General features: G+C 61.8%; 50 protein-coding genes (2 of these 50 only partly in view). 32 read left to right on the forward strand and 18 right to left on the reverse strand.

Features of this window, described 5'->3' with window-relative positions; translation table 11 throughout:
• Window positions 1–1022: the 5' portion of a phenylacetate--CoA ligase family protein gene (locus YUA_RS0118360; RefSeq protein ID WP_027532019.1), read on the reverse strand. 202 nt of this gene lie to the left of the window's left edge; 1022 of the gene's 1224 nt are visible here — the first part of the coding sequence; its start codon is at window positions 1020–1022; its stop codon lies off the left edge, out of view.
• A 100-nt stretch (window positions 1023–1122) separates the two neighbouring features.
• On the opposite strand from YUA_RS0118360, the gene YUA_RS0118365 reads away from it, so the two are divergent.
• Window positions 1123–2277: an AGE family epimerase/isomerase gene (locus YUA_RS0118365; protein WP_027532020.1), complete on the forward strand. Its 1155-nt coding sequence runs from the start codon at window positions 1123–1125 to the stop codon at window positions 2275–2277.
• On the opposite strand, the gene YUA_RS0118370 is transcribed toward YUA_RS0118365, so the two are convergent.
• The 6 genes from YUA_RS0118370 to YUA_RS0118395 form a co-directional block, all read right to left on the reverse strand.
• Window positions 2274–3113, reverse strand: coding sequence for an ABC transporter ATP-binding protein (locus YUA_RS0118370; RefSeq protein WP_027532021.1), 840 nt, complete (start codon window positions 3111–3113; stop codon window positions 2274–2276). The genes YUA_RS0118365 and YUA_RS0118370 overlap by 4 nt on opposite strands.
• Before the next feature lie 162 nt (window positions 3114–3275).
• Window positions 3276–4559 carry an ABC transporter substrate-binding protein gene (locus YUA_RS0118375; RefSeq protein WP_027532022.1) on the reverse strand — a complete coding sequence of 428 codons (1284 nt, stop codon included), beginning with the start codon at window positions 4557–4559 and terminating at the stop codon, window positions 3276–3278.
• A 44-nt stretch (window positions 4560–4603) separates the two neighbouring features.
• Window positions 4604–5677, reverse strand: coding sequence for a branched-chain amino acid ABC transporter permease (locus tag YUA_RS0118380; RefSeq protein WP_027532023.1), 1074 nt, complete (start codon window positions 5675–5677; stop codon window positions 4604–4606).
• 3 nt (window positions 5678–5680) lie between these two features.
• Window positions 5681–6574, reverse strand: a complete 894-nt coding sequence (locus tag YUA_RS0118385) for a branched-chain amino acid ABC transporter permease (RefSeq protein WP_027532024.1) — start codon at window positions 6572–6574, stop codon at window positions 5681–5683.
• A 76-nt stretch (window positions 6575–6650) separates the two neighbouring features.
• Window positions 6651–8582 (reverse strand): long-chain fatty acid--CoA ligase, encoded by a 1932-nt coding sequence (locus tag YUA_RS0118390; protein WP_027532025.1) that lies wholly within the window; start codon window positions 8580–8582, stop codon window positions 6651–6653.
• Window positions 8579–9400, reverse strand: coding sequence for an ABC transporter ATP-binding protein (locus YUA_RS0118395; protein ID WP_027532026.1), 822 nt, complete (start codon window positions 9398–9400; stop codon window positions 8579–8581). The genes YUA_RS0118390 and YUA_RS0118395 overlap by 4 nt, the downstream gene beginning before the upstream one ends.
• Window positions 9401–9735: 335 nt before the next feature.
• Here YUA_RS0118395 and YUA_RS0118400 point away from each other — a divergent pair, with 335 nt between their 5' ends.
• From YUA_RS0118400 to YUA_RS0118415, 3 genes are all read left to right on the forward strand, one after another.
• Window positions 9736–10410 (forward strand): Crp/Fnr family transcriptional regulator, encoded by a 675-nt coding sequence (locus tag YUA_RS0118400; RefSeq protein WP_027532027.1) that lies wholly within the window; start codon window positions 9736–9738, stop codon window positions 10408–10410.
• Window positions 10411–10669: 259 nt separating this feature from the next.
• Window positions 10670–13996, forward strand: coding sequence for an adenylate/guanylate cyclase domain-containing protein (locus tag YUA_RS0118410; protein ID WP_027532028.1), 3327 nt, complete (start codon window positions 10670–10672; stop codon window positions 13994–13996).
• Window positions 13997–14017: 21 nt separating this feature from the next.
• Window positions 14018–14698, forward strand: a complete 681-nt coding sequence (locus YUA_RS0118415) for a peroxiredoxin-like family protein (RefSeq protein WP_027532029.1) — start codon at window positions 14018–14020, stop codon at window positions 14696–14698.
• Window positions 14699–14708: 10 nt separating this feature from the next.
• On the opposite strand, the gene YUA_RS0118420 is transcribed toward YUA_RS0118415, so the two are convergent.
• Window positions 14709–15548 carry a uroporphyrinogen-III synthase gene (locus YUA_RS0118420; protein ID WP_027532030.1) on the reverse strand — a complete coding sequence of 280 codons (840 nt, stop codon included), beginning with the start codon at window positions 15546–15548 and terminating at the stop codon, window positions 14709–14711.
• A gap of 144 nt (window positions 15549–15692) precedes the next feature.
• On the opposite strand from YUA_RS0118420, the gene purU reads away from it, so the two are divergent.
• Window positions 15693–16556, forward strand: coding sequence for a formyltetrahydrofolate deformylase (gene purU / locus YUA_RS0118425; protein WP_027532031.1), 864 nt, complete (start codon window positions 15693–15695; stop codon window positions 16554–16556).
• Window positions 16557–16635: 79 nt separating this feature from the next.
• On the opposite strand, the gene YUA_RS44345 is transcribed toward purU, so the two are convergent.
• Window positions 16636–17949 carry a hypothetical protein gene (locus YUA_RS44345; RefSeq protein WP_035971236.1) on the reverse strand — a complete coding sequence of 438 codons (1314 nt, stop codon included), beginning with the start codon at window positions 17947–17949 and terminating at the stop codon, window positions 16636–16638.
• A 150-nt stretch (window positions 17950–18099) separates the two neighbouring features.
• Window positions 18100–18858 carry a bifunctional 2-polyprenyl-6-hydroxyphenol methylase/3-demethylubiquinol 3-O-methyltransferase UbiG gene (locus tag YUA_RS44350; RefSeq protein WP_051383261.1) on the reverse strand — a complete coding sequence of 253 codons (759 nt, stop codon included), beginning with the start codon at window positions 18856–18858 and terminating at the stop codon, window positions 18100–18102.
• A gap of 311 nt (window positions 18859–19169) precedes the next feature.
• On the opposite strand from YUA_RS44350, the gene YUA_RS46960 reads away from it, so the two are divergent.
• From YUA_RS46960 to YUA_RS0118465, 6 genes are all read left to right on the forward strand, one after another.
• Window positions 19170–21218: a hypothetical protein gene (locus tag YUA_RS46960; RefSeq protein ID WP_156947165.1), complete on the forward strand. Its 2049-nt coding sequence runs from the start codon at window positions 19170–19172 to the stop codon at window positions 21216–21218.
• Between the two features lie 248 nt (window positions 21219–21466).
• Window positions 21467–22501, forward strand: coding sequence for a polysaccharide biosynthesis protein (locus YUA_RS0118445; protein WP_027532033.1), 1035 nt, complete (start codon window positions 21467–21469; stop codon window positions 22499–22501).
• A 103-nt stretch (window positions 22502–22604) separates the two neighbouring features.
• Window positions 22605–23744, forward strand: coding sequence for a non-hydrolyzing UDP-N-acetylglucosamine 2-epimerase (wecB, locus tag YUA_RS0118450; RefSeq protein WP_035971261.1), 1140 nt, complete (start codon window positions 22605–22607; stop codon window positions 23742–23744).
• A gap of 62 nt (window positions 23745–23806) precedes the next feature.
• Window positions 23807–25042 (forward strand): glycosyltransferase family 4 protein, encoded by a 1236-nt coding sequence (locus tag YUA_RS44370; protein ID WP_035971240.1) that lies wholly within the window; start codon window positions 23807–23809, stop codon window positions 25040–25042.
• 155 nt (window positions 25043–25197) lie between these two features.
• Window positions 25198–26031 (forward strand): 2OG-Fe(II) oxygenase, encoded by an 834-nt coding sequence (locus YUA_RS44375; protein ID WP_035971263.1) that lies wholly within the window; start codon window positions 25198–25200, stop codon window positions 26029–26031.
• Entirely contained in the window at window positions 26015–26866 is an 852-nt protein-coding gene (locus YUA_RS0118465) for a TylF/MycF/NovP-related O-methyltransferase (protein WP_027532035.1), read from the forward strand. Before YUA_RS44375 ends, YUA_RS0118465 begins: the two co-directional genes overlap by 17 nt.
• Window positions 26867–27190: 324 nt before the next feature.
• Here the strand turns inward: YUA_RS0118465 and YUA_RS0118470 are convergent, their stop codons facing one another.
• From YUA_RS0118470 to YUA_RS0118480, 3 genes are all read right to left on the reverse strand, one after another.
• On the reverse strand, window positions 27191–28582 hold the full coding sequence (locus YUA_RS0118470; RefSeq protein WP_156947166.1) for a lipopolysaccharide biosynthesis protein: 1392 nt from the start codon (window positions 28580–28582) through the stop codon (window positions 27191–27193).
• 66 nt (window positions 28583–28648) lie between these two features.
• Window positions 28649–29941, reverse strand: coding sequence for a hypothetical protein (locus tag YUA_RS0118475; protein ID WP_027532037.1), 1293 nt, complete (start codon window positions 29939–29941; stop codon window positions 28649–28651).
• 98 nt (window positions 29942–30039) lie between these two features.
• Window positions 30040–30981, reverse strand: coding sequence for a glycosyltransferase (locus YUA_RS0118480; RefSeq protein ID WP_027532038.1), 942 nt, complete (start codon window positions 30979–30981; stop codon window positions 30040–30042).
• A gap of 104 nt (window positions 30982–31085) precedes the next feature.
• Between YUA_RS0118480 and YUA_RS44380 the strand changes: the two genes are divergently transcribed.
• From YUA_RS44380 to YUA_RS44390, 3 genes are all read left to right on the forward strand, one after another.
• Window positions 31086–32459, forward strand: coding sequence for a glycosyltransferase (locus tag YUA_RS44380; RefSeq protein WP_156947167.1), 1374 nt, complete (start codon window positions 31086–31088; stop codon window positions 32457–32459).
• Window positions 32460–32936: 477 nt separating this feature from the next.
• A complete protein-coding gene (locus YUA_RS44385; protein ID WP_035971241.1) occupies window positions 32937–33866 on the forward strand; it encodes an NAD-dependent epimerase/dehydratase family protein in 930 nt (309 codons plus the stop codon).
• A gap of 7 nt (window positions 33867–33873) precedes the next feature.
• On the forward strand, window positions 33874–34446 hold the full coding sequence (locus YUA_RS44390) for a sugar transferase (RefSeq protein WP_035971242.1): 573 nt from the start codon (window positions 33874–33876) through the stop codon (window positions 34444–34446).
• 37 nt (window positions 34447–34483) lie between these two features.
• Here the strand turns inward: YUA_RS44390 and YUA_RS0118500 are convergent, their stop codons facing one another.
• Window positions 34484–35338: an NAD(P)-dependent oxidoreductase gene (locus tag YUA_RS0118500; RefSeq protein WP_245285193.1), complete on the reverse strand. Its 855-nt coding sequence runs from the start codon at window positions 35336–35338 to the stop codon at window positions 34484–34486.
• Between the two features lie 497 nt (window positions 35339–35835).
• Between YUA_RS0118500 and YUA_RS0118510 the strand changes: the two genes are divergently transcribed.
• Window positions 35836–36063 carry a hypothetical protein gene (locus tag YUA_RS0118510; protein WP_027532041.1) on the forward strand — a complete coding sequence of 76 codons (228 nt, stop codon included), beginning with the start codon at window positions 35836–35838 and terminating at the stop codon, window positions 36061–36063.
• Window positions 36057–36497 (forward strand): class I SAM-dependent methyltransferase, encoded by a 441-nt coding sequence (locus YUA_RS48380; protein ID WP_245285197.1) that lies wholly within the window; start codon window positions 36057–36059, stop codon window positions 36495–36497. Before YUA_RS0118510 ends, YUA_RS48380 begins: the two co-directional genes overlap by 7 nt.
• 94 nt (window positions 36498–36591) lie before the next feature.
• On the opposite strand, the gene YUA_RS0118520 is transcribed toward YUA_RS48380, so the two are convergent.
• Window positions 36592–36873 carry a hypothetical protein gene (locus YUA_RS0118520; RefSeq protein WP_027532043.1) on the reverse strand — a complete coding sequence of 94 codons (282 nt, stop codon included), beginning with the start codon at window positions 36871–36873 and terminating at the stop codon, window positions 36592–36594.
• Between the two features lie 530 nt (window positions 36874–37403).
• On the opposite strand from YUA_RS0118520, the gene YUA_RS0118525 reads away from it, so the two are divergent.
• The 6 genes from YUA_RS0118525 to YUA_RS0118550 all read left to right on the forward strand — a co-directional run bounded on the left by YUA_RS0118525 (window position 37404) and on the right by YUA_RS0118550 (window position 43162).
• Window positions 37404–38582, forward strand: coding sequence for an ABC transporter substrate-binding protein (locus tag YUA_RS0118525; protein ID WP_027532044.1), 1179 nt, complete (start codon window positions 37404–37406; stop codon window positions 38580–38582).
• Between the two features lie 72 nt (window positions 38583–38654).
• Window positions 38655–39524, forward strand: coding sequence for a branched-chain amino acid ABC transporter permease (locus tag YUA_RS0118530; protein WP_027532045.1), 870 nt, complete (start codon window positions 38655–38657; stop codon window positions 39522–39524).
• An 8-nt stretch (window positions 39525–39532) separates the two neighbouring features.
• Window positions 39533–40561: a branched-chain amino acid ABC transporter permease gene (locus YUA_RS0118535; protein WP_027532046.1), complete on the forward strand. Its 1029-nt coding sequence runs from the start codon at window positions 39533–39535 to the stop codon at window positions 40559–40561.
• On the forward strand, window positions 40558–41313 hold the full coding sequence (locus tag YUA_RS0118540; RefSeq protein ID WP_027532047.1) for an ABC transporter ATP-binding protein: 756 nt from the start codon (window positions 40558–40560) through the stop codon (window positions 41311–41313). The genes YUA_RS0118535 and YUA_RS0118540 overlap by 4 nt, the downstream gene beginning before the upstream one ends.
• The gene (locus tag YUA_RS0118545) at window positions 41306–42022 is read left to right on the forward strand and encodes an ABC transporter ATP-binding protein (protein WP_027532048.1); all 717 of its coding nucleotides are present in this window, start codon (window positions 41306–41308) and stop codon (window positions 42020–42022) included. The genes YUA_RS0118540 and YUA_RS0118545 overlap by 8 nt, the downstream gene beginning before the upstream one ends.
• Window positions 42023–42043: 21 nt before the next feature.
• Window positions 42044–43162, forward strand: coding sequence for a cobalamin-independent methionine synthase II family protein (locus tag YUA_RS0118550; RefSeq protein ID WP_027532049.1), 1119 nt, complete (start codon window positions 42044–42046; stop codon window positions 43160–43162).
• Between the two features lie 107 nt (window positions 43163–43269).
• Here YUA_RS0118550 and YUA_RS0118555 read toward each other — a convergent pair whose 3' ends face one another.
• Complete coding sequence (locus tag YUA_RS0118555) at window positions 43270–44988, reverse strand: caspase family protein (protein ID WP_027532050.1); 1719 nt, start codon at window positions 44986–44988, stop codon at window positions 43270–43272.
• Window positions 44989–45152: 164 nt separating this feature from the next.
• Here YUA_RS0118555 and YUA_RS0118560 point away from each other — a divergent pair, with 164 nt between their 5' ends.
• The 10 genes from YUA_RS0118560 to YUA_RS0118605 all read left to right on the forward strand — a co-directional run bounded on the left by YUA_RS0118560 (window position 45153) and on the right by YUA_RS0118605 (window position 55754).
• Window positions 45153–46508, forward strand: coding sequence for a hypothetical protein (locus tag YUA_RS0118560; protein ID WP_027532051.1), 1356 nt, complete (start codon window positions 45153–45155; stop codon window positions 46506–46508).
• Between the two features lie 60 nt (window positions 46509–46568).
• Complete coding sequence (gene metK, locus YUA_RS0118565; RefSeq protein ID WP_027532052.1) at window positions 46569–47765, forward strand: methionine adenosyltransferase; 1197 nt, start codon at window positions 46569–46571, stop codon at window positions 47763–47765.
• Between the two features lie 126 nt (window positions 47766–47891).
• Complete coding sequence (gene ahcY / locus YUA_RS0118570; protein WP_027532053.1) at window positions 47892–49313, forward strand: adenosylhomocysteinase; 1422 nt, start codon at window positions 47892–47894, stop codon at window positions 49311–49313.
• A gap of 160 nt (window positions 49314–49473) precedes the next feature.
• Complete coding sequence (locus YUA_RS0118575) at window positions 49474–50934, forward strand: NAD(P)/FAD-dependent oxidoreductase (RefSeq protein WP_027532054.1); 1461 nt, start codon at window positions 49474–49476, stop codon at window positions 50932–50934.
• 137 nt (window positions 50935–51071) lie between these two features.
• On the forward strand, window positions 51072–51734 hold the full coding sequence (locus YUA_RS0118580; protein WP_027532055.1) for an AAA family ATPase: 663 nt from the start codon (window positions 51072–51074) through the stop codon (window positions 51732–51734).
• Window positions 51703–52332 carry a hypothetical protein gene (locus YUA_RS0118585; RefSeq protein WP_035971243.1) on the forward strand — a complete coding sequence of 210 codons (630 nt, stop codon included), beginning with the start codon at window positions 51703–51705 and terminating at the stop codon, window positions 52330–52332. Before YUA_RS0118580 ends, YUA_RS0118585 begins: the two co-directional genes overlap by 32 nt.
• Before the next feature lie 196 nt (window positions 52333–52528).
• Window positions 52529–52684, forward strand: a complete 156-nt coding sequence (locus YUA_RS51070) for a hypothetical protein (protein WP_014493894.1) — start codon at window positions 52529–52531, stop codon at window positions 52682–52684.
• Between the two features lie 143 nt (window positions 52685–52827).
• Window positions 52828–53757 (forward strand): aspartyl/asparaginyl beta-hydroxylase domain-containing protein, encoded by a 930-nt coding sequence (locus tag YUA_RS0118595; protein ID WP_027532056.1) that lies wholly within the window; start codon window positions 52828–52830, stop codon window positions 53755–53757.
• A gap of 32 nt (window positions 53758–53789) precedes the next feature.
• Window positions 53790–54248 carry a nuclear transport factor 2 family protein gene (locus tag YUA_RS0118600; RefSeq protein ID WP_027532057.1) on the forward strand — a complete coding sequence of 153 codons (459 nt, stop codon included), beginning with the start codon at window positions 53790–53792 and terminating at the stop codon, window positions 54246–54248.
• Between the two features lie 165 nt (window positions 54249–54413).
• The gene (locus YUA_RS0118605; RefSeq protein ID WP_027532058.1) at window positions 54414–55754 is read left to right on the forward strand and encodes an MFS transporter; all 1341 of its coding nucleotides are present in this window, start codon (window positions 54414–54416) and stop codon (window positions 55752–55754) included.
• A 78-nt stretch (window positions 55755–55832) separates the two neighbouring features.
• Here YUA_RS0118605 and YUA_RS0118610 read toward each other — a convergent pair whose 3' ends face one another.
• Both YUA_RS0118610 and YUA_RS0118615 read right to left on the reverse strand, forming a co-directional pair.
• Entirely contained in the window at window positions 55833–56534 is a 702-nt protein-coding gene (locus YUA_RS0118610; RefSeq protein ID WP_027532059.1) for a fumarylacetoacetate hydrolase family protein, read from the reverse strand.
• Window positions 56535–56571: 37 nt separating this feature from the next.
• A protein-coding gene (locus YUA_RS0118615; protein ID WP_027532060.1) for an ABC transporter ATP-binding protein crosses the window boundary here: on the reverse strand, window positions 56572–57514 show its 3' portion. It continues 860 nt past the right edge of the window; 943 of the gene's 1803 nt are visible here — the last part of the coding sequence; the start codon falls outside the window, past its right edge; its stop codon occupies window positions 56572–56574.

Consider the following 57514-nt stretch of genomic DNA (forward strand, 5'->3'; position numbering starts at 1 on the left):
AGCGCGGGATGGCGCTTGCCGATCTCGGCGACCTGCTCGGGGCGGACGAACATGCCCTTGACCTTGGTGGTCTGGTCGGCGCGGCCCATCCAGCCCTTGATGCGCATGTTGGTGCGCCCGCATTTGCTTGAGCCCGGCAACGCCGCGGTGAGGTCGCCGAGCGCGAGCCGGATCCAGGGATGGTGCGGGTCGAGCGAGGTCACCACGATCTCGCCGACATCGCCCGGCGACACGGGATCGCCGGTGCCGGGTTTGACGATCTCCATGATCAGATCCTCGTTCATGACCATGCCGTCACGCGCCTCGGTCTCAAAGGCGATGAGGCCGAGATCGGCGGTGCCGAAGGCCTGGTAGGCGTCGATGCCGCGCGCCTTGATCTCGGCCTGGAGCGAGGGCGGGAAGGCGGCGCCCGACACCAGCGCGCGCTTGATCGAGGAGACGTCGCGGCCCGCGGTCTCTGCTGCATCGAGCAGGATCTTCAGGAAATCGGGTGTGCCGCTGTAGCCGACGGGACGGTAGGCCTCGATCAACTCGAACTGCTGCTCGGTATTGCCGGGGCCGGCAGGGATCACCGCGCAGCCCAGTGCGCGCGCCGAGGCGTCGAAAATGAAGCCGCCGGGGGTGAGGTGGTAGCTGAAGGTGTTGAGCACGACGTCCTCGGGGCGGAACCCGGCCGCGAACAGCGCACGTGCGCCGCGCCAGGGATCGGCCTGCCGCCCCTCCGGCTCGAAGATCGGGCCCGGGGAGGTGAACAGACGGGCGAACGACCCCGGGGCCGCCGCCACGAAGCCGCCGAAGGGCTGGGAAGCCTTGTGCAAGGCGGGCAGTTCAGACTTGCGCAGCACGGGAAGGCCCGCCAGTGCCGCTCTGGAGGTCACCGAAGCGGGATCGATGCCCTTGAGCCGCTCGGCATAGGCGGGAGCGCTCATCGCGCTGCGCAGGACGCCCGGCAGGCGGGCGAACAGCTCAGCCTCGCGCGCGGCTGGCTCGCGCGTCTCGAGGGCGTCGTAATGGGCGGTCATGGCAGATCTTTCATGGCAGGTCTTTCCGGGTTGGCATCCGTTGCACGCCGCCGCTCGCATGGGTATCAGACGGCCATTGGCGGGGCGTGGAGAGGACGCAATGGCAGACGAGAGCATCATTCCGGCGGAGGAGGCGGCCGAAATCGTCGCGCGCCTGAAGCGCCGCATGATCGAGGACGCGATCCCGCTGTGGTCGACCGTTGGCTGGGACCATGAAGCGGGCGGCTTCATCGATCGGCTGCACCGCGATGGCACTGCGGACAGAGCCGCGCCGCGGCGCGTGTTCGTGCAGGCGCGCCAGATCTGGTGCTACGCCAAGGCGGCGCAGATGGGCTGGTATCCCGAGGGGCGCGCCATCGCGCTGAAGGGGCTCGAGCACCTGCTGGCGAAGGCCAAGGCGCCCGACGGCCGGCCTGGCTACGTGCACCGGCTGACGCCGGAGGGTGCGGTGCTGGATTCGCGGCGCGATGCCTACGACCACGCCTTCATCCTGTTTGCGCTGGCGACCGTCTATTCGCTCGACCAGGACGCGCAGATTCGTGCCGAGATCGACGCACTGCTTGCCTTCCTCGACAGTCATCTGCGCTCGCCGCATGGCGGCGTGCACGAGAGCCTGCCGGTGTCGTTGCCGCGCCGTCAGAACCCGCACATGCATCTGTTCGAGGCGATGATCGCGTGCTTCGACGCGACCCACGATCTGTCGTTCCAGAATCGCGCCGGTGAATTCTTCGCGCTGTTCCTCGCCAATCTCTACGATAAGCGGAAATGTGCGCTCGGCGAATATTTCGAGGAGGACTGGTCGAAGATCGAGCCTGTCAGCATCGAGGCTGGCCACCAGGCGGAATGGGTTTGGCTGCTGAAAGGGTTTGAACGCATCACGGGCTGCCCAACCGGACAGCGGCGCGCAGAGCTGCTGGCGACCGCGCTGCGCTATCGCGATGCGGCCACGGGCTGTCTCGTCGACGAGGGCGATGACACCGGCAACATCCGTCGCAGCACGCGCCGGCTGTGGCCGCAGACCGAGATCGCGAAGGCGTGGATTGCGCAGGCCGAATCCGGCGAGGCGGGTGCGGCGGAGGAGGCCCGCGCGGCGCTGGTGCGGCTCGAACGGCATTATCTCAGCCATCCCGTGCGGGGCGGCTGGTTCGACCAGTTCGACAGCGACGGCAAATCGCTGATCGACACCATTCCTGCGTCGTCGTTCTATCATGTTCTCTGCGCAGTCACGGAAGCGGAGCAGGTTTTGGAAAGTTAGAGCCACCGCTTGCGCCGCTTGAAGCTCTTGAGGTTTTTAAAACTCTTGCGCTGGTCGCCGGCGCCACCGAGATAGAATTCCTTGACGTCCTCGTTGTCGCGCAGTTCGTCCGCGGTGCCGTCGAGCACGACCTTGCCTTGCTCCATGATGTAGCCGTGGCTCGCCACCGACAGTGCAGCGCGCGCGTTCTGCTCGACCAAGAGGATGGTGACGCCGAGGTCGCGGTTGATCTTCTGGATGATGGCGAACACCTCTTTCACCAGCAGCGGCGACAGGCCCATCGACGGTTCGTCCATCAAGATCATCTTCGGGCGCGCCATCAGTGCGCGGCCGATCGCCAGCATCTGCTGCTCGCCGCCGGAGAGATAACCGGCGAGGCCGGTGCGCTCTTTCAGACGCGGGAAATAGTTGAAGACCATGTCAAGGTCGGCATCGACCTCACGATCCCGGCGGGTGAAGGCGCCGAGCCTGAGGTTTTCCAGCGACGTCATGTCGGCGACGATGCGCCGGCCCTCCATGACCTGGAAGATGCCGCGGCGGACGATCTTGTCGGGATCGATGCCGGCGATGGGCTCGCCCTCGAACAGGATCTCGCCGCGCGTGACCTCGCCGTCCTCGGTCTTGAGCAGCCCCGAGATCGCCTTCAGCGTGGTCGACTTGCCGGCACCGTTGGCCCCGAGCAGCGCCACGATCGCGCCCTTGGGCACGTCGAGGCTGAGGCCGCGGAGCACCAGGATGACGTCGTCATAGACGACCTCGATGTTCCGCACGGCGAGGAGTGCGGCGGGGGCCACGGCGGTGGGAGTGGGACGGGCTGCTTCAATGGTTTGGGACATGCGTCATCATCCTCCGCTGTCGTCACCCGCCTTGTGCGCAATGCGCACTGGGGCGGGTGACCCAGTATTCCAGAGACGCCAGAGATCCATCGAGAAGCTGCGGCGTACTGGATCCCCCGCTTTCGCGGGGGATGACAGTTGTGCGTGTGGTGAGGACCAGGCTCACCAGCCCAGCAGTTCCGGCTTGCGCGGCAACTCGACGCTCTTGACCTTCTCGAGCTTGATCGTGCCCTTGGCCATGAGGTCGTTGAGATCGCCGTCGGTCGCGCCCGAGATCTTGGTGCGATAGAGCTCGACCTTCAGCGTGCCGCGATGGTCCTTGTCGGTCCAGGTCGAGGGCGCACAGACGCCTTCCATGCCGGCCGGCACCCAATCCTTCTTCTGGTAAAAACCCTTCACCACGTTGTCGCCGGTGGCGCCGCCGTTTTTGGCGGCCCAGTCGAGCGCTTCCTTCATGTAGAGCGACGAGCAGACAGCAGCGATATAGTGCACCGGGCGGTAGACCTTGCCGGTGGGGTCGGACATCTTCGAGATCTCCATCACGGTCTTCATGCCAGGCGCATCGCCGCCCCAGCTCACCGCGGTCCGCAGCGGGAAGATCACGCCGTTGGCGGCATCGCCCGCGGTCTTGGCGGCGTTCTCGTCCATGCCCCAGACATTGCCGAGGAACTGGATCTCGACGCCGGCGGTCTTGCAGGCCTTCATCACCGAGATGTTGGAAGCTGCGGTGTTGCCGAGATAAGCGTAATTGGCGCCTGAGGATTTCAGGCTCAGGCACTGCGCGCTGTAGTCACCGGGCGCGAGCGCGAACACCAGCGGCGGCAGTACCTCGAAGCCGAGCTCCAGCGCCATGGCTTCGCCGGCGGCCTTCGGCGCGTTCGGATAGGGATGGTTGGCGCCCATGTGCACGAATTTCGGCTTGCCGGGCTTGCCCTTGGCCTTCCAGTCTTCGGCCGCCCAGATCAGCATTGCGCGCAGCGAATCCGAATAGCTCGGACCATAGAAGAAATTATAGGGCGCGGGCTTGGCCTTGCCGCTGGTGCCTTCGGGATCGGTCAGGGCTGCGGCGTAGGAGCCGGAGAGATCGGGAATCTTGTCCTGGGCGAGGAAGCCGGTCAGCGCCTCGGTGTCGGCGGTGCCCCAGCCCATGATCGCGGCCACCTTGCTGTCAGGCGCCGACCACTTCTTGTAGAGCGCGATCGCCTTCGGCACCTGATAGCTGTAGTCGTTGGTGTCGACGTTGATCTGCTTGCCGCCGACGCCGCCGTTCTTGTTGACCCAGGCGAAGGTATCCGCGACGGCCTGGCCGTAAGGCGTGCCGACATCGGAGGTGCCGCCGGAATAGTCGGCGAGATGCCCGATCGCGATCTGGGCCTGCGCGCTCGCGGAGAATGCCGCGATCACAAGCGCGAACGATGCGGTGCTCAAAAGGGACTTCATCTTCATGGGTCGGTTCCTCCGGTTTATTGTTTAAGTGAAGCAGCCCGCGCTCAGTGCGAGAACGGGTAGAGTTTCCAGTACGCCTTGATCTGCCGCCAGCGATGCGCGAGCCCGTCAGGCTCGAACATCAGGAATGCGATGATGATCACCCCGATCGCGATCTCGCGCAGGAAGGTGATGTTGTTGTTGAGCGACAGTGCCTTGTCGATCGTGCCGCCTTTCAAATACAAGCTGATCAACTCCATCGTCTCAGGCAGCAGCACCACGAAGGCGGTGCCCATCAGCGTGCCCATGATCGAGCCGGTGCCGCCGATGATGATCATGGCGAGGAACAGGATCGAGCGCTCGATGCCGAAGCCTTCCTGCGAGACGACAAGCTGGTAATGCGCATAGAGCGCACCGGCGATGCCGGCGAAGAAGGCGGCGAGACCGAACGACAGCGTGCGATATTTCGTGAGGTTGATGCCCATGATCTCCGCGGACAGATAATGGTCGCGGATCGCCACCAGCGCGCGGCCGTCGCGCGTGCGCATCAGATTGGTGACGAGGATGTAGCTTGCGATCACGTAAGCCAGCACGACGTAGAAATATTGCCGGTCGCCGCGCAGCGCGTAGCCGAAGATCGAGAAAGGTTCGGCGCTCGCCGGCACGGAGCCGCCGGAAAACCATTCGGCGCGGGAGAAGAAGTCGAGCAGGATGTATTGCGCAGCGAGCGTCGCGATGACGAGGTAGAGACCCTTCAGTCGCGCCGCCGGAATGCCGAAGATCAGCCCGACCAGCGCGGTGACGACACCCGCGAGCGGGATCGCGAAGAACACCGGGATCGGCGCGTTGTTGGAGATGTAGGCGGAGGTGAAGGCACCGAGCAGGAAGAAGGCGGCGTGGCCGATTGATATCTGGCCGGTGAAGCCGACCAGGATGTTCAGGCCCAAAGCGGCGATCGAGAAGATGCCGATCTGAATCAGGATGCTGAGCCAGTAGCCGCCGAGGACTTGCGGCACGAAGCAGAGCAGCAGCACGCCGAGAATCGCAAAGTTGCGGCTGGTGGTGGTTGGGAAGATTGTGGTGTCGGCCGCATAAGAGGTGCGGAAATCACCAGCAGGGATGAGGGCAGGGCCGGCCATGGGTCAGATCCGCTCGATGTCGTGGGTGCCGAACAGGCCGTAGGGCTTGATCATCAGCACGATGATGAGGACGTAGAACGGCGCGATCTCGTAAAGATTGCCCCAGTGCAGATACTGGCTGTCGACATATTGCGCGATGTTCTCGAGCAGGCCGATGATGATGCCGCCGAGCACGGCGCCGCCGACGGAATCGAGCCCGCCGAGGATCGCCGCCGGAAATACCTTGATGCCGTAGGCGGCAAGGCCCGAGGACACGCCGTTCACCACGGCGACGACCACGCCCGCGACCGCCGACACGGTGGCCGAGATCGCCCAGGCCATCGCGAACACGCTCTTCACGGAAATGCCGAGCGACTGCGCCACTTGCTGGTTGAACGCGGTGGCGCGCATCGCAAGGCCATACTTCGAGGCGCGGAAGAACCAGGCCATGCCGATCATCACCGCGACCGAGACGACCAGGCTCATGACATAAACGGTCTGGATCTGGAGCCCGAACAGGCCGACCGACTGGCTCTCGAACACCCGCGGGAACGGCTGCGGATTGACGCCGAACATCCATTTCAGCGTCGCCTGCAGCACCGTGGAGAGGCCGATCGTCACCATGATGACCGAGATGATGGGCTCGCCGATCATCGGCCGCAGGATCAGGACCTGGATCGCGATGCCGAACACGAACATGAACACCAGCGTCATCGGCATGCCGATCCAGAACGGCGCCTGGTATTTGGCAAGCAGGGCCCAGCACACCCAGGCGCCGACCAGCAACAATTCACCTTGCGCAAAATTGACGACCTGCGTCGCCTTGTAGATCAGCACGAATGACATCGCGACCACGCCATAAAGCGTGCCGACCACGAGGCCGTTGACCAGGAGCTGGATGAGGAAGGCGGTGTTCATCTATGATGGACCTTTCGCCTCTCCCCGCTTGCGCAGGGAGGGGTAGATCGATTGCCAGCTCTGTATCGAAGCGAGTTCACTCCGCCGCCTCCGCCATGGGCCCATGTCCGCCCAGATCGACCACGCGCAGCGTCGTGCGAACGCGCTGCGTGGTGCCGTCCTGGAAGCGGATCACGGTGTCGACGGGGATGTCGGCGATGCCGCGGTAGATGGCGTCGATGATGCCTTCGTATTTCTCGTTGATGACGCTGCGGCGCACTTTTCGCGTGCGGGTGAGCTCGCCGTCGTCGGCGTCGAGCTCCTTGTAGAGCAACAGGAAGCGCGAGATGCGCTGGGCCGGCGGCAACGTGGCGTTGACGGTCTCGACCTCCTTCTGGAGCAGCGCATAGACCTCCGGCCGCGAGGCGAGGTCGCTGTAGGTCGTGAACGAGAGGCGGTTCTTTTCCGCCCATTTCGAGATGATGGAGTAGCGGATGCAGATCATCGCGGCGAGCGCGTCGCGGCCGGCACCCAACACGACAGCCTCGGCGATATAGGGCGAGAATTTCAGCTTGTTCTCGATGAATTGCGGCGAGAAGCGCTCGCCGCGCGAGGTCTCGGCGAGATCCTTGATGCGGTCGATGACGACGAGCTGGCGGTTCGCGTTGAAATAGCCGGCGTCTCCCGACAGCATCCAGCCATCCCTGATGTCGGCGACGCTGGCCTCCGGGTTCTTGTAATAGCCGAGGAACATGTTGGGATGCCGCACCACGATCTCGCCGACGCCGTGGACGTCGGCATTGTCGATGCGGATCTCGACGCTGTCGGCCATCGGCACACCCGTCGTGTCTGGGTCCACCTTGCCCGCGGGATGCAGCGTATAGGCCCCCAGCAGCTCGGTCTGACCGTAGAGCGTACGCAGCGGCACGCCCATGGCCTGGAAGAACTTGAAGGTATCGGGCCCGAGCGCCGCGCCACCGGTGGCGGCCGAGCGCAGCCGCGTGAAGCCGAGCCGGTCGCGCAGTGCGCGGAACAGGATCGCGTCGGCAAAGCCGGAGCGCTTGCCCTGCTCGAGCGCGGCAAGGCCCGACTTCATCCCGATATCGAACAAGTGCTGCTTGAACGGCGTCGCGTCCATCACCTTGGCGCGGACATCGGCGGCTATGGATTCCCAGACCCGCGGCGCGAACAGCACGAACGTCGGCGCGATCTCGCGCAGATCGTTCATCATCGTATCCGGCTCTTCGACGAAGTTGATCTTCATCCGGCAGAGCAGGCCTTTGCCGAGCACATAGACCTGCTCCATGATCCAGGGCAGCGGCAGCACCGAGACGTATTCGTCCTCGGGCCCTTTGGGGTCGAAGGCGAGATAGGTCGCGCAATGACCGAGCACGCGGCCGGCGGCGAGCATCGCGAGCTTCGGATGTGACGTGGTGCCCGACGTGGTGCAGAGGATCGCAACATCCTCGCCCTTGGTGGCATCGACGAGCTTGTCGTAAAGGTCGGGCTCGCGGTTAGCGCGGGCACGGCCGAGCTCGGCGAACTTTTCTGCCGACATCAACCGCGGGTCGTCATATTTCCGCATTCCGCGCGGGTCGGAATAGATGATGTGCTTGAGCCGCGGCACGCGCTCGGCCAGCGCCAGCAGCTTGTCGACCTGCTCCTCGTCCTCGGCGAAGACGAGCTGCGCTTCGCCATAGTTGAGGAGATACAAGGCCTCTTCATCAAGCACGTCGCGATAGAGCCCGAGGCTCAATCCGCCGGTCGCGTGTGCCGCCACTTCCGCCGCGACCCAGTCCGGACGGTTATCGCCGATGATGCCGATGACGTCGCCGCGGCCGAGGCCGAGTTCAACCAGGCCAAGCGCGAAGTCGCGCACGCGGGTCTGATAGTCGTTCCAGGTGAACGGGCGCCAGAGGCCGAGATCCTTTTCGCGTAGCGCGATCTCGTTGCCGTGCTCTTTTGCATTGAGCCGGAGCATCTTCGGATAGGTATCGGCCTGCGCGACGCGGCCTGCGTAATCCATCATGCCGCGCTCTCCTGTGCCGGCGGAGCATCGTCGGGATCGACGAGCACCTCGTCCTCTTCGCCGAGATAAGCGCGCCGGACGTGGGGATCGGCGAGCACGGCGGCGGGATCGCCCTCGGCGATCTTGCGGCCGAAATCCAGCACCATGACGCGGTGGGAGATGTCCATCACCACGCCCATGTCGTGCTCGATCATCACCACCGTCATGCCGAACTCCTCGTTGAGATCGACGATGTAGCGGGCCATGTCCTCCTTCTCCTCGAAATTCATGCCGGCCATCGGCTCGTCGAGGAGGATGAGGCGCGGCTCCAGCGCCATAGCGCGGGCGAGCTCGACGCGCTTGCGCAGGCCGTAGGAGAGGGTGCCGGCCTGCGCTTTCCGCACCGACTGGAGATCAAGAAAGTCGATGATCTCTTCCACCTTGCGGCGGTGCTCGAGTTCTTCCTTGCGCGCGCCGGTGAGCCAGTACAGCGAGCCCGTGAGGAAATTGTTCTTCAGGAGGTGATGCCGGCCGACCATGATGTTGTCGAGCACGCTCATGTGGTGGAACAGCGCGAGGTTCTGGAAGGTGCGGCCGATGCCGAGCGTGGGACGCGCATTCGGCGTCAGGCCGGTGATGTCGCGTCCCCCGTAGAACAGCTGGCCTTCGGTCGGCTTGTAGCGCCCGGAAATACAGTTCACGATCGAGGTCTTGCCGGCCCCGTTAGGGCCGATGATCGAGAACAGCTCGCCCTCGTTGATGGCGAAGCTGACATCGGTCAGCGCGCGAACGCCGCCGAACCGCAGGGACACGCCGCGCACTTCGAGACTGGTAGCCACCAAACAAATCCCTCCCGGTGATGGCGCGTTCAGTGGCGCTCTTCGTCCGTTCCTCTGGGGCGATCCTAGTACGGTCGTGCCGGTGAGGCCATGCAGCACATGGTCCCGACCGGAGCCGCGCCACCTTCGTACCCGTTTGGGATCAAAAGCCGCATCACCCGAGGTGGCCCTCAATAGGGGAAAGCGCTATTTTGAAATGTCTCCGGCCTGACAATTCTGCGACAAAGTTTTTCAGGCGGCCGTGGCCCTACACCTTTCGTCGGACGGTGGCCGGAATGTTCATGCTGCAGTGCAGCGGAAGGATGGGGTGACGAAACGGTGCTGGCTTCGGGGTCATGATTTCAGAGGATCAACTGAAGCGCGTCGCCGCCTGGTCGCGCGAACTCACGCCAGCTGAGATCGCGGTCGCCCGCGCCGGGATCACGGAACGATCCTACGGCACCGGCGAGACCGTGTTCATGCGCGGCGACAAATTTGACTATTGGGCCGGTATGGTGAGCGGCCTTGCCCGCATGGGCGGGGTTTCGCGCGACGGCAAGGAGACCAGCCTTGCCGGGCTCACCGCAGGTGCCTGGTTCGGCGAGGGCAGTGTGCTCAAGAACGAGCCGCGCCGTTACGACGTGGTCGCGCTGCGCGACAGTCGCGTTGCGTTGATGGAGCGCTCCGCCTTCATGTGGCTGTTCGAGAACAGCGTCGGTTTCAACCGCTTCCTGGTGCGTCAGCTCAACGAGCGGCTCGGCCAGTTCATCGGCATGCTCGAAGTCAACCGTACGCTCGATGCCACCTCTCGGCTTGCCCGGAGTATTGCCTCGCTATTCAACCCGATCCTCTATCCGGAATCGACCGCGCATCTGGAGATCACCCAGGAGGAGATCGGCGCGCTCTCCGGCATGTCGCGCCAGAACGCCAACCGCGCGCTGAACCGGCTGGAGAAGGAGGGGCTGCTGCGTCTGGAATACGGCGGCGTCACGATTCTCGATATCGATCGGCTGCGCGGATATGGCGATTAAGGCGCGACGGCGCCGGTCCGTCAGCCCGCATTGGCCGCGGCGTGCGCCGGCCACAGATCGTCGCGCCAGCGCACCGCGATCGCCAACATCGCGATGATGCCCGCGACTGCATAGACCGAGCCCATGGCGGAATAGCCAATGGGCGTAGCCCGGCCGCCGCTTGCACTTCCAGCGCGCCGAGCCCATTGTGCTCCATATCCTGGGCCCATTGGATGGGTCCAGCAGATCGCGGATCGCGGTTTCCGCTAGGTCTTGAGCCATGACGTGCTCGGGTTGCGGTTCTGAGGTTCAGAGCGGTTTTGCCTTCTGCCCGAAGTGCGGCACGAAGCAGCCAAGCGCGTGCGCTGGCTGCGGCTTTCCATGCGCGCCGGATTTCGTCTACTGCCCGAAATGCGGCGCTCTTGTCGGTGAGGCCACCCAGGGCGACGAGCGGGCATTGCAGCGGACGAGCTCGATGACGGTTCCGATCGGGCCGTCGTCCTCTCCACCGCTCGTGCCGACGGCCGAGGCTCAGCACGCGTTTCGACCACAGGCGGATAAAATCGATAGCGAAGCAAATCGTCGTACCATCACCGTGCTGTTTGCCGATCTCAGCGGCTTTACTTCGATGAGCGAGCGGCTCGACCCCGAGGTCATGCAGACGCTTCAGAACGAATTGTTCGAGGAGCTGACGGCCGCGGTGCAAAACTTTGGCGGCTTCGTGGACAAATTCATCGGCGATGCGCTGCTTGCTCTGTTTGGTGCACCGGCTGCGCATGAGGACGACCCGGAGCGGGCGGTCCGCGCTGCCCTCGACATGATCAGCCGGACGGCGCGCCTCAGCGAACGCGCGAAGGCGTATGCCGGTTCACCACTCCTGCTTCATGTCGGGATCAACACCGGGCACGTCGTCGCGGGTGGGCTGGGTGTTGGCGTTGCCAAATCCTACTCGGTGACCGGCGACACCGTGAATACCGCCCAGCGACTGCAGTCCATGGCGCCTCCGGGCGAGGTGCTGGTCGGACCCTTGACCCACCGTCTGACGCGGCACGCGTTCTCCTATGACTCGCTTGGCGAGGTCTCGCTCAAGGGCAAGATGGGCAGCGTCCTGGTCCATCGTTTGAAGGGACCGCTCGAGACGCCCCGTACGGCACGAGGGCTCGACGCGCTGGGACTTGATGCGCCACTGATCGGGCGCGACGCCGAGCTTGCGCGCGTGATCGGCAGCCTTGATCGCGCGTGCGGTGGCGCGGCTCAACTGGTGCGGCTGGTCGGCGAAGCGGGTATCGGGAAAACGCGCCTGGTCAACGAATTCGTTGCCCGCATTCGCGACGAGGATCTCTTTGCATGCGTGGCGATCCGGCAGGCAGTCTGTTCGCCGCTGGGTGAACAATCCTACGGCACACTCGCCGCCGTGCTGCGCAGCGCCTACGGCATCGCGCAGAAGGCCGACGCTGCAGAGGCGGAGGCAAAGCTTGCCGACGCGCTGTCAGAGCTTGGCCTCCCGGCCGAGGAGGCCGACCACCTGATGCCTCTCTATTTGCACGTCCTTGGCCTCGGCGATCCCAACGCCGTGCTCAGGCATGTCGAGCCGGAACAGCTCCGCCGGCAGATCTTTTTCGCGATCCGCACCGTCTTCGAACGCCGCCTCGCCTTGTCGCCGCTTCTGATCATCGTCGAGGACCTGCATTGGGCCGATGCGGTATCTCTAGAAGCGCTGCGGTTCCTGATGGACCGTCTGGAGCGGACGCGGCTGATGCTGCTGTTTACACATCGGCCCATGCTGGAGCTGGACCAGTTCGGCTCGAGCCGGATCAGTCATACAACCCTTCGGCTGCCGCCACTTGGCGATACCGACGGACAAAGGCTGCTCGCGGCTTATTTCAGTCACGGCTGGTGCCAGCCGCCGGGAGGGCTGTTCAATCGAATCCTCGAACGCGCGGGCGGCAATCCGCTTTTCCTCGAGGAGATCATCCGCGGCCTCATCGAAGCCGGCGCCCTGGAACGCGATGGCGCGCTATGGCGAATGAAGTCGGAGGAAGCCGCTGCGGATATTCCGGCGAGCATTCAGGCTCTGTTGCTGGCGCGCCTCGACCGCTTGCCGCATCAGGTGCGTCACCTGGCCCAGGAGGCCGCGGTGATCGGCCCGCGCTTTGATGCTGCTGTTCTCGGCGCGGCCGCAACTGAGCGGGCGAGGGTCGAAGCAGGGCTCGAACTTCTGTGCGACGCCGAGATCATCGAGGAGATCGCGGGCTCGAACTCGATTTCCCTGCGGACCTACCGCTTCACGCAAACCATGCTTCAGGACGTCATCTATCAAAACCTGCTCTTGCAGCGCCGGATCGAGCTTCATGGACGGATTGGAGCCGCGCTGGAGCGGCTCTATGGCAACGAGCCGGAGCGGCTCGAAGATCTCGTACTGCTCGGACACCACTTCAGTCTGAGCGCGAACAAGTCGAAAGGCGCGCGCTATCTGCGCGCGGCCGGCGATCGCGCACGCGGAAGTTACGCCAATGACGATGCCCTTCGTTTCTACCAGCAGTCCCTCGCGGTACTGTCGACCGGCGTCGAACGGGAGCCGGAATGCCTGATCCTGTACGAGCGGATCGCGGATCTCTGTCGTGTAGCTGGCCGCCGAAGCGCGGCCGAGGAGCACTACCAAGGCGCGCTGGAGGGGCACCGCGCGGTAGAAGACTGCATCGGCGAAGCGCGAATTCTTCGCAAGCTCGGCCGATTGTTGTGGGACGCCGGCAAGGGCGTCAACGCGGAGGCGCACTATGCCGAGGCGGCAGAACGGCTTGCCGGGACCGACGCGCCGATCGAGTGGGCGCACCTCTTGCAGGAGCGCGGCCGTCTCGCGTTTCGCGTGGGTGATCCCGTCGCGGCCGCGCGATGGGCCGACGAGGCGCTCGGTTACGCGCGCTCGGTGTCGGTGGACGCAGACGGGCAGGCCGGGCCCGAGGCGGCGCGCGCCATTGCGGAGGCACTCAACACCAAAGGGGTTGCGCTGGCGCGGCTTGGGCGACACCAGGAGGCGGTGCGCGAGGTGGAGCAAAGTGTCGCAGCTGCCGAAGCCGCCGGCCTCCTCAACGTGGCGTGCCGCGGCTACACCAACCTCGGGGTGCTCTACACGATCATCGACCCGGCGCAAGCCATCGACGTTTGCCGGCGCGGGCTCGATGTCGCGTATCGCATCGGCGATCTCGGCTTCCAGGCGCGCCTCCTTGCCAACTTTGCCGTCGCCTGTTGCACCTTCACGGACAGATGTACCGATGAAGGGGTGCCGGCTGCCGAAAAGGCGATCGAAATCGACCGTGCGCTCGATCAGCGCGAGCATCTCCCGGTGCCCCTGATCGTGCTCGGTCAGATCCATCAATGCCACTTCCGCCCCGATCTCGCCGCGCGCTGCTACAACGAGGCCATCGAGGTGGCGAGCGAGACCGGAGAGCCACAACAGCTCTTTCCGTGCTATGATGGTCTTGCGACACTGAACCTTGATCGAGGCGACATGCCCGAGGCCGAGCGGTATTTCGCGCTGGCGCATGATGTCTGCGCCCGGCATGGGCTCGATCCCGCAGGGCTGATCGTACTGCCGTTTCTTGACTAGCCAATGTGAGGGAGTTCAACCATGTCAGATCGTCATGTCGATACACCGCTTCAGCCGGGTGACCGCGCACCGGATCTCGTGCTCGACGCCGTCACGCGCGAAGGAAAGATCGCACTTGAGGACTATCGCGGGCATAGTCCGATATTGGTCGGCCTGTATCGTGGCCTGCACTGCCCGTTCTGCCGTCGCCACATCGCGGCGCAGGCGCAGCTTGACGGCGCGCTCCGAGGGAAGGGCATCGAAAGCCTCACGGTCGTCAATACGCCGGCCGACCGGGCGCGGCTCTACTTCCGCTATCATCCACTGCCCAACTTGCTCGCTGCGTCCGACCCCGAGAGGGTCTCGCATCGCGCGTTCGGCCTGCCCAATATGGAGTTCACGGAGAACGAGACCGAGTGGCCGCGCAAGATCGGCATGGACGTGGTGATGAGCATGAAAGTCGACATGCCCGGCGAATTGCCCAGCCCGATGAATCGGCCAGAGGCCGCGGCGTACCTCAACAACAAGGACGGTTACGAGATGACGGATGCCGATCAGCGCATGGCGGCAGCGGGCACGGGCCAGTTGTTCGGCCAGTTCCTGCTCGATCGGGAGGGCATCGTACGCTGGACGTTTACCGAGGTTCCTGACGGCGGCCAGCGCATGTTCGGAGCGCCGAGCCCACAGGAACTGATGTCGGCTGCCTCGCAGGTGGCAGGCTAGGCATAGACGATCAGCTTGCTGTCCTCGGCCGTTTTTCCGCCAGCGCCGCCGCCATTGCCGAGATCAGTGGGCGCATGAAATAGGCGTCGTCCGCAGGCGAGATGTCGGTGCGCAGGCCGTGCGCGGCAAGCTCGCCGGAGACTGCAGGTCCCACTGAGGCAATCAACGTGCGCTCGAATCCCGCGCGCAACTTCGCCTCGCTGCCATGGGCCTTGGCGGCCTCGATCAGCCGGCGGACCTGGCCGAGATTGGTCAACGCAACGGCATCGATTCGCCCCCCAGCCATGTCGTCGATGGCGGTGACGATATTGGCGTCAGCTGCTTTGGAATCGTAGACGTAAGGCAAAACGGTATCGACCTCGGCACCTTGCGCGGCCAGCGCGCCGGTCAGTGCGCTGTGGTCCTTGTCCGGATAAAGCTGGAGGCCGAGGCGATGCCCCTTCAAGTCAAGCTTGCCGAGCATCTCGATCACGCCCTCGGTGGTCGGCTTCTCCGTGGTCTGCTGGGCCTCGAGCGAGATTTCGCGCAGCGCCTTGCCGGGCTTCGGGCCGCGCGTGAATTTTCGCGTTTCGGCCAGCGCCGCGACAAAGGTCTGGTCGAGGCCGCGTGCGCGCGCGAGCTTCATGATCCGCCGCAGGCCTTCGCCGGTCATCAGCACGAGGTCGTCAAACGGCTTGTCGATGGCGCGGCGGATCCAGGCTTCGACCGGGGCGGGGTCCGGCGCATCCTGGATGGTGAACATCGGGCATTGCACGACCTCGGCGCCTTGCTCGGCCAGGAGTTTTGAGAACTGCGCCTCCTCGCGGGTCTCCAGGATCAGAATGCGGGTGCCGGTCAAACGGTCGGCCATGGGCGTGCTCCAGTGAGCAAAAATCGCAAGCGTTCGTTCATCTTGACACCGTCGTCGGGATTGGCGCAAGGGTCGCCTCGGTGCTAGAGCAGAGTGCAAATCGCGGGTCGTCCGCGGCCTTTGCACAAACCTTCATCAAGTGCCATGCCCGATCATCAATACGTTCTGACCCTGTCCTGTCCGGATCGCCCCGGCATCGTCTCGGCGGTGTCGACCTTCCTGGCCCATAACGGACAGAACATTCTCGACGCCCAGCAGTTCGACGACGTCGAGACCAAGAAGTTCTTCATGCGCGTCGTGTTCACCGCGGCCGATCTTGCTGTGGAGCTGTCTGCGCTCCAGACCGGCTTCGCCGCGATCGCCGAGCGTTTCGGCATGGAGTGGCAGATGCGCGACCGCGCCACGCATCGCAAGGTAGTGCTGCTGGTGTCGAAGTCCGACCACTGCCTGGTCGACATCCTCTATCGCTGGCGCACCGGCGAATTGCCGATGACCCTGGCCGCGATCGTCTCCAACCATCCCCGCGAGGCCTATGCCGGGCTCGATTTCGGCGGCATTCCGTTCCACTATCTGCCGGTCACCAAGGAGACCAAGCGCGACCAGGAGGCGCAGATCCTCGATCTCGTCGCCAAGACCGGGACCGATCTCGTGGTCCTCGCCCGCTACATGCAGATCCTGTCAGATGATCTGTCGGCCAAGCTGTCCGGTCGCTGCATCAACATCCACCACTCATTCCTGCCGGGCTTCAAGGGCGCAAAGCCCTATCACCAGGCCCATGAGCGCGGTGTGAAGCTGATCGGTGCGACCGCCCATTACGTCACGCGCGACCTCGACGAAGGCCCGATCATCGATCAGGACGTCGAGCGCATCAGCCACCGCGACACGCCGGAAGATCTCGTCCGCAAGGGCCGCGACATCGAGCGCCGCGTGCTGGCGCGGGCGATCCGCTATCACCTCGACGACCGTGTCCTCCTCAATGGCCGCAAGACGGTCGTGTTCGTCGATTAGGCACGTAACACCGATCGACCGATCTGGCAGGAGCGCCGAGCCGCCCCGACGATCGTCGGAAGTGAGCGGCCCGGAGCCCTCATGGCGCAGATGGTCGTTCGAACATCGCGCGCGGCGTCACGTACCAGAGCAGAAAGAGTACCGCGGCCCCATGCGTCAGAAGCGTGGTCGATAGAGGAACGTTGAGCAAGACCTGCGGCAGGATCGCGCTGGAAATCAAGACAAAGCTGGGCGGCAGATCCGCAGACAGGCGATTGCCGAAAGCGAGGACCAGCCCGCATGCGAACGCCGCGATCGGTGCAAGCAGGGGGCCGACTGAGGCGACGCCTTCGGTCGCAAAAAGCGATGCATTCAAATATCCGAGTTCATAGGCTCGATTCATCACGATCGACAGCGGCTCGCTGTAGGCGCATGAAACGAACGGCTTCAGGAATCCGATCTGACAGAAATAGGTCAGCTCGTGCCTGGAGAAATAATCATTGTAGATATCGAAAGCGTTCGACGGGACGATCATCATCCGAAAATTGACTGTGTAGAAGAGGGTCGGCAACACAGCAAAAATGGAGGTCAGGAGTCCTGCAAGCATCGGCAGCAGCAGGGAGAAAATGACTGCCGTCCTGGATCCGAAATATCTGGCGAGATAGGCAATAAAGACCAGCCAGACCGGCGTAAAAATAGCGAACTTGGTCAGCGTAACCGGATAAAACAGCAGGGAGAGAACCAGCGCCGCAGCTGCGCGCCAAATGTTTCTTCGCGCAACGAAACAGGCAAAAGCGAAGGGCAGCAAGGTGGTGGTGGTGACCCCGATCGCGTACCTGAGTCCGGCAGGAAAAGCGAGCTCGTCGCGGTAGCGGTAGATGTTCTCTATGGTCACGATTCTGAAATTATAAATTGCACCCGTTATGATCGTCGCCAAGGACAACAACAGGATGAGCGTCAGCAAGTGCTCGAACATGCGCACGGGAAGTTCGTAGGCTCTGTCAACGGGTGAGACGATTAGTGTGGCGGGAACAAGAAACGCAGCTGCTGAAAATGCGGCAGACCATCCAGCCAAGCTGTGATCGTAGTTGAGGTCGCTGAAGCAGTTTAGCCAGAGATAGCCGAGGATCATCGAATAGAGATAGAATCCGACCATGTACCCGAAACTGAAACGAGCTATCACAAAAATCATTCCGATAAAGGCGAAGGCTGCGACCACTGCGGCTGCCACCGGCAATCGAGCCGGGTCGTAGAAAATATGGAACGCGGCAGCGCTAAAATAATGACTGCTGAAAGTTGTGACGGTTCTCAAGGAGAAGCCGACGGTAACGACGTGCAGGCAAATCAGCAGGCCGACTCCGCCCGGAGCTTCGACGAGACCGGCAATCGCTCGCCATCTATCCTTTAAAGTCATTCACCGGATTCCTTAGGGGGAGAACGGCCTCAATGGGGGCGAGGGGAGCGCCTGGCAACCGGGCGGAGTAGGCATCGCGTGCCGGCCGCCATGCCCTGGATCTTTGGCGACGCCATCGCACCGAGCACGCTGTCGATCGCATTGCGCGGGTCAGGACGCAGTTCGTTCCGGACGAGTTTTCGCCCAAACAGGAAAATCTTCGAGCCGCCAGACCCCGATAATCCTGCCGACGCTGACGGAATCATCCGCAATCTCCATGATCGGCGGCCCGAAATTGTATGGAGAAATCTGCAAATTCAGAATGCGCCAGTCTCCGCTGTCGATGTCGGAGTTATATCCGGTTGCTCGTTCTGTCGTCGTAAGGAAGAATCTGCTCCCTGATTTGTAGACGTTTCTGATCAGGCTCATGCTATCCGCAAAACTCAGGTGGAAAAGCACCTCCCGGCAAAACACCGCATCCGCAGCCGGAATGTCTTCGGTAATGGCGTCCAGGCAAATGAAACTCCGCTGCGCCGTGGAAAACTCCTTCTGATTGTGCGCAATGACGGATGGAACGATATCGATCCCGGTGTATGAGCAAGACAGCTGTATCTTCTGCATCCACGTAAAGTCACCGCAGCCGATGTCCAGGAGCGAGGATATGCCGAGCTCGGATACGACTTTCGGAAGGCTCGCGATGACGTTCTGTGCCGAGTGCTCACTTGACCCTTCTCCTGAAGAAGGCTGATCCTCATTCATCTTCCAAAGGTCGTTCTGATAGATTGCAGCGAAGCGATCCCGCACGGGGGCCCGCTTGTCGATGGTGAATCTGTTTCCCCTCGACTTGCGCAGCCAGTCGATGACTTTCGTCAGGCCAAGACGATGAAGTGTTCCTCGCAAGAACTCGCGCGCCGTGACCTTAAGCGTCATTTACAACTCCAGCCGGGATGTCGGGAATAGAAGCGCCAACAATACTTGAAAGCCGGTCGCTGTAGAAGGGGAGGCGATGCCGGTTTCCGGGGACCGCGCGGCGGCGAATTCGCCTACATCCGTGCGGATGCTGCCGGAATGGGCCGTCAGGCCTACGGCGGAGACCTCGCCTCACTCACTTGTCGGTGCCCCAATGGACGTATAAACGAGCTCCAGTCACGAATTTTCGCTCGTGTTGCCGCCGAACCGTTCCGGAGGTCGGACCAGATCGACCCGATTGTGAGTCTCCTTAAATAATGTCGAGAGAATCCGTGACGATGCCCGACCGCCCCGACTGGTTTCTTGGGGTGGGGTTCGCCCTGTTAGGTGCGGTACTGGGCGCCACCGTGCTTCACCAATCGAGCATGCTGTACTTCTATCAGGCGTTCATGCCGGAGATGGTCTATTCGGCTTGTGGTCACGGCTTCGTGCGCTCCCCGGTCACTCCCCCGCCGATGGTCGATTTCCTGTTCGGACGCAGCGCCGTGTTCGACTGCGCGACGATCGGGATCGCTCCGGAAGAGCCGGCCGGCATCTTCTTTCGTTCGCACCTCTATCTGGCTTGGGCGGTTTCCGCCTTGTGGCGCCTGACGTCAATTCGCTACTCGAACCTTTGGCCGCTGGTTTCGACGCTGGTCGGCGCATATGCGTGCGGTTGCTTCGTTCTCGTTCGTCTTTTCTTCGCGAGATGGCCCGCCGCGGCAGGCGCAGCCCTCCTGGCCCTGTCGCCGGTCATGCTGTCGATGGTTCCATATTTTCGGGACTTCTCCAAGGCGCCATTCTTCATCTGGGCCGTCGTGTTTCTGATTTTGACCATGCGCGCCGAGTTGCTGCGCATGGCTTTGTTGTGGGCGGCTCTTTCCGGCGCAGCTGTTGGCATGGGACTTGGCTTTCGCTCCGACGTTTTCATCCTGTTGCCGATCGGAATCATCGGATTGGTGGTCAGTTTGGGGCCGAAGAGATGGAAAGCCGGTGTTGCGACGATTGTCGTTTTCGCGGCGTCAGCCTTGCTTGCCGGCGCGCCGCTGTTGGGGGTTGGAAAGGCCGGAGCGTCCGGTACGTTGCTGATGCAAGGCTTGTCCGATCCATTCCAGAGCTATCTGGATTTGGGGCCTGTGCCATATTCGCTTGGAGCGCGGTACTCAGACGAGATCGTGCTGTCCTCCGTCGCCGCAGACTTGCGTCCTGCTGATCCGGGTTGGGATGCGGGCGAAGGCAAGCTTGGCCACACCGTTTCCCAAGCCGCGACACGATCCGGTTCTTACGTGCTGGGTTGGCTTCCATACTTTGCCGGCGATGTGACGACGCAAGCGCTGAAATCGGCCGCTTGGCTAATCGTGTTTCCCGAGCTCGTCGCGCCCGGGCGTGTCAACCTGGATCCAGGTGTTCCGGTGCGTGCGGCCCCGCAGATCGCGCGCTTGTTGAATCGGCTCTACGATCGACTGGCGAACTCGTGGGTCGCGACGATATGTGCGGCAGGATTTGTCGCGTTCTTCTGGCGAGAGGCGGCAGTCAGGCCGCGTGAAGCGTTCGCTCTGTTTCTGATGTTCGGCGCGCTGTTGACATATCCGGTGGTGCAGTTTTCGGTTCGGCATGTCTTTCAGCTCGAATTTATCTGGATACTGGCAGTTCTCTCGTTTTTCAGCGTTCCCTTCGAATGGACACGGCTTCGTGGCGTTTTGCCTCGCTTCCTGATCGTTGCCGCGATCGCGCTAGTCGGGCTGGTCTCGTTATATGCTGGCATGACAATGTATCAGGATCGCGTCCTGCGGCATCAATTCGAAGCGTTGCTGGCGGAGCCGAGAGAGCCAATTGCCCTCGTCTCAAAACCCTCCGCAGGCGAGACGGCGGTCTTCAGCCTGCCGCTGCCCGACAGATATCGCCCGCTTGTCGAAAGCGCCCCGGACAGTATGACCCCCAAACTTGGCGAACAAGGCCTGCAATGGGATGTGCGGGCTGCCGGAGACCGTATCCTGCTGACTTTCGGCGGAGAGAACTGCCGGCAGGGCAGGGTGATGGTTTCACTTCAATACGCGAAGCGCGAAGGCATATGGCAACCTCTCGATCACAGCATCTCGGTGGACCTTCCGCAGGACCGGCTTTCGTTCAGCACGGTACTGGTGCCGGCGTTCTATCGCCCGACCCAATATCTGTCCGATATCCAACTTCCGGACGAATATTCGGCGTGTCTTGTCAAGACTGAGAGAGTGATCGGGCCAACAAAACTTCCGATTCTCCTAGACGCCGCACTTGCCCCGGGATGGCAGAACCGGCCGTTACATCGTGCCTTTGGGGGATTCTCCACATTCGGGACCAAATGACAGGTCTGCGCGGCGACAGTGATGCCGAAGGCTCATGTGCCGATTTGGTCGAATTCGGCTCGGATCCGCTCAAACCAGGCGTTCTGCGGCCTAATTTGTGTTTAATCCCCGTATCGGCCTGATATGAGGGCAATCGGCGGTTGCGGAAGAGCGGGGGGTTCTGTAGCAGTTTCCGGAAGGCCGGGGGCGAGTTGGACTGCGATCTGCTCGCAGCACCGCCAATTTTGATAGATCGCTTAGGGACGTCAATGTTCGAAGACAAATGCTTGCTCATCACGGGTGGCACCGGGTCTTTTGGCAACGCAGTGTTGCGTCGCTTTCTCTCGTCAGCAATTCGCGAAATTCGCATTTTCAGCCGTGATGAGAAGAAACAGGACGATCAGCGCAAATTTTACAATTCTGACAAGCTCAAGTTCTATCTTGGCGATGTCCGTGACTACTCGAGCCTTCTAGGCCCGATGCGCGGCGCTGATTTCGTCTTCCATGCCGCCGCGCTGAAGCAGGTTCCGTCCTGTGAGTTCCATCCCATGGAGGCGGTCAAGACCAATGTCGTGGGAACGGAAAATGTGCTCGAAGCGGCGATTGCGTCCAACGTCCGGCGTATCGTCTGCCTCTCGACCGACAAGGCCGTGTACCCGATCAATGCGATGGGAATATCCAAGGCGCTGATGGAAAAGGTCATGGTCGCCAAGTCGCGCAATCTCGATGCGCGATCGACGTTGATTTGCGGCACGCGCTACGGCAACGTCATGGCCTCGCGCGGCTCGGTCATTCCGTTGTTCGTCGACCAGATCCTCGCCGGCAAGCCTATCACCATCACCGATCCGAACATGACGCGCTTCATGATGTCGCTCGGCGACGCAGTGGAACTCGTGCTCTACGCGTTCGAGCACGGCGACAACGGCGACATCTTCGTCCAGAAAGCGCCGGCTGCGACGATCGAAGTTCTTGCCAAGGCGATGGTGAAGGTTCTCGGCCGTCCCGATCACCCAATTCAGATTATCGGCACCCGTCACGGAGAGAAGCTGTACGAAACGCTGCTCAGCAGGGAGGAGCGCGCCAGCGCGCAGGATCTGGATCTCTACTTCCGTGTGCCGCCTGATCTGCGCGACCTGAACTACACGAAATTCTACGAAGAGGGCGAAACGCAGATATCGATCAGTGAGGACTACAATTCTCACAATACCGAACGCCTCGATGTCGCCGGCATGGTCAAGTTGCTCAACACCCTTGATTACATCCGCACAGTCGTTGCAGGCCGCACCCCCGTCAACGAAGGATGACGAAGCGGGGTGGCAGGCCCGACGGAGCCGGGCGCGCCGGCGCTGCTCGTAACGGATTGGTGGTCGGCATGGTGCGACGTATGAGATGCAGGATGTTGGGTTCATGACCGCTGGCAAGCTGAAAGTCGTTACCGTAATCGGCACCAGACCCGAGATCATCCGGCTGTCGCGCGTCATCGCCAAGCTCGATCAATTTTGCGATCATACGCTGGTCCATACCGGACAGAATTACGACTACGAGCTGAATCAGATCTTCTTCGATGATCTTGGCATCCGGAAGCCGGACGCTTTTCTCGGAGCCGCAGGTGCGACCGCGGCCGAGACGATCGGCAACGTCATCATCGCAACGGACCGGGTCCTGGCGGAGCGGGGCCCGGAAGCGCTGCTCATCCTCGGCGACACGAACAGCAGCCTCGCGGTGATCGCAGCCAAGCGTCGCAGGATTCCAATCTTTCACATGGAAGCGGGTAATCGCAGCTTCGACGATCGCGTTCCGGAGGAGATCAATCGACGGATCGTCGATCACACCGCGGATATCAACCTCACTTATTCGACCATCGCCCGCGACTATCTGCTCCGCGAGGGATTGGCGCCCGACCGCGTCATCAAGACCGGGAGCCCGATGTTCGAGGTGTTGGAGCACTACCGTCCGCAGATCGATGCTTCCGGCGTACGGGCGCGGCTCGGGCTGGAGACCGGGCGCTATTTCGTCGTCAGCGCGCATCGGGAGGAGAACGTCGATTCCGAGATCAATTTCGCCAAGCTCCGGGAGATGCTCAATGCGGTCGCCGCGCAGTTCAACCTGCCGGTCATCGTCTCGACCCATCCGCGCACCCAGAAGCGGATCGACGCGAGGGGCATGTCGTTCCGGCCGGAAGTCCAGCTGCTGAAACCGCTTGGATTCAGCGACTATGTCAATCTGCAGATCGGAGCCCGTGCCGTACTTTCGGACAGCGGCACCATCACCGAGGAAGCGTCGATTCTCGATCTCCCGGCGCTGAACATTCGAGAGGCACACGAGCGGCCCGAAGGCATGGAGGAGGGAACCGCGATGATGGTCGGCCTCGACGTGGATCGCGTCATGCAAGGGATTGCGATTCTCGATGCGCGAGAGCGCGGCGCCGATCGAGCTCTCCAAATCGTATCCGACTATGCGACGCCCAATGTGTCCGACAAGGTCGTTCGCATCATTCATAGCTATACCGATTACGTCAAAAGGGTTGTCTGGAGAACGAATCGCTAGAAAGACATCGCGCCGGACGCCGCAGGTCGTCCGCACTGTAAGTTAGCCTGGATTGGTGTTCCTTGAGGTTGCTTGTCGTCAGCCAGTACTTTTGGCCGGAAAATTTCAAGATCAACGATCTCGTGGAAGATCTCGTCGCGCGAGGTCACGAGGTCACGATCCTGACCGGGACGCCCAGCTACCCCAATCGCACTGGATTTGCCGATTTCTACGCTGCGCCCGAACGGTACGCACGGTACAAGGGCGCGCGGATCCTGCGCGTTCCTCTGCTGGCTCGATCTGCCGGGCCCGGACTCTTCCTGAACTATCTGAGCTTCGTCGTGACCGCTTCTCTTCTCGGTCCGACCAAGCTCCGATCGACACCCTTCGATTGCATCTTCGTGTTCGAGCCGTCTCCGGTCACGGTCGGCATTCCGGCGATCCTGCTACGTCGGCTGCGCCGGGTGCCGATGGCCTTCTGGGTGCAGGACCTGTGGCCTGAAACGCTGTCTGCCGTCGGCGTCGTGACATCTCCCCGGTTGCTCGGGCTCATCGGCCGTCTGGTCCGGTTCATCTACAATCGCTGCGATCTGATCCTGGCGCAGTCGCGCAGCTTTGTTCCGCGGATTGCCGGCAATTGCGATCATCCGGAACGCATCATCTATTTTCCCAACTGGGCTGAACTGATCTATGAAGCGCGCGATCAGGCAGCTGCGCCCGAGGTCCCGCCGGCGGATGGCAAATTCACGGTGATGTTCGCCGGCAACATCGGCGACGCGCAGGACTTTCCGGCGATTCTCGGCGCCGCCGAACATTTGCATGGCCGTCCGGGTTTCCGCTGGGTCCTTGTCGGCGACGGCCGAATGTCCGATTGGGTCGCTTCCGAAATCAGCCGCCGTGGTCTTGGCGACGTGGTTTTGATGCTTGGACGGTTTGCAGTCGAGCGGATGCCGTCATTTTTTCGCCGCGCCGATGTATTGCTCGTCTCATTGAAGTCGGACCCGGTGTTGTCCTCGACGATTCCCGCCAAGCTGCAGACCTATTTGGCCGCTGGTATTCCAGTTCTCGCGATGATGAACGGCGAGGGCGCGGCGCTGGTCCAGCAGGCAGGAGCCGGTCTGGTGTGTCCCGCCGGTGATGCGAAAGGACTGGCCGATGCCGTCGTGCAGCTGGCGAGTTTGACGCCGGATGAGAGGCGCGCGATGGGAGCGCGCGGACGCGAGCTTGCAACGTCCGAATTCGATCGCAAGAAGCAGATCGACAAGATCGAAAGCTGGTTGTCCGAATTGCGCTATTCGGGTGACTCCCGCGGCCGGTGAAGATACAAAAGAGAGTCGGTTCATCCGCGCTGAAGGAACTAGAGTCCAAGAGTTGGACCTCGGGGATTGCACTTGACGCCGAACCTCGTTTTGGGTTGAGTCTCGGCAGGGTTGCGGAGGGGGTATCTTCCCGCAATGGGAAAGCGGAGAACAGGATGCCGTCGTTGGAAGAACAGCTTCCGCTAGACAAGATGGAAGTCTATGCGGGTAGGGCTAGCGAGTACGCTAGCGCCAAGCCGTTTCCGCATATCGCGTTTGACAATTTTTTCGGCCCCGAAGTGTTGCGCCGGCTCATCGCCGCGTTCCCGAATCCTAGCGACCCGAACTGGTTGAAATATCGGGCGCCTGCGCAAAAGGATAAATTGCAGAGCACAAGCGAACTGACGATGCCGCCAGCCGTGCGCGATGTCATTGGCGCCCTCAATTCGTCGACCTTCGTCAAGTTTCTGGAGCGGCTGACCGGCATCGATGGCATCATTCCGGATCCGCACTTGCACGGCGGCGGAATGCATCAAACGATGACGGGTGGTCACCTCAAGATGCACGTCGATTACAACATTCACCAGGAGTGGAAGCTGGACCGTCGGCTCAACGTGATTCTCTATCTCAACGACCACTGGGAAGAGCAGTGGGGTGGAGCACTGGAGCTTTGGGACTCCGACGCCGACAATAAGATGACAGCGTGCGTCCAGAAATTCTTCCCGATCGCCAACCGGATGGTCATCTTCTCCACGACCGAGCGATCATGGCACGGCCACCCTGACGCGCTGACATGTCCTCCGGATAAAACCCGGAAATCGATCGCGCTCTACTACTATACCAATGGGCGCCCCAAAGAGGAGTTGCCTGAGTTCCACAACACGATATTTGTGGAACGTCCAGGTGAGGAATTCAGCTATGTTGGAGTCAAGGATCTGATCCGCGACATCACGCCGCCGATCTTGGCGAAGGCGGTGAGAAGGATAAAGGCGCGTGCGCGAGCTGGTTAAGTCGGCGGCAATCTCCATCTTCCAGCGCGCTCTGTTCGATGATCGGATCACCAACTTTGCCCTCAACGGCAGTCTGGCGCGCCGGTTTATTTCGGGCGGGGCTGGTGCAAGTTTCGGCCTCTCGGCAACAGATCGGTCCGAACTGCTCCGCAGATTCAAGGTTATCAACCGGAACGTCCGGTCGGCAACGCAATGGCCGTCCTACCTGGTGATGGCTGAATTTCTGCTGAATGTTCCGTCTTCATTGAAGGGCGATGTCGTCGAGTGCGGGTGCTACAAAGGCGCCAGCACGGCAGCATTGTCGCTACTCTGCGCAAAGGTCGGCCGGAAGCTGATTGTCTGCGACTCGTTCGAAGGTCTGCCCGCCGACTTGGCGGACGCTCAGCATCGCTATCCGCACCTCGGCGCGACCACGACGTATCACGTCGGAGATTTCGCGGGCCGGCTTGAGGAGGTAAAGCAGAATATCGCTGCCTATGGCGACCTCTCGGTTTGCGAATTCGTGCAGGGCTTCTATTCGGAGTCGCTGAGGAGTTTCGACCGCGATCTGGTTTTCGGATTTTTTGATGTCGATCTACTGTCATCAATGCAGGACTGCATCCGCTATCTGTGGCCGCACTTCCGCAATGGCAGTATAGTTTTCACGGATGATTCCTGTGACATGGAGGTCGTCAAGATCTGGTTTGATCGAGAGTTCTGGCAAGCCAATCTCAACTGCGAGCCGCCGGGCTATATCGGTTCCGGTTGTGGCCTGCCTTCGATCTCACCCGCGTACTCGTCACTAGGCTACGCCTTAAAAGGCGTTGGCACGCTGTCGGCCGTGAGTTTTACCTAATCCAAGAGAATTGCGCTGTGATCGGCCATGCGCTGTGCTCGTCATCGGCCGATCGAAGACGAAGGCTTTAGGGTCGATGCGGATCTGGCTGCGGCTTGTAGGAATATTTCAGGTAGACCGCGACCGGAAAATACATCCCAAAAGTCCCAGCACCAGCGTTACCGCCGTCAAGAGCGTCCCGGACTGCGTCAGCGCTGGGCTACCAAAAATAGTCTGGTGAGGCAATCGACCGATCATCGGCAGTGCATCCCGCGCCTCATATGTTGACCTAAAATCGTCCGAGGCGGATTGGCGCGGCCTTCGTCGAAGCTGAATAAACCGTCGTTACGGCAACGTGTTTCGCAGACCCTTCGGAGTGTGAGACAGTAGTCGCCTGACACGCAAGGGGTTTATCAGCCTTGCATTTGCAGTGAGACCAAAAAAATTCTTGACGAGAAGGACGTTCGCGAGCGCTTGCGCGGTCGAACTTGCGGCATATACCGTTGCTACGCCTAAAATTCCGAAATTGAACATGGCCCAAACAGCCAGTAGCACCGTCGCGCCCGCGGCGATCAGCGTGCTCACCATTGCGACCTTTTGCCTGCCCAGAAGAATGAGCACGTAACCGGCAACACCGCCAGCCGAAAACATGACCTGGCCGAGCCCCAGTATGAGTGCAGTGCCGAAGGCCCGCGAATACGCCTCTCCCCAGATCGTCAATATCAAACTTCGTCCGAAACCAGCAAACAGGGCAAATCCAACAAGTGCTGCGAAGGTCGCGCCGGTGGCCGAGAGAGTTAGCAGCCATTGCAAATACAAGCGGCGGTGATGTGCCCAGTTGGTCACGATGTGGGGCAGGATCGTGAGCGATACGATCGTGAGCGGGACCGCAAACAGGCTCCCTATTCTCAAAGCCAATCCGTAGCACGCGACGTCAGCGGGGTGGCCGCCGAGCCCCACGATCCAGATGTCCAGCTGGGACACGGCAACGAAACTCATGGTCGTTACAAGATTTGGCCAGCTCTGTGCGAGGATGCCCGACGCCGGCGCAGGTGTGATCGGCACCCGCTGCCAGGTGCGCATCGTTCGTCCCAATTGTGCCAGTCCAAGCACGATCCCGGCCATGGCTGCGAGCATGCTGGCGGCCAGAAGGTACGAGATGGACAGGGGGGCTTTGAACGCAAGCGCAAATACGAGATAGGCGTTGACGATCAGTCCTGGGAGGGCGGGCAGGAACGAAGCAGTCACCATGCCGTAGAGTGCGCGATGGATTTCTGCCAGCACGCCAAGCAGAGCTCCGGTTGCAATCATCGGAATCATGAGCGGAACAAGATTCCGGATATGCGGGCTCAATGGGTGCGCAGCCGGGCCGAAGGCGAATGCGCAAATTCCAACCAGGCATCCGAGAGCCAGGCCGGAAATGAGGGACATCTTCATCGTTACGATGGCGATGGTCCGCGCTCGCCCCGTGTCTCCAACCGCCATCGCATGTGAGACGATCCCGGGGATCGTCACGGGCAGCCCCAATTGAGCGAGGAAAACACTCACGCTGACGATAGCTTGGACGAAAAAGAACACGCCGACGTCGTGCAGACTCAGAGCCAGCGGAAGCAGCAGGCCAATTCCGACGCCGGTCACGAGTTGGAGCACTTTGCCGGCGAAGGCCGTACCGCCGGACCGGCCTGCATTTCCGCCGCTCGAAGGTCCGTCCGCCGGGCGTTTGCGTAGGAAGGTCACGGACGCATCTCTATGATCGATTACCCATGCTGTCGACGTCTTTCTCTGACTTGGCGCGAAGGCTGGCTAAGGCTGATCCTTGGAAAGGTTGGTAGAGGCAGACGTTGAGGGCGATGTTCTCGCGAGATTTGGCCGGAAGAAGCCGGCAACGAAGATCAGGAACAGAACCAGGAAGCCGACAAGCGTGTCGGCCGATTGAAACAGCTGATTGTTGGCCGGAAAATAGAAGACCATCGTGTTCAGCAGGTAGAACATTGCCAGCGCAACGACGGATCCTGTCATCATGAGATTGCGCCATACCAGACCGTAAAGGGCGCCAATCATGAGGACGAGGATCAATGATCCGGACACACCGAAATCCGAGATGAACCACGCGAACGCGGAATGCCAGGTTGACCAGAAACTCCAGTCGTATTTCTTTTCGATAATCGGCAGAAGTGTATGGAAGTACCAGTCGTCTCCGAGGAGGGCCTTGGCCTTCCTCAGGATGACCAGGGAGTTGGTGAGCCCCCAACCCAGTCCATAGTCGGTTTCTACCAGCGCGAGGGAAAGTCCATAGTAACCGACGCCGAGATATCGCGTGATCGTTTCGTAGCCCGGATACAGCGCTGGCGGAAGGATTTCATACATCGCTCCGGATCTCTGCGCGTCGAGGTTCAACGGCGTGAAGTGGCCTACGTTAGAGGCCGGATCGCGGAACGAAATGAAGAAAACGAAGATCCACAAGAACAATGCGATTCCGACTATCGCAGAAGAGATCAAGATCCAGATCCTGCGGCGTGAGGTTCGTCCTGAAAAGATGTAGTATAGCCCGAGGGTCAGGGGCAGCAGCACTGCCAATTGGAACAGACCGCGATTAACGCCGATGTAAGTGTAGACCAACAGAAAAGTGACACAGGCGAAGACGTACGCAATCCTGTAGGGCCAGCCCAGCCGGGGCCAATGCTGAATTGCTCCGGTCAGCGCCAGAAAGAACAGCGGGCTGAGCAAGGCGAACGCGTACTCGAAATAGGTCCACCATCCTCGCGTGAAATTCCTCGCAACGAAGATATCGTAGTTGTAGTTCGCGCGCGATAGTTGAAGCGAGACCGGTGGAAGGAGCGAGTCGGTTCGCGCTACCGACAAGATCAGCACGCTGAGAACCATGAACAGAATTGCAAATTTGATCGTCGCAGTTTCGCGATGAGTTGCGATGTGCGATCGCCAGGACAGGGATGCGAAGGCGCCGCCAATCGCCCCAATGAAGAACAAGGCGATAGCCGCCGTGAGGTAGAGGTAGAGGTATTCCGGATGTTGCACCGGCCAGGGCCACGGGCCGAACCGAAAGGCCAGCACGGTCAATGCAAGATAGGTCGTCATGGCGACTGGCGCGCCCGTCAGCCGAAGGGCGCTGAGACGCCCGGGAGTCTTAGGAACCATGTGCGCAGAGCCCTGTGACGATGAGAATCATGACCGCATCAGTTGCTGCGTCGAAAGCGTCCAACCAGGCGTGCGATCGGTTGCTTCAGCTGAGGCGGGATCACCGCGCGAACCAGTCTCCACATCGCCTTCAGGTTGAGGCTTGCAGGATCGCGTCTGTAGGCGGTCGTGATCGACCGGACGAACCGGGGCAAATTACCGTTGCGCAGATGTCCGCGAGCGGCAACGAGGTTGGCGTTGGCGACCGCGAGGTTCTTGCTGGCCCGCAGCGTGCTGGGACAAAACGGGCCGTCGAAGAACTTGTCCGCGACGTAGATGAACTCATCGACCAGCTTGTCCGACACGATTCCGCTGATTGAAAGAGATCCGGAATGGATCCGATAGAGCGCCAGCACTTCCGGATTGAAATCAATGCGGCCAAGACATCCCACCCGCATCCAGAATTCGCGATCTGGTCCGAGCTTGCAGTGAGGGTCCCATCCGCCGACCGCGTCATATACGTTCCGACGAAATATGGCGCCCGGGCCAATGTAGCACTCTTGTTCGATCACGAGCTCCGCCAGGGAAAACGGCCGGCCCCCGCGCTCCCTGACGACCCTGCCGTTCTGATCGATCAGATTCGTGTTTGGGAATGTTGCGACCGCCTCAGGTTCCGCGTCCAGATGCTTGACCAGGGTGGCGACCGCGTCCGGGAGCAGGATGTCGTCGTCGCTCAGGTAACCGAGATATGTTCCGCTTGATGCGTCCCAGCCTGCCGTCAGCGCTGCGACTTGTCCGGCGTTCGATTGCCGCAAGACTTTGACCCTCGGAGGAAGCGTCGCCAGATACTCTCCAGTCGAGTCCGTTGAGCCATCGTCGACGACGATGAATTCGATATTGGGATAGCTTTGGTTGAGTACCGAATTCACCGTCTCCGGCAGATATTTGGCGCGGTTGTAGGTGGGCGTCACCAAGCTTATCAGGGGCAGTTCCGTCAACATATATCTCCAACTCTATCCCTGCTACACCCGAGAGTTGCCGGCGATCCGTGATTACTACAGGCTGGCTATCTGGCGCAATTCCCAGTAAATCATTGAGCTCCGTCTTGCGACTTTCGGCCTTGGGGCGTCTGCTTCGCTGCCGCCGTGGTTGCGGTCAACTGGCCGGCGATGATCTCCGTCGTGCGACTGACACATTCGCCTGGATTCGCCGCCGCGTTCCTTTTGGAAGGGAATACTCAGCGCTTGACATTGCCAAATGTCGATATTGCCGCGACAGTATCGTTCACTTCCAGCGCGCGAACCAGATCATCATGAAAGTCTTGGCATTTAACAGGCACTATCTGCCGGGCTTCAAAGCGGGCGGTCCGATCAGGTCGCTGGCGAACATGGCGGAAGCGCTCGGTGACGAGATCAGATTTTTCATCGGTACAACTGATCGCGACTTGGGGGACGCCGAACCGTATCCGGAGATTGATAGGAATGCCTGGATCAAAATCGGCAAGGCCGAGGTTCGATATTTTGCACCCGGATCCATTTCCATCCGAGCGATCTGCGCCCTGATCGACGAGGTTCGACCTGACTGCATTTACCTCAACAGCTTTTTCGATCCGATCTTTAGCTTGCGCGTCCTGATCGCTCGGCGAGTAGGTCTTATTCCACGGATACCGTTGCTTCTTGCGCCGCGTGGAGAGTTCTCGCTTGGAGCCCTAACACTAAAGAGCCTGAGGAAATTGGCGTATATCAAGGGCGCCTCAATATCTGGATTGACTCGGGATGTCATGTGGCATGCTTCGACCGCAATCGAGGCCGACGATATTTCCCGAGCTATGTCGATCGGTTCGTCTTCGATCGCAGTTGGATCTGATCTGGCGACCGCGCCGCCTGCAAATGCAGCTTCGGCATGGAGGCCACGTGAGAGTGGTCGTCCGTTTCGCCTTTGTTTCTTGTCCCGCATATCGCCTAAAAAGAATCTGACCGGTGCATTGCGAGCGATCGGTCTCGTGAAGGCGCACGTAGTCTTCGATATCTATGGGCCCAAGGAGGACGAGTCCTATTGGGTGGAATGCCAAAAGCTCATCGACGAGCTGCCGCCACATGTCAGCGTCGCCTATCGCGGTGAAGTTGCGCACCAGGACATCGCATCGGTCTTTGCTTGCTATGACCTGTTCTTGTTTCCGACTTTAGGCGAGAACTACGGGCACGTCATTTTCGAGGCAATGAGCGTCGGGCTCCCCGTGCTCACCAGCGATCAGACCCCGTGGAACGATCTGCGCGAGGCGGGCGCGGGATGGGCAATTGCGCCGGACCCGAGCTCTATCGCGACTTGCATAGATGAGGCGGCGCATTGGACGTTGGCCGAACAGTCCGCGGCGAGAGCTGCGTGCACACGATATGCTGAACTTGTCTTGCAGGATTCGCAAAGCATCGAGCAGAACCGTAAATTGCTTTTTGCCGCCGCGAGGATTGGAGGAGGATGATCGACCACCATGCCCGCTCTCTCGTGAACTCCGGCGCAATGCGGCGCGCCGCAGGGGCGTTCTACCCTGTAGAATTATGTGGAAGGCAGGTTGGCCGGGATGATCGCCCTGGCCGAGCGGGGAACTCCTCGTCGGGTGATCGTCGTTCCAGGGTGGTAAGGCCGGCGTTCCGATCGTTGGGCAACCATCTTGGGGACCAGCGCCGGACTGGCGGTCAGGTTCATGACGATGGAACATATTTCGGCGATTCTGGGCGCGAACCGGGACTCTGGGCTTTGAAACGCCCGGCCGATGATGCTTGGGCTGATTCGAGGCAGGACTGCAGACGGACCCGCCAATGGCGCCGGGCCGCTACCAATCCAGCCAACGCCTCATCAGAATGGTTCGGGCGCGCGATCGTATCGGACCTTTACCGTGAATTGCGTATCCGGTTTAAGACATTCGACGGAAGTGGTGTGAGCGGGGCGGGACAATAGGATGCTATTTCGAATATTGGTTACCGGCTCTTCAGGCTTCATTGGTGGGGCGGTTTGTTCCGCCTTGTCGTCCGCCGGACATCATGTCAGGGCGGCTTCGCGCAAGCCGGGCAGAGCGGGGAACAATCTGGAATGGGTGAAATTGCCCGATCTCGAAACCCAAGTGGACTGGCATCCGCTCCTCGAGGGCATCGACATCGTCGTGCATTTGGCCGCAATCGCCCACCGCAGCCGCGTCGATAGCGGCAACTACACGCGAGCCAATCGTGTTGCGACAAAAGGCTTGGCAGAGGCCTGTCGCCATCACACGGTCAAACGTTTGATTTTCATGTCGTCCATTGGTGCCCAGGCGGGCTCGGCGGCAGATAGCGTCGTTACGGAAAATGACAAGGCGTGCCCGGCCACGGCTTACGATCGAGCAAAGCTTGAGGCAGAAGAGGAAATTAAGCGCTCTGGCGTGCCGTATACAATTCTCAGGCCCGTGATCGTCTACGGCCCGGGAGCCAAGGCCAATATCGCCTTGATCGTACGTATTGCGGCGCTACCCATTCCGCTACCCTTTGGGGCCTTCCGTAATCGACGCTCTCTTCTATCAATTCGGAATCTGTCAGAAGCAGTCTTGTTCTGTCTCAGTGGATCCGCCACGCTAGACCAGACCTTCATCGTTTCCGATCCGGAACCGATCACTATCGCCGAAATCTTCTCCACGCTAAGAGAAGGAATGGGACGTTCGCCTGGACTTATTTCGATACCGCCGCAGGCGCTCAAAGCGATGGTGATTGCAACAGGGCGCCGGTCGCTTTGGGATCGAATCGGGCGGGAGCTCGTTGCAAGCTCGGCTTGCCTGCAGAAGGCTGGATGGTCTCCTCGAGTTGAGACCAAGGCGGGCCTCCGTGCCATAGTCGAGCCGCCGTCTGGATCGTTGGAGTGATTGATCGATGAAGCGGGCGTTCGATTTCGCAGCCTGCGCGCTGTTTCTTTTGATTTCTTGGCCGGTCCTCCTCGTCATCGCGATCGCCATTCGGCTTCAGAGCCCGGGTGCAGCGATCTTCGCGCAGGTTCGCGTCGGAAAGGGCGGGCATCCATTTACCTGTTACAAGTTCCGGACGATGCGTGCGGGAACTGCAAATGTTCCTACACACCAGGTCGAGGCGTCGTCGGTCACCGCGCTCGGTGAGTACCTTCGGCGTTTCAAGGTCGACGAAATCCCGCAGCTGTACAACGTGCTGGTTGGCGATATGAGCCTTGTCGGACCTCGGCCGTGCTTGCCGTCCCAGGCGGCACTGGTTGAGGCGCGCAAGCGATTAGGAGTCCTGACGGTCCTGCCTGGTATTACGGGCCTTGCGCAAAGCCGGGATATCGATATGTCGGACCCCAAGCGCCTGGCGGAAGTGGATGCCGAATATATCCGCAGCCAAAGCTTTGCCGGAGATCTGAATCTGATCTGGTCGACCCTTCGCGGGCATGGCGTTGGAGTCGATCGTGTCGTTCGGGACAAGCCCACCGGCTAGCCACACCGGGCAGACGGACCCTGCGGTCAAGTAACCATCAAGACGGTTTCTTGATGGGCGATCGATCAAACAAGGGGTGAAAGGTCCGGGGCTTCCAACCGAAATCCTGTGACGCAGGTTTCGAATCGAAAATCATATCTTTCGTCATGCGAGTACCCATCGCCACGTTCGCACCTGGAAAGAGTGGTTTCGCGAAAACGAAGGCGGCCTTCCAGAGGGAAGCGGGAATCGAAATGGTTCGTTGGGGTACCCCCATTCCTTCAAAAATCCTGCCGATCATGTCACGATAGGTCAGCGTCTCACCGCCGGGGAGAGAATAGAACTTGTTCGCAGCGGAAGCGGTTGATGCCGCTGCGATGGCTCCGCTGGCCAGGTCTTCGGCATGCACTGGCTGTCGGAGGCCCGAGCCGCCGCCGACCAACGGCATGAAGCCAAATCGTCGGATGAGGCGCGAGAGCGGCGTAATGTTTGTGTCGCGACCGGGATCGTAGATCAATGTCGGACGCAAGATCGTCCATTCGACATCGTTGCGCTTGCAAGCCAGCACGATCTTGTCTTCAGCCTCGGCGAGCCTTTCCAACAACTCCCGCTCTTCAGCGACCTCACTGTCTCGCTTGGTCATGACACTGGTGGAACTGAATACGACGATCCGCTTCAGCGAAGGATTGAAGATATGGGGAAGCGCGTCCGCCAGCAGAATGGCATCGGCAGTGCAGTAGAGGGTCGTGAACGCCGGGAAGTTTAGAGTCTCAGGCTTTGCCAAGTCACCGCAAAACCAGTCGACGTTTGCAGCGCTCTTGCGTGATCTGGAAAGGGCGAGCGGCCGTTGTCCACTCTGCAGCAGCAGCCGCAGAATATGACCGCCGACCAACCCAGTGGCGCCAACAACCAAGCATCTTCTTGTGTCCGCTGAGCTCATTTCTGGAGGCACTTGTTGAACGATCCAGATTCGCACGCCCAAGGAATATAGTCCAGTGAAGCGTTTCTAGCTTCACCTCTTCCGCTGTCGGAATCAAGCGGCTGACGCTCGCGAGTCTTGTATTTGACTACGTTGCCATGGCGCGGCGGGCCGTCCGCCAACTGGCTGCCAATAATGCCGGGATAACGTCATTGACGCCGGCCGCGCTCTTTTCCACCGCGCAACTGCTCGAGCTTCAATTCGTAGAGGGTGCGGCAACATTGTAGAATTGCGGGCGTTACTCTATCATCCCATCGTCGTGAGATGAGATCGCAACAAGCTAGGGGGTGGCAGTGGCTTTGTCGAATATGCTGGATGTCGTCAGGATGAAGCTGTTCCCTCCGAACTATGACGCGTGGATCGCGAAGAGCCACACGTACTAGGAGCGTCTCGTTTCGTCAGGGGCAACCTATGCAGGCCGGTGGCGTCCGTTGGACCATCTCAGTTTTACCGACTACAGCGGCGATATCATCAACGCGTCCCACCGGCACCTTGCCGCTGCGCCGCTCGGTCATCAGGGCGTCGACTTCCTGATCGAACTTGGCATCACCGGTTATTTACGACGCGGCGATGCGCTGAAGCTTTATGAGCGGCGTTCCGAGCTCCCGGAGATATTCTGGAGGCTGGCACCAACAAAGGACTGTCAACCTCGATTCTAGCACAGGCACTTCACGATCGGGGCTACGGCTTCATCGAGACGATCGAACTGGATCGCGAAAACAGTGTTGAAGCCGAGCGGAATTTAGCGGGACGCCCGGGCAGCGAGAGCGTGACATTCACTATCTCGGATGCGACGCGGCGCATGAACGAAGTTGCCGTACAGGGGAAGAAATACGGCTTCATCTTCATCGACCACTGGCACGGATATCAGGCTACAATCGACGCCGCAGAGCTCGCCAGAAAACTGCTGGTCGATGGCGGTTTCGTCATGTTTCATGATTTCCTCGATCCCGGGAATGCGGATCGGCGACACGTCTATGGCGTTTACCAAGCCGTGCTCGACCGAATAGTTGACGACGATCGCTTTTCCTTTGCGGGCGTCTCCGGGTGCTGCGCGATCTTTCAGTATAGTGGCGTTCAAGAAGCTCGATAAATTTCGAGAAGCCGCGCACCCCCGTGAGGGGTCATGAGGTTGCGGCAACCGAGCTGCATCGGTGCAGCCGGTGGCGCGTGACTAGAACCCGCCTCTAGCGAATTGCGCCCGAGGTCGGGGTCGCCCCGGTCGGCTGCGCGGCCCCTTCCTTTGGCCGGTCGGCGGCCGGGATCTGGCGCAGGCGTTGGCGCTCCTTCATCCAGGCATCGTATTCCGGGGTGCCCGCCCGCGGCGGCGCGTCCGCAGGCAGGCCGCCGGCCCATTGCGGGACATAGTCGCCCATGCCGGTCGACAGCTTCTCGTTGACGGTGCCGCAGCCGGACAGGCCCGCGGCAAGCCCGACGAGGAGCAGGAGAGAATGGAAACGCTTGGACATCGTACGGGGCCTGGATCGAAATGGGGCTGGTCAGACGCCGGATAGCCAGCGGGTCAGGAACGGTAGCCTTCAACAAGGTAAAATTGGCTTATTCGAGGTAGGTACCAAAATACCGAATTACATCAGCGCCTCATTTGCCGATATTCAAATTCTGCAAATGAAAGGCGAAATCCTCCATCCCCCGATGGGTCGCATTTCTAGACTGCGGCCATCGGCTCGCGACAATCTGGCTTGGTCGGCAACCGGGCTTTTTCGTTGACAGGTCCATCTTATTTGTACAATCGTACAAATGGAAGCGGCCTAGCTCGGAGCGCTCGGGTTACCCCGGCGTAACCGCGACTTCGCTCTCCACGCTTGGTCATGGGGACACGCGGCTTGCGCCGAATGGTCGCCGAACGTCCGATTGACAATGAGGGCGCGAAAGACGCCATGTTGCGCGCGACATCGCTCGCGCGTGGGTTAAGGTGAGGCAAGGATCGGGCACTCGGTCTGGCGCACAAGAGGTCAGGAATGAAGGGGAGGGACATCTGATGTTCGAACGCAAACAGTTTTCTCGGGCGGCCGCGCTTGCCGCCATCGCCGGCCTCGCGGCCGTCGCACCGGCCAAGGCGGAAGATACCGTCAAAGTCGGCCTGATCCTGCCGATGACCGGCGGCCAGGCTTCGACCGGCAAGCAGATCGAGAACGCGATCAAGCTCTACATGCAGCAGAAGGGCGACACCGTCGCCGGCAAGAAGATCGAGATCATCCTCAAGGACGACGCGGCGATTCCGGACAAAACCAAGACCGCCGCGCAGGAGCTGATCGTCAACGACAAGGTCAATTTCATCGGCGGCTTCGGCGTGACGCCGGCGGCGCTCGCGGCCGCGCCGCTGGCGACGCAGGCCAAGATTCCTGAAGTCGTGATGGCGGCCGGCACTTCGATCATCACCGAGCGCTCGCCCTATATCGTGCGCACCAGCTTCACGCTCGCGCAGTCCTCGACCATCATCGGCGACTGGGCGGTGAAAAACGGCATCAAGAAGGTGGCGACGCTCACCTCGGACTACGCGCCGGGCAATGACGCGCTCAACTTCTTCAAGGAGCACTTTACGGCTGGCGGCGGTGAGGTGGTCGAAGAGGTCAAGACGCCGCTCGCCAACCCCGACTTCGCGCCGTTCCTGCAGCGCATGAAGGATGCCAAGCCCGACGCGATCTTCGTGTTCGTTCCGGCGGGCCAGGGCGGCAACTTCATGAAGCAGTATGCCGAGCGCGGCCTCGACAAGGCCGGCATCAAGGTCATCGGACCCGGCGACGTCACCGACGACGACCTGCTCAACAACATGGGCGACGCCGTGCTCGGAACTGTGACCGCGCACATCTATTCAGCGGCGCATCCCTCGCAGATGAACAAGGATTTCGTCGCCGCCTACAAGAAGGCGTTCGGCACGCGTCCCGGCTTCATGGCGGTGAGCGGCTATGACGGCATCCACCTGATCTACGAGGCGTTGAAGAAGACCAATGGCGACACCGACGGCACCAAGCTGGTCGAAGCCATGAAAGGTCAGAAGTGGGAGAGCCCGCGCGGTCCGATATCGATCGATCCGGAGACGCGCGACATCGTCCAGAACGTCTACATCCGCAAGGTCGAGAAGGCCGACGGCGAGCTCTACAACGTCGAGTTCGCGACCTTCGAGGCCGTCAAGGATCTCGGCAAGACCAAGAAGTGACGCGCGCAGGCAGGTCAACCCGGAGCGCGCTTGGCGCGCTCCGGCCGTGACGACTAATTCCAAGCTGAGACGATGACCTCAATCCTCACCAACCTGTTCGATGGCGTTGCCTACGGCATGCTGCTGTTCGTGCTCGCCTGCGGGCTCGCGGTTACGCTCGGCCTGATGAACTTCGTCAACCTCGCCCACGGCGCCTTCGCCATGGCGGGAGGCTATGTTTGTATGGTGCTGGTCAACAGGATGGGGTGGCCGTTCTTCGCGGCGCTGCCGCTCGCCTTTGTCTCCGCGGCTGCGATCGGAATCGCCCTCGAGCGCACGCTGTACCGCCACCTCTACACGCGCAGTCATCTCGACCAGGTGCTGTTCACGATCGGACTGACGTTCATGTCGGTCGCGGCCGTCGACTACATCCAGGGATCGTCGCGGGTCTTCATCAACCTGCCGGACGCGCTGCAGGGCCAGTTCGACCTGTTCGGCGTCGGCATCGGCCGCTACCGGCTGATGATCATCGTGATCTGCGGCCTGCTCACCATCGGTCTCCAGATGGTGCTGGCCAAGACCCGCTTCGGCAGCCGCCTGCGCGCCGCCGTCGATGATCCCCGCGCCGCGAGCGGCCTCGGCATCAACGTGCCGCAGGTGTTCGCCTTCACCTTTGCTTTTGGATGCGGGCTTGCCGGTCTCGGTGGTGCGCTGAGCGCCGAGATCCTCGGCCTCGATCCATATTTCCCGCTGAAGTTCATGATCTACTTCCTGATCGTGGTCACCGTCGGCGGCTCGTCCTCGATCACCGGACCATTTTTGGCCTCGCTCCTGCTCGGCATCGGCGACGTCGCCGGCAAATACTACGTGCCGAAGATGGGACCCTTCGTGATCTACACCATGATGATCGTGATCCTGATCTGGCGTCCGAACGGCCTGTTCGGCCGCACGGCCGCGCGTTGAGTTTGCCGATGAGCGCTTCTTCCGACGTCGGTTATCACGCCCAGCGGCAGGCGCGCTGGCACTATGGCGAGGCCGCCTTCTGGCTCGTCGTGCTCGCCTGCGGCTTTCTGTTTCCCACGCGCTATCTGATCATGACCGACATCCTGCGGCTGGCGCTGTTTGCGATGTCGCTCGATCTCATCCTCGGCTATGCCGGCATTGTCTCGCTCGGCCATGCCGCCTTCTTCGGCGTCGGCGCCTATGCCGCGGGATTGCTGGCGCTGCACGGCATCATCAACGAGCCGGTGCTGGCGCTGATCGCGGCGGGCCTCGCCGCGATGGTGCTCGGCTTTGCCACCAGCTTCCTGGTGATCCGCGGCGTCGATCTGACCCGGCTGATGGTCACGCTCGGCATCGCGCTGCTGCTGGAGGCACTCGCCGAGCGCTTCTCCAACATCACCGGGGGCACTGATGGCCTGCAGGGCATCGAGATGCAGCCGATCCTTGGCGAGATCCCGTTCGACATGTTCGGCAAAGCCGGCTTCTTCTATTCGCTGGCCGTTCTGTTCGTGCTGTTCCTTCTCGCCCGCCGCATCGTGCACTCGCCGTTCGGCCTGTCGTTGCGCGCGATCAAGAACAATCCGCTGCGCGCTGCTGCCATCGGCATCCCCGTCAACCGCCGCCTGATCGCGATCTACACGCTCGCGGCGTTCTATGCCGGCATTGCCGGTGCGCTGTTCACCCAGACCACAGCGATCGCTTCGCTCGACGTGTTCGCCTTCGATCGCTCCGCCGATCTGATGCTGGTGCTCGTGATCGGGGGCACCGGTTATCTCTATGGCGGGCTGATCGGCGCGGTGATCTTCCGCATGCTGCAGGAAGTGTTCTCGACCATCACCCCGCAATATTGGCAGTTCTGGATCGGCCTCGTGCTGGTCGTGATCGTGCTGGTCGGCCGCCAGCGCCTGCATCGCTGGGCGCTGTATGTGCCCAATCTGGTCATCAAGCAGGTGGCGGGACGCAAGGCCGTCGTCGCCGTGCCGGAGAGCGACGCATGACCATCGCGCTCGAAACCCGGAATCTCGAAAAGACGTTTGGTGGCCTGCGCGTCACCCGCGACCTGTCGCTCAAGATCGAGCAGGGCGCCCGCCATGCGCTGATCGGCCCGAACGGCGCGGGCAAGACCACTGTCATCAACCAGCTCACCGGCGTGCTCAAGCCGAACTCGGGCCGCATCCTGCTCGAAGGCCAGGACATCACCGATCTGCCCGTGCACAAGCGCGTTCTGCGCGGTCTGTCGCGCACCTTCCAGATCAACCAGCTCTATCCTGATCTGACCCCGCTTGAAACCATTGGCCTGGCCGTCTCCGAGCGCCTCGGCCATGGCGGCGACTGGTGGCGACGAATGGGCACCCGCAACGACGTCAACGACGAGATCGCCGATCTCCTGACGCGCTTCCATCTGCTCGATGTCATGAACGAACAGACCGTGACGCTACCTTACGGCAAGCAGCGCCTGCTCGAGATCGCGGTTGCGATCGCCGCCAAGCCGCGGGTGCTGCTGCTCGACGAGCCCGCCGCCGGCGTGCCGGAGAGCGAGCGCCACGACATTCTCGCCGTCGTCGGTAGCCTGCCGCGCGACGTCACCGTGCTGCTGATCGAGCACGACATGGATCTCGTGTTCTCCTTTGCCGACCGCATCTCGGTGCTGGTCTCCGGCGCGCTGCTGACCGAAGGCCCGCCCGACCAGGTCGCGCGTGATCCCCAGGTGAAGGCGGTCTATCTCGGCGAAGAGGCGGTCAATGTCTGACCTGCTCGCGATCGAGTCCCTGCGCGCCGGCTATGGCGAGGCCGTGGTGCTGCCCAACATGTCGCTGCGCCTTGCCGAGGGGCAGGTATTGGCACTGCTCGGGCGCAACGGCACCGGCAAGACCACGCTGATCAATTCCATCGTCGGCGTCACCCGCCGCTTCTCCGGCAACGTCACCCTCGGCGGCACCGACGTCACGACCATGCGGCCGGACCAGCGGGCGCGCGCCGGCATTGGCTGGGTGCCGCAGGAGCGCAACATCTTCCGCTCGCTGACAGTGGAGGAGAACATGAGCGCGGTGGCGCTGCCCGGTCCCTGGACCGTCGAGAAGGTCTACGGGATGTTCCCGCGGCTGAAAGAGCGGCGGAGCAATTTTGGCAACCAACTCTCCGGCGGCGAGCAGCAGATGCTGGCGATCGGCCGCGCGCTGACCCTCAACCCGAAGGTCCTGCTGCTGGACGAGCCCACCGAGGGCCTGGCCCCGATCATCGTCGAGGAGCTTCTGAAGGCGATCGGGACCATCACCCGGGCCGGCGGCATCTGCTCGATCATCGTCGAGCAGAATGCCCAAAAGATTCTCGGGCTTGCCGACCGCGTTGTGATATTGGAGCGCGGGACGATCGTCCACGACGCCCCGAGCGCCGCGCTGAAGGCCGACCCGTCGGTCCTGGAGCGCCACCTCGGCGTTGCAGGGGCGGCGGCCCACTAAAAAATCCTCGGGAGTCAAAAAATGCAGCGAACCAAAGCCCCCTTCCGTGCCGACGAAGTCGGCAGCCTCCTGCGCCCCGCCAAGATCAAGGAAGCCCGCGCGAAGCTCGACAAGGGCGAGATCTCGGCCGATGATCTGCGCAAGATCGAGGACATGGAGATCGAGAAGGTCGTGCATAAGCAGGCCTCGGTCGGCCTGAAGCTCGCGACCGACGGCGAATTCCGCCGCTCCTGGTGGCATTTCGACTTTCTGGCCAAACTCACCGGCTGCGAGCTGTTCCACCCCGACACCGGCATCCAGTTCGCGGGCGTTGAGACCCGTCACGACGCGGTTCGGGTGATCGACAAGCTCGACTTCCCCGACAACCACCCGATGCTGGATCACTTCCGCTTCCTGAAGAAGTACACCGACCAGGCCCACGTCACCGCCAAGATGACGATCCCGTCGCCGGCCGTGCTGCACTTCCGCGGCGGCCGAAAGGCGATCTCCAAGGACGTCTATCCCGATCTCGACGCCTTCTACGAGGATCTCGGCAAGACCTATCGCAAGGCCGTCAAGGCGTTCTACGACGCCGGCTGCCGTTATCTCCAGTTCGACGACACCGTGTGGGCCTATCTCTGCTCGCCGGACGAGCTTCAGAAGGCGCGCGAGCGCGGCGATAATCCGGAAGGCCTCCAGCAGATCTACGCGCGTATCATCAACTACGCGCTGGCCGAGAAGCCCGCCGACATGGTGGTGACCACACATGTTTGTCGCGGCAATTTCCGCTCGACCTGGATTTCTTCGGGCGGCTACGAGCCGGTGGCCGAGACCATGCTCGCTGGCACCAATTACGACGGCTACTTCCTGGAGTACGACTCTGACCGCGCCGGCGGCTTCGAGCCGCTGCGCTTCCTGCCCAAGGGCAACAAGGTCGTCGTGGTCGGCGTCATCACCTCGAAGTTCGGCGAGCTCGAGAAGAAGGACGACATCAAGCGCCGTCTGGAAGAAGCTTCGAAATTTGCGCCGCTGGAGCAGCTCGCGCTGTCACCGCAATGCGGCTTTGCCTCGACGGAGGAGGGCAACATCCTCTCCGAGGAGGAGCAGTGGGCCAAGCTCAGCCTTGCGGTCGAGATCGCCAAGGAAGTGTGGGGCAACTGAGGCGTGGTGGCTAACCTCGCTCATGTCCCGGACGCGCTGCAACACTCTTGTGTTGCTGCGCAGAGCCGGACCCAGGCAGCAGGCTGTAGCGCGTGGAACTGGCGGTCTCACTTCTCCGCCAGATAGACCTCGCCCAGCAGCGACGAATTCGACCACGGCACCTGCTTGTTCTTCGTGCCAGAAACCACCTCCGCACGTACCCGCGTCAGCATTTGCTGCACCTCCAGCCCGGGCGTGCCGATGTGGCGGGACAGCGCTGCGGAGAAGGGGGAGTTGGCGCCTTCACCGTCGAGCGCGACCTGGCCCGGTGCGGTCGCGAAGGCGATCAACGTGCCGGCCCCTAACGTCGCGCCGGACCCGAGGCTTGACGGCGCGGCGAGGCCTGATGCGCCCTCGATACTGCGACTGCTGCCGGCGCTTGCGACCTGCTGCGCCATCGGATTGTTGCGGCAGGCATCGAAGATCAGGATGTTGGTGCGGACCTGGTCGTCGAGGCCGGCCATGATCGTATCCATGTCGATCATCGCCTCCGTCATGCTCGCGCCGGGCTTGAGCTCGACATCGACGGGAATGAGATAGTTGCGGCCGTCGACCTGCACGCCATGGCCGGCGTAATAGACCACGGCCACTTGCGCCCGCGCCGCATCACGCAAAAACTCTCGTGTCACTTTCTGCATCGCTGTGCGGTCGAGATCGATGCCCTCCGATACGATGAAGCCGATGTCGCGCAGGCTTTTTGCAACCGCGCGCGCGTCGTTCGGTGGATTGGGCAAGGCCTTCACATGCGCGTAGGCGCCGTTGCCGATGACGAGCGCCATGCGCGTGCCGGGCGTTGCGGGGGCAGGTGAGGGCGCAGGCGTCGCGTTACCCTGCTGCTGCGTGGGCGTGGTCTGCTGTTGTCCTGATGAGGCGGGCGCATCGCGCGGGATTGGCGCGGCTGCATCCGCCACCAGCGACAGCCGCACTTTTGCGGTGGCCTGATTGGCCTTGCTGCCGGCGTCGGACGCCACGATCGCGAGCGTCGACTTGTAATCGTCTTTCGCATGCGCGTAGTCGCCCTTGGCCTCATAGGCCAGCGCGCGATGGATGTAGGCCGAGATCAGCACGCTGTTCGGCGGCGTCATGATGTTGACCGGCGGCTTGTCCTTGGCGAGCCGGATCGCCTCAGAGCCGTCGGCAATGGCGCGATCGAGATCGTTCTTCGCGCGCCAGATCGCGGTGCGGTTGATCAGCGGCTGCGGCAGCGTCGGATCGAGCCGGATCGCCTGGTTGATGTCGGCCAGCGCGCCGTCGAGATCGCCGAGCGCCTCCTTCGCGATGCCGCGGTTCTGGAACGAGAACGCCGATCTCGGATCGGCCTTGATCGACATGTCGTAATCGGCGATCGCCTTGGTGTAGTCGCCCTTGCCGCGCCAGGCGTTGCCGCGGTTGTGGAAGATGATGCCATCAGGCGCCCCGAGCTTCAGCGCATCGTCGAAATCCGCAATCGCGATGTCGTAGTCGCCCTTGTCGTAATAGGCCGAGCCCCTGAGATTGTAGACCGCCTGGCTCGGCTGCAGCCGGATCGCTTCGGTGGTGTCGGCAATGACACGGGCGTAGTCGCCCTTCTTGTTCCAGCCCACCGCGCGCCAGAAATAGACGGTCGCGAGCTGCGCGCCCTTGAATGCCTTCAGCGCGATGATCGTGCTGCAGGCGTCAACCATCTGGTCCGCCGGCGTGGTCTCGGTGGTGCAGAGCGGCCCAAGCTGATTGCGCGACTGGGCGGAGCAGGGCGCCGACCACAGGGTTGCAGCGAGCAGGGCGAGCGCGATGAGCAGGCGGCTCATGGTGGTGATTCCTTGAGGAGAAGTGCTTGTTTGTTGCCCGGCGGCACGTCGGGGTTCACGCTCGCGTCATTGGATGTGGGGTAAAGCAGGCTGCGGTATTCCCTGAGTGGGCAGAACTTGCTAAGAGACAGGTCCCAACTCTCCTGCCCACCGCCATCCCACCCATGAAAAACGACGAAATCCTGAGCCAAATCACGGAGTTCTGCCGCAAGGCGGACATGGCGGAATCGACCTTTGGCCGGCGCGCGGTGAACGATGGGAAGCTCGTGCACCGCCTGCGCGAGGGCAAGCGCATCACCATCGACACGCTGGAGCGGATCCAGGCCTATATCGCGGCATCGACGACCGGCGGCCTTCCGCCGCCGCGGGGGCTTCAGGTGCCCCCGGAAAAGCGCGATCCGCGCGGCAATTTCCGCTTCTTCGAGAACCGGCAGAAATACCTGCTGTTTGTCCACACCTGCAGCGAGAAGCGGGTGGTGGCCGAGCGTGTGGCACTGGAGCTCGCGAGCATTCATCCGCGGCCGCCGGCATTGCGCATCTTCGACGCCGGCGTCGGCGACGGCACGGTGCTGGCGCGGGTGCTGCGCGCCACGCACCAGCGCTATCCGCACATGCCGTTCTATGTCGCCGGCAAGGAGCTCAGTCTCGAGGATCTGCGCCTGACGCTGGAGAAGGTGCCGGACCGCATTTTCGAGCATCCGGCGTCGGTTTTCGTCTTCACCAACATGTTCTATTCGGAGGCGCCCTGGCTCACGCCAGCGTCGCCTGCGGCAGCCGCTGCCACCGTCTGGCACGAAGTGCCGCTACGGGGCGGCTCATCAGGCGAATTCGAGCAGCAGATCGCCGAACTGCGGCCGTTCCTGGAGCAGAACTGGCGTGCCGCAATCAGCCCGCGCACGGCCATGCCGCTGTATGAGCGGCCGGTGGTCCTCGTGCTCTACCGCGAAGACCACAGGTTCCTGCTGGATTCGACCATTCCGCGGCCGGGCCAGACCGAGGCCAATTTCGACCTCGTCATCGCATCCCAGCCATACCGTGCCCTGTCCTCGGTCAATTTCCGGGCCAAGCGGATCATTGCACCGCTGGCCAAGGCCTTGCGGCCGGGCGGCCGCCTGATCGGAATTCACTCCCATGGTCACGATCCCGGCATGGAAATGATCCAGGCGATCTGGCCCGGAGAAAATCCTTTCTCGGTGAGCCGTCATGAGCTATTGCGCGCCGTTAAGTATGAGCTTGGGTCGTTGGGCCGCGACTTAAATTTTAATGCTTACGCGGATAACCGTTCGATCTTCAGGTATGATATGGAAGCGCTGCCCAACGAGGTAACGGGTACCATCGGAACCTCGACGGCCTTTGCAGCGTGGAATGCGGCGGTGTATGTCGCTCAGATTGAGGACGACCGGTTGACAGATATGACTCAAAACGGCCGCACTCTGGATGCCGCCAGGGATGTGCTGCGAAAGTACAACGGGCTCTGGTTTTTCGACGAATCCTACGTCATCTCGCGCCGGCGTGATTGACATAATCCAAGGGTAAACATCGCAAACGTCCGCCGGCAGTGGCGGAACAAGGGGTTACTGATGCGCGCGTCCTATCTCTTCACCAGCGAGTCCGTGTCTGAGGGCCATCCGGACAAGGTCTGCGACCGGATCTCCGACGAAATCGTCGACCTGTTCTACCGGGAAGGGCCGAAAGCCGGCATCGATCCGTGGGCAATCCGCGCCGCCTGCGAGACGCTGGCGACCACCAACAAGGTCGTGATCGCCGGCGAGACCCGCGGTCCGTCGTCCGTCACCAACGAGCAGATCGAAGGCGTCGTGCGCGACGCGATCAAGGACATCGGTTACGAGCAGGACGGCTTCCACTGGCAGAAGGTTGACATCGAGATCCTGCTGCACCCGCAGTCGGCCGACATCGCGCAGGGCGTCGACGCGCTGCAGCCGGGCGAAGTGAAGGAAGAGGGCGCGGGCGACCAGGGCATCATGTTCGGTTATGCCACCAACGAGACGCCCGACCTGATGCCGGCGCCGATCTTCTACGCCCACAAGATCCTGCGTCTCATCTCCGAAGCCCGTCACTCCGGCAGGGAGAAGGTGCTCGGTCCGGACTCCAAGAGCCAGGTCACCGTGCAGTACGAGAACGGCAAGCCGGTCGGCGTGCGCGAGATCGTGGTGTCACATCAGCATCTGGTCGAGGACATCTCGTCCAAGCAGATCCGCGATATCGTCGAGCCCTATGTGCGCGAGGCGCTGCCGAAGGACTGGATCACGCCGAAGACCATCTGGCACATCAACCCGACCGGCAAGTTCTACATCGGCGGTCCCGATGGTGACTCCGGCCTGACCGGCCGCAAGATCATCGTCGATACCTATGGCGGTGCGGCCCCGCATGGTGGCGGCGCATTCTCCGGCAAGGATCCGACCAAGGTCGACCGCTCCGCGGCTTATGCTGCGCGCTACGTCGCCAAGAACATCGTCGCCGCCGGCCTCGCCGACCGCTGCACGCTGCAGCTCGCCTACGCCATCGGCGTCGCGCGTCCGCTGTCGATCTACATCGACACCCATGGCACCGGTAAGGTGTCGGAGGACCAGCTCGAGCAGGCCGCCGCCAAGGCGATGGACCTGACCCCGCGCGGCATCCGCAGCCATCTCGATCTCAACCGCCCGATCTACGCGCGCACCTCGGCCTACGGCCATTTCGGCCGCACGCCCGACAACGAGGGCGGCTTCTCCTGGGAGAAGACCGATCTCGTCGAGGCGCTCAAGCGCGCGGTCTGATCACCGAAATCATTCCGGGGCGCCGCGAGAACGGCGAACCGGGATCGCTAATCCATCAAATCCAGATTCCGGGTTCGCCTGTTCAGTGTGACCCGGAATGACCCGTTCAACAACAGGACACTCGCAATGAACGCGAAGCCCGGCTTTACCGATTACATCGTCAAGGACATCTCGCTCGCCGATTTCGGCCGCAAGGAACTCTCGCTGGCCGAGACCGAGATGCCCGGTCTGATGGCGACCCGCGAGGAATACGGCCCGAAGCAGCCTTTGAAGGGCGCGCGTATCGCCGGCTCGCTGCACATGACGATCCAGACCGGCGTGCTGATCGAGACGCTGGCCGCCCTCGGCGCCGACATTCGCTGGGTCTCCTGCAACATCTATTCGACGCAGGACCACGCCGCGGCTGCGATCGCCGCCGCCGGCATTCCCGTGTTCGCGGTCAAGGGTGAGACGCTGACCGAATACTGGGACTACACCGCCAAGCTGTTCGACTGGCACGGCGGCGGTCACCCGAACATGATCCTCGACGACGGCGGCGACGCCACCATGTATGTCCACCTCGGTCTGCGCGCCGAGAACGGCGACACCGCGTTTCTGGACAAGCCGGCTTCGGAAGAAGAGGAAGTCTTCTTTGCGCTTTTGAAGAAGCAGCTCAAGGAAAAGCCGAAGGGCTACTTTGCCGAGATCGCCAAGAGCATCAGGGGCGTTTCCGAAGAGACCACCACGGGCGTGCATCGTCTCTATGACATGCAGAAGGCCGGCACGCTGCTGTGGCCCGCCATCAACGTCAACGACAGCGTCACCAAGTCGAAGTTCGACAACCTCTATGGCTGCCGTGAATCGCTGGTCGACGGCATCCGCCGCGGCACCGACGTGATGATGTCGGGCAAGGTCGCGATGGTCGCGGGCTTCGGCGACGTCGGCAAGGGCTCGGCGGCTTCGCTGCGCCAGGCCGGCTGCCGCGTGATGGTGTCGGAAGTCGATCCGATCTGTGCGCTGCAGGCGTCGATGGAGGGTTATGAAGTCACCACCATGGAAGACGCCGCGCCTCGCGCCGACATCTTCGTTACCGCGACCGGCAACAAGGACATCATCACCATCGAGCACATGCGCGCGATGAAAGATCGTGCCATCGTCTGCAACATCGGTCACTTCGACAACGAGATCCAGATCGCGTCTCTGCGCAATCTGAAGTGGACTAACATCAAGCCGCAGGTCGACGAGATCGAGTTCCCCGACAAGCACCGCATCATCATGCTGTCGGAAGGCCGCCTCGTGAACCTCGGCAACGCGATGGGCCATCCGTCCTTCGTGATGTCGGCGTCCTTCACCAACCAGACGTTGGCGCAGATCGAGCTGTTCGCCAACAACAACGACGGCAAGTACAAGAAGGAAGTCTACGTGCTGCCGAAGACGCTCGACGAGAAGGTCGCGCGCCTGCACCTCGCCAAGATCGGCGTGAAGCTCACCGAGCTGCGCAAGGACCAGGCCGACTATATCGGCGTGAAGCAGGAAGGCCCGTACAAGAGCGACCACTATCGCTACTGATCCGCTGACCACATCGATCCTCGACGCAAAGCCCCGGAGCGATCCGGGGCTTTGTTGTTTCGGCGCATGGAATTCAATTCGCTTTGCAGTTGCTGCACGGCTGTTTGCCGATTGACGGCCAGCAGCGACGGGCGGACAATCGCGTCCGGCGGAGGAAACCATGCAACAAGAACATTTCGACGTGCTGATCGTCGGTGCCGGGCTATCAGGCATCGGCGCGGGCTATCACTTGCAGACCAAGTGTCCGGGCAAGAGCTACGTCGTTCTGGAGGGGCGCGACTGCATCGGCGGCACCTGGGATCTGTTTCGCTATCCCGGCGTCCGCTCCGACAGCGACATGTTCACGCTCGGCTATTCCTTCAAGCCGTGGACCGATCCGAAGGCGATCGCCGACGGGCCGCAGATCCTGAACTATGTGCGCGAGACCGCGACCGAGAACGGCATCGAGAAGCACATCCGCTTCCGTCATCGCGTCAAGCGCGCGAGGTGGTCAACGCCTGACGCGCGCTGGACCGTCGAGGTCGAGCGTACCGTGGGCGAAGGCGCGACCGAACTCGTGCGCTTCACCTGCAATTTCCTGTTCATGTGCTCGGGCTATTACAAATACGAGGCGGGCTATACGCCGGAGTTTGCGGGCGTTGCGGATTTTGCCGGCCGGATCGTGCATCCGCAGAAATGGACCGAGGACATCGACTATGCGGGCAAGCGTGTCGTCGTGATCGGCTCGGGCGCGACCGCGGTGACGCTGGTGCCGGAGCTCGCCAAGACGGCGGCACAGGTCACCATGCTGCAGCGTTCGCCGACTTACGTGGTGTCGCGCCTTGCGCAAGATCTCGTCGCCAACAAATTGCGCCGCAACCTGCCGGCGCGGCTGGCCTATCACCTGATCCGCTGGCGCAACGTGATGTGGGGAATGTTCTTCTTCCAGCTCAGCCGCCGCCGGCCGGACAAGGTGAAGAGCCTGATCCTCGGTGGCGTGCGTATGGCGCTCGGGCCGGACTACGACATCGCGACCCATTTCACGCCGCGCTATAACCCCTGGGATCAGCGGCTCTGCCTCGTGCCCGACGGCGATTTGTTCAAGGCAATCCGCGAAAAGCGCGCTGCCGTCGTCACCAACGAGATCGACACGTTTACCCGCGATGGCCTCCGTCTGAAGGACGGCAGCGAACTTCCCGCCGATATCATCGTGACGGCGACGGGGCTGGTGCTCCAGGTCGTCGGCGGCCTCGAGATCAGCGTCGACGGACGCGCCGTCGATTTCGCCAACACGCTGACCTACAAGGGCATGATGTATGCCGACGTGCCGAACATGGCGTCGGCCTTCGGCTACACCAACGCGTCCTGGACGCTGAAATGCGATCTCACCTGCGAATATGTCTGCCGGCTCATCAACTACATGGACCGGCACAATTTCCGCCAATGCATGCCGCACAATGACGACCCCGAGATCACCGCGCAGCCGTCGCTCGATTTCACCTCAGGCTATGTGCAGCGCTCGGTCGCCAAGATGCCGAAGCAGGGCTCGAAGCAGCCGTGGCGGCTGTACCAGAACTACGCCCTCGACATCGTCTCGTTGCGCTTCGGCCGGATCGACGACGGCGTGATGCAGTATTCCTGATCCCCGTATGTTGCCGGGGGAACCCGCTGATTGCTTGAGGCGAATCGCGACTTGAAGTAGTGTTGTGCGTCGCAATGCAATTTAATTCCGACAGCGTATGAGTTTCGCGTCGCTGCCAATTGAGGGGGACGCAGGATATGTATGTCCTTGCTCTGGTCACGCAAAAAGGCGGAAGCGGTAAGAGCACGCTGGCGACAGGACTTGCAGTGGCCGCAATGGCGCACGGAGAGCGTGTTGCTCTCGTTGAGGCGGATGCGCAAGGAACGATCGCGAAATGGAAAGAGCGGCGGACGAATTCCTATCCTTGCGTCGATTGCATTGTCGATCCGGCTGATATCGATCCGGTGATATCCCGCCTCGAGACTGACGGCATCTGGCTCGCAATCATCGACACGGCAGCCACGAACAACGCCTTGGCGATGCGTGCCATGGCCAAGGCCGATCTTTGTCTCATCCCGGCGCGTCCCAGCCCGGCCGATATCGAGGCAGCAATACCTACGCTGATTGCCATTCGCAGGCTCAACCGCCGATTTGCCTTCATCCTCAATCAAACTCCCACGCGGGGCGGCCGGCTGAGCGAGGCTGCAACGTCGCTGAACTCGCTCGGCGTGCTTGCACTTCCCTTTATCGCGCAGCGCAACGACCATCAGGATGCGCTCGGGGCAGGATTGGGCGTGACCGAGTTCGCCCCCGAGGGAAAAGCCTCGGACGAAATCGTTGCGCTCTGGGATTGGATCTCGAAACACCTCATCGTGGAGTCGCCTGATCATGGGCAAGCCGCCCTCAAGACAGCCTGCTGACGTTGCGCGCGCCAGGCGTCGTTCACTGGTGGAGCTGACGGCGGCGGCGAGCCGCACCATCGACGAGGGCCTGCTGGGGATATCGCCCAGCCCGGTCGCGGTCGCCCGGGACGATGGACCGCAGGTCGAGCAGACAGCGAAGTCACCTGCTCAGACGGCCGTTCCAGCGGCAGTCAACGGGAGTGTCGCGATGCCGCCGTCTGCGAAGTTGGCGTCGCGCTCCGCACAATTGCAAGATTCCAACAGCACCACCACGGATATCGCCGTGGAAATTGCCAAGGACATGCAGGCTTGCGCCCTGGAGACAATGAAGGCAGGTGTGCACGCTGCATTGGATTACACGAGGGACCTTGCCAGTCCGGAAAGCGACCTCCTGAAGGGACCAGCCGCTGAGTGTCACGCGATCGTACTCGAGCTGATGAAAGTGAATGCGGGCGCGACGTTGCAATATACGCGGGAGTTGAGCCGCGCCACAACGCTCTCGGAATTGATTGAGCTATCGAGCAGTCATGCGCGAAAGCAGTGCGAGCTGGTCTTGCAGCAAGCCGAATTGCTGAAATCGTTTGCTGATAGCACCACAAAGCCAAGCGCCAGGTAGCGGTCGCTAACATGGCAAAGCAAGGGCTCGAAACTGGATCAGCGACGTGCTGGTCTGCGCGCCCGGCAATGCGTTGTTTTGCGTATACGGGCACCGGGGTGAATCGGCGATGCTGATCCGAACGGTTAACGCCGATTTAACGGATGAGTCCTAGCCTGTCTCTGCCGGGGTTACTCGCAAGGCCGAGGTGAGCCCAATGGAAGCCCAGAAGATCGCGGTCGACGCCGTCGTCGCGCTGACCGATTGCGACCGCGACGCCGTCATCGCGTTTATTCGCCGGCTCTATCTCGCCGGCGTCACCGACCCCAAGCGCTTGACCTTTAAGGGTCTCCAGGCGCTGTCTCGGGCGTAATTCGGCTCGTTTCGGTCCATTTTAGCCAGGTTCCGTCCCCCAACTCTCCCCAGCGTGACCGCAACCCCCCGGTGAATATCTTGCCGGTGGGGTCGGGCCGCGCTAGATCACGTCCCCGGCTGGGTCACTCGGGATTTGGGGAAATGCTGAAGCAGCTTTTTGCGCCGCAACTTGTCATTCTGTATGTGCTTGCGGCATCGACAATTTACGTTCACTTCCGCGGCAAGCAGCGTCTGCGCTTCGCGCGCCAGCTCGGCGATCACTCGACCTATCTCGCGCCTTACAACGTGCTGATGTATGCGGGCTCGGCGGTGCCGAACAAGCCCGTCATCTCCATCGAGCAGTTTCCCGAGCTGAAGCCGCTCAGCGACAACTGGGAGACCATCCGCGACGAGGCCGTCCGCCTGTTTGACGAAGGTTTTATCCGCGCGGCAGCGAAGAACAATGATTGGGGCTTCTACTCGTTCTTCAAGAGCGGCTGGAAGCGCTTTTACCTGAAATGGTACGACGACTTCCTGCCCTCGGCGCGCACGCTGTGTCCGGAGACGGTGGAGCTGCTCAACTCGATTCCGAGCGTGCATGGCGCGATGTTCGCGATGCTACCGCCGGGCGGCAAGCTCGGCGCGCACCGCGATCCCTTCGCCGGTTCGCTGCGCTATCACCTCGGCCTGGTCACGCCGAACTCGAACAAGTGCCGCATCCTCGTCGACGGGGTCGAATGCGTCTGGCGCGACGGCGAAGCCTTCATGTTCGACGAGACGTTTATCCACAGCGCCGAGAATGCGACCGACGTCAACCGCATCATCCTGTTCTGCGACGTCGAGCGTCCGATGAAGTTCGGCTTCATGACCGTGATCAACCGCTGGGTCAGCCATCACATCGTGAAGGCCTCGGCGACTCAGAACGTCGATGGCGAGAGCGTCGGCGTGCTCAACAAGGTGTTCGGCAAGCTCTACGAGATCCATCTCGGCAGCCGCAAGGTCAAGGAGTGGAACCGCAACGTCTACTACACGCTGAAATACTCGCTGACGGCGCTGGTTCTGGGCCTGATCGTGCTGTCGGCGCTGCGGTGATCGACGCGGTCGCGCCGAAGATGGAGCCGGCAATGGCGTCCTTACCGATTGCGAACGCTGAGATCGCGCAGTTCTTCTGCCAGTGGCTGGAAACCTTCGCGGGCTATGTCCGCGAGGTCGACTACGCCGCGGCGCGGCCGCTCTTCCATCCTGATGTGCTGGCCTTCGGTACGCATAACGATGTCATCCCAGGCCTCGATCAGTGGGTCTCATCTCAATGGGACAACGTCTGGCCGAAGACGACCGACTTTCGGTTCGTGCTCGAACAGACCTCGATCCTGGCATCCCCCGATGGCACGATGGCGACAGTGATCGCGCCATGGACCAGCACGGGCTATCATCCCGATGGTAGTGTGTTTCCACGGCCGGGCCGGGCGACAATGGTGTTTTCAAGAGATGGCGAGGGTTGGGTCTGTGTGCATTCGCATATGTCGCTCAACCGCGGTGTGCCGCAGGCCAGCCACGCCAACCGGCCGGTGAAGGCCTGGTAGAGCGAGTTCGCACGACTACGCAGCTTCCAGCCCCTGCCGACCGACGAAAGTTCTAGGTGCCATCTGCGCTTTGCGGGAACCCTCCGGCGCACGAGACAGTTTGTAGTCAAACGACCCGTCAGGGCTCAAATCGAAAAGGGGGGCGCGTCAGAAGGAGACGCTCCCATGGCAACGCTCGGGCTCGACGCCGCCCAACTGTCCCCATCCGAACATCGGCTCCAGCTTCGTCGCGCCGTCATCGCGTCCACGGTGGGGACTGCGATCGAATGGTATGACTTCTTCCTCTACAGCACGGTGACGGGGCTCGTCTTTGCAAAGCTGTTCTTCCCGCAATCCGACCCCTGGGTTGGCACGCTCGAGGCATTTGCCGTTTATGCGGTCGGCTTCGTCGCGCGTCCGATTGGCGCTGCGATCTTCGGACACTACGGCGATCGCATCGGTCGTAAGTCGACGCTGATTGCGACGTTGCTGCTGATGGGGCTGGCAACCGCGGCGGTGGCCGTGGTGCCGACCTATTCTAGCGCCGGAATCTGGGGCGCGGTGATCCTGACCGTGCTGCGCTTCATCCAGGGCGTTGGCGTCGGCGGCGAATGGGGCGGCTCGGTGCTGATGTCAATGGAATGGGCGCGCAACGACCGGTCGCGCGGATTGATCGCGTCCTGGCCACAATTCGGCGTGCCCTGCGGCCTGTTCCTGGCCAACCTGGCCGTGCTGGCATTCAGCCAGATGGCGGGCGACCGGTTCCTGGCCTGGGGCTGGCGCATACCCTTTGCGCTCAGCCTTATCCTGGTCGGTGTCGGTCTTTACATCCGGCTCGGCATCCTCGAAACGCCGGTGTTCTCCAAATTGCTGGCCGAGCGCCGGCTCGACCGCACGCCGATGCTGACGGTGATCAAGCAGCATCCCAAGGAAATCCTGCTCTCGGCATTCGCGCGCATGGCCGAGCAGGCACCGTTCTACATCTTCACCGCGTTCGTCTTTTCCTACGGTATCGGCACGCTGCATCTCTCGCGCGACTTCCTGCTGACAGCGGTGTTGTCGGCCTCGGTGCTGTCATTCGTGACGATTCCGGTCTGCGGTCACCTGTCCGACCAGATTGGCCGCAAGAACATGTACATGGCCGGCGCGCTCGTCACCGGCGTCTTCGGCTTCATCTACTACGCGATGCTGGATACCGGATCGGAGGTGATCGTCTTTCTCGCGATCGTCCTGTCGCTGATCCCGCACGACATGATGTACGGTCCGCAAGCCGCGTTGATCGCCGAAAGCTTTACCGGACGCCTTCGCTACAGCGGCGCGTCGCTCGGCTATCAGTTTGCATCCGTGATTGCCGGTGGCCCCGCGCCGCTGATCGCTGCCTGGCTGTTCGGCACGTTCCACTCAGCGACGGCCATTGCGGCCTATATCGCGGTTTGCTCCGTCATCTCGCTGATCGCGACCGCGCTGATGACCGACTACACCGGCAAGGACATCAACGCCGTGGGCGCGCACGGTTCGCAGGCCTGAGACCGGGAAAGCCTTCGTAAAAAAGCCCCGGACGTTACGTCCGGGGCTGTAACAATTTCCGCGAATTGCGAGGCGAGCCTATTCCGGCTGGCCGATGCTCACCTTCAGCGTGCCGACGCCGTCGACGCCGCATTCGAGCTTGTCGCCGGGCTGGAGCTGCGACACGCCGGCCGGCGTGCCCGTCATGATGATGTCGCCGGCGGCGAGCTTCACCTGCTGCGAGAGCTGCCAGATGATCTCGGGCACGTTCCAGATCAGCTCGGTAAGATCGCCCTTCTGAGCTTCCTTGCCGTTGACGGTGAGCCAGATCTTGCCCTTGGAGGGATGACCGATCTTCGAGGCCGGCTGCACCGCGGAAGCGGGCGCCGATCCGTCGAACGACTTGCCGATCTCCCACGGACGCTCCTTCTTGCGCGAGGCGATCTGGAGGTCGCGGCGGGTCAGGTCGATGCCGACGGCGTAGCCGTAGACATGATCGAGCGCCTTGTCGGCAGGGATATTGAGGCCGCCGCTCTTCATCGCGACGATCAGCTCGACCTCGTGATGCAGATCCTTGGTCAGCGGCGGATAGGGAATGGTCGCGCCATCGGGCACCAGCATGTCGGCGTGCTTGGCGAAGAAGAACGGCGGCGCGCGCTCGTCATTGCCCATCTCGCGGATGTGCTCGAGATAGTTGCGGCCGACGCACCAGATGCGGCGCACCGGATAACGGCCGCTTTCCCCAACGACGGGAAGTGAAGCCTGGGGCGGAAGCGGGATAACGTAGGAGGCGGCGTTCATGAAGCGATCTCGCGGCTCTTGAGGTTGACAAGGAACTCTATGCGGTTGCGCCGATCGGCGCCAGAGCGCCGGCATCGTGATGTTGCAACCGGAAGAACGAGGCGTAGCGGCCCGAGTGGCGCAGCAACTCGTCGTGGCGGCCCTGCTCGACGATCTCGCCGCCCTCGACCACCAGGATCGCATCGGCGTGCATGATGGTATGCAGCCGGTGCGCGATCACGATGGTGGTGCGGTTCCGGCAGAGATGCTCGATCGCTTCCTGCACCTGCCGCTCGGACTCGGAATCGAGCGCGGCGGTGGCTTCGTCCAGCAGGATGATCGGCGCGTTCTTGATCAGCGCGCGCGCCACCGCGATGCGCTGGCGCTGGCCGCCGGAGAGCTGCGTGCCGTGCTCGCCGACCGGTGTGTCGTAGCCGAGCGGGAAGCCCATGATGAAATCATGCGCGCAGGCCGCTTTCGCGGCGTCGATGATCTCGTTCTCGCTCGCGCCCGGCTTGCCGAAGGCGATGTTGTTGCGGATGGTGTCGCGGAACAGATAGACGTCCTGGCCGACATAGGCGGTCTGCGCCCGCAGCGATTTTCGCGAGATCGCGCTAATCGACTGGCCGTCGATCACGACGTCGCCTTGCGTCACCTCGTAGAAGCGCAACAGCAGCGCCAGCACGGTCGACTTGCCGCCGCCGGACGGCCCGACCAGCGCGGTGACCTTGCCGGGCTCGGCAACAAAGCTCATGCGGTTGAGCACGGTCTCATTGGCGCGATAGGAGAAGCTGACGTCGCGCAGCTCGATCCGGGCATCGGACAGTTTGAGTGCCGGCTTGTCGTCGTCGGAATGCTCGCTGGCCGGGCTGTCGACGACCTCGAGCAGCATGCGCGCGCCGACGAGCTGGCTGTTGAGGTCGATGTTGAGCCGCGCCAGCCGCTTGGCCGGCTCGGTCGCCATCAGAAACGCGGTCATGAAAGAGAAGAATGCGCCGGGC

This window comes from Bradyrhizobium sp. WSM3983 (genome assembly GCF_000473045.1).
Lineage (GTDB): Bacteria > Pseudomonadota > Alphaproteobacteria > Rhizobiales > Xanthobacteraceae > Bradyrhizobium.

What these genes read in the sequence shown, in the direction of transcription:
- YUA_RS0118365 (WP_027532020.1), top strand. Translation starts at nt 1,123, where the DNA reads ATGGCAGACGAGAGCATCATTCCGGCGGAGGAGGCGGCCGAAATCGTC.
- YUA_RS0118370 (WP_027532021.1), bottom strand. Translation starts at nt 3,113, where the DNA reads ATGTCCCAAACCATTGAAGCAGCCCGTCCCACTCCCACCGCCGTGGCC.
- YUA_RS0118375 (WP_027532022.1), bottom strand. Translation starts at nt 4,559, where the DNA reads ATGAAGATGAAGTCCCTTTTGAGCACCGCATCGTTCGCGCTTGTGATC.
- YUA_RS0118380 (WP_027532023.1), bottom strand. Translation starts at nt 5,677, where the DNA reads ATGGCCGGCCCTGCCCTCATCCCTGCTGGTGATTTCCGCACCTCTTAT.
- YUA_RS0118385 (WP_027532024.1), bottom strand. Translation starts at nt 6,574, where the DNA reads ATGAACACCGCCTTCCTCATCCAGCTCCTGGTCAACGGCCTCGTGGTC.
- YUA_RS0118390 (WP_027532025.1), bottom strand. Translation starts at nt 8,582, where the DNA reads ATGATGGATTACGCAGGCCGCGTCGCGCAGGCCGATACCTATCCGAAG.
- YUA_RS0118400 (WP_027532027.1), top strand. Translation starts at nt 9,736, where the DNA reads ATGATTTCAGAGGATCAACTGAAGCGCGTCGCCGCCTGGTCGCGCGAA.
- YUA_RS0118410 (WP_027532028.1), top strand. Translation starts at nt 10,670, where the DNA reads ATGACGTGCTCGGGTTGCGGTTCTGAGGTTCAGAGCGGTTTTGCCTTC.
- YUA_RS0118415 (WP_027532029.1), top strand. Translation starts at nt 14,018, where the DNA reads ATGTCAGATCGTCATGTCGATACACCGCTTCAGCCGGGTGACCGCGCA.
- YUA_RS0118420 (WP_027532030.1), bottom strand. Translation starts at nt 15,548, where the DNA reads ATGGCCGACCGTTTGACCGGCACCCGCATTCTGATCCTGGAGACCCGC.
- purU (WP_027532031.1), top strand. Translation starts at nt 15,693, where the DNA reads ATGCCCGATCATCAATACGTTCTGACCCTGTCCTGTCCGGATCGCCCC.
- YUA_RS44345 (WP_035971236.1), bottom strand. Translation starts at nt 17,949, where the DNA reads ATGACTTTAAAGGATAGATGGCGAGCGATTGCCGGTCTCGTCGAAGCT.
- YUA_RS44350 (WP_051383261.1), bottom strand. Translation starts at nt 18,858, where the DNA reads ATGACGCTTAAGGTCACGGCGCGCGAGTTCTTGCGAGGAACACTTCAT.
- YUA_RS0118445 (WP_027532033.1), top strand. Translation starts at nt 21,467, where the DNA reads ATGTTCGAAGACAAATGCTTGCTCATCACGGGTGGCACCGGGTCTTTT.
- wecB (WP_035971261.1), top strand. Translation starts at nt 22,605, where the DNA reads ATGACCGCTGGCAAGCTGAAAGTCGTTACCGTAATCGGCACCAGACCC.
- YUA_RS44375 (WP_035971263.1), top strand. Translation starts at nt 25,198, where the DNA reads ATGCCGTCGTTGGAAGAACAGCTTCCGCTAGACAAGATGGAAGTCTAT.
- YUA_RS0118475 (WP_027532037.1), bottom strand. Translation starts at nt 29,941, where the DNA reads ATGACGACCTATCTTGCATTGACCGTGCTGGCCTTTCGGTTCGGCCCG.
- YUA_RS0118480 (WP_027532038.1), bottom strand. Translation starts at nt 30,981, where the DNA reads ATGTTGACGGAACTGCCCCTGATAAGCTTGGTGACGCCCACCTACAAC.
- YUA_RS44385 (WP_035971241.1), top strand. Translation starts at nt 32,937, where the DNA reads ATGCTATTTCGAATATTGGTTACCGGCTCTTCAGGCTTCATTGGTGGG.
- YUA_RS44390 (WP_035971242.1), top strand. Translation starts at nt 33,874, where the DNA reads ATGAAGCGGGCGTTCGATTTCGCAGCCTGCGCGCTGTTTCTTTTGATT.
- YUA_RS0118520 (WP_027532043.1), bottom strand. Translation starts at nt 36,873, where the DNA reads ATGTCCAAGCGTTTCCATTCTCTCCTGCTCCTCGTCGGGCTTGCCGCG.
- YUA_RS0118525 (WP_027532044.1), top strand. Translation starts at nt 37,404, where the DNA reads ATGTTCGAACGCAAACAGTTTTCTCGGGCGGCCGCGCTTGCCGCCATC.
- YUA_RS0118530 (WP_027532045.1), top strand. Translation starts at nt 38,655, where the DNA reads ATGACCTCAATCCTCACCAACCTGTTCGATGGCGTTGCCTACGGCATG.
- YUA_RS0118535 (WP_027532046.1), top strand. Translation starts at nt 39,533, where the DNA reads ATGAGCGCTTCTTCCGACGTCGGTTATCACGCCCAGCGGCAGGCGCGC.
- YUA_RS0118540 (WP_027532047.1), top strand. Translation starts at nt 40,558, where the DNA reads ATGACCATCGCGCTCGAAACCCGGAATCTCGAAAAGACGTTTGGTGGC.
- YUA_RS0118545 (WP_027532048.1), top strand. Translation starts at nt 41,306, where the DNA reads ATGTCTGACCTGCTCGCGATCGAGTCCCTGCGCGCCGGCTATGGCGAG.
- YUA_RS0118550 (WP_027532049.1), top strand. Translation starts at nt 42,044, where the DNA reads ATGCAGCGAACCAAAGCCCCCTTCCGTGCCGACGAAGTCGGCAGCCTC.
- YUA_RS0118555 (WP_027532050.1), bottom strand. Translation starts at nt 44,988, where the DNA reads ATGAGCCGCCTGCTCATCGCGCTCGCCCTGCTCGCTGCAACCCTGTGG.
- YUA_RS0118560 (WP_027532051.1), top strand. Translation starts at nt 45,153, where the DNA reads ATGAAAAACGACGAAATCCTGAGCCAAATCACGGAGTTCTGCCGCAAG.
- metK (WP_027532052.1), top strand. Translation starts at nt 46,569, where the DNA reads ATGCGCGCGTCCTATCTCTTCACCAGCGAGTCCGTGTCTGAGGGCCAT.
- ahcY (WP_027532053.1), top strand. Translation starts at nt 47,892, where the DNA reads ATGAACGCGAAGCCCGGCTTTACCGATTACATCGTCAAGGACATCTCG.
- YUA_RS0118575 (WP_027532054.1), top strand. Translation starts at nt 49,474, where the DNA reads ATGCAACAAGAACATTTCGACGTGCTGATCGTCGGTGCCGGGCTATCA.
- YUA_RS0118580 (WP_027532055.1), top strand. Translation starts at nt 51,072, where the DNA reads ATGTATGTCCTTGCTCTGGTCACGCAAAAAGGCGGAAGCGGTAAGAGC.
- YUA_RS0118585 (WP_035971243.1), top strand. Translation starts at nt 51,703, where the DNA reads ATGGGCAAGCCGCCCTCAAGACAGCCTGCTGACGTTGCGCGCGCCAGG.
- YUA_RS51070 (WP_014493894.1), top strand. Translation starts at nt 52,529, where the DNA reads ATGGAAGCCCAGAAGATCGCGGTCGACGCCGTCGTCGCGCTGACCGAT.
- YUA_RS0118595 (WP_027532056.1), top strand. Translation starts at nt 52,828, where the DNA reads ATGCTGAAGCAGCTTTTTGCGCCGCAACTTGTCATTCTGTATGTGCTT.
- YUA_RS0118600 (WP_027532057.1), top strand. Translation starts at nt 53,790, where the DNA reads ATGGCGTCCTTACCGATTGCGAACGCTGAGATCGCGCAGTTCTTCTGC.
- YUA_RS0118605 (WP_027532058.1), top strand. Translation starts at nt 54,414, where the DNA reads ATGGCAACGCTCGGGCTCGACGCCGCCCAACTGTCCCCATCCGAACAT.
- YUA_RS0118610 (WP_027532059.1), bottom strand. Translation starts at nt 56,534, where the DNA reads ATGAACGCCGCCTCCTACGTTATCCCGCTTCCGCCCCAGGCTTCACTT.